51 protein-coding genes and 2 pseudogenes (1 of these 53 running past the window's edge) are annotated in these 57,671 nt (G+C 42.6%); 33 read left to right on the top strand and 20 right to left on the bottom strand.

Annotated elements, in window-relative coordinates; translation table 11 throughout:
* From sigC to RH949_RS19585, 5 genes are all read right to left on the bottom strand, one after another.
* Positions 1 to 126, bottom strand: partial view of an RNA polymerase sigma factor SigC gene (gene sigC / locus RH949_RS19605; RefSeq protein ID WP_446355479.1) — the 5' portion only. 1,125 nt of this gene lie to the left of the window's left edge; the window shows 126 of its 1,251 coding nt (coding positions 1-126); the start codon lies at positions 124 to 126; its stop codon lies off the left edge, out of view.
* A 1,020-nt stretch (positions 127 to 1,146) separates the two neighbouring features.
* Positions 1,147 to 2,124: an NAD-dependent epimerase/dehydratase family protein gene (locus tag RH949_RS19600; RefSeq protein ID WP_446355477.1), complete on the bottom strand. Its 978-nt coding sequence runs from the start codon at positions 2,122 to 2,124 to the stop codon at positions 1,147 to 1,149.
* 336 nt (positions 2,125 to 2,460) lie between these two features.
* Positions 2,461 to 3,522, bottom strand: coding sequence for a uroporphyrinogen decarboxylase (gene hemE, locus RH949_RS19595; protein WP_006105115.1), 1,062 nt, complete (start codon positions 3,520 to 3,522; stop codon positions 2,461 to 2,463).
* Between the two features lie 65 nt (positions 3,523 to 3,587).
* A complete protein-coding gene (locus RH949_RS19590) occupies positions 3,588 to 4,634 on the bottom strand; it encodes a S66 peptidase family protein (protein WP_446355474.1) in 1,047 nt (348 codons plus the stop codon).
* 71 nt (positions 4,635 to 4,705) lie between these two features.
* Positions 4,706 to 5,176, bottom strand: a complete 471-nt coding sequence (locus RH949_RS19585; RefSeq protein WP_446355472.1) for a tetratricopeptide repeat protein — start codon at positions 5,174 to 5,176, stop codon at positions 4,706 to 4,708.
* A gap of 324 nt (positions 5,177 to 5,500) precedes the next feature.
* Between RH949_RS19585 and RH949_RS19580 the strand changes: the two genes are divergently transcribed.
* The gene (locus RH949_RS19580) at positions 5,501 to 6,487 is read left to right on the top strand and encodes a hypothetical protein (protein ID WP_006105037.1); all 987 of its coding nucleotides are present in this window, start codon (positions 5,501 to 5,503) and stop codon (positions 6,485 to 6,487) included.
* 289 nt (positions 6,488 to 6,776) lie between these two features.
* Here the strand turns inward: RH949_RS19580 and RH949_RS19575 are convergent, their stop codons facing one another.
* Both RH949_RS19575 and RH949_RS19570 read right to left on the bottom strand, forming a co-directional pair.
* Complete coding sequence (locus tag RH949_RS19575; RefSeq protein WP_446355470.1) at positions 6,777 to 7,976, bottom strand: homocysteine biosynthesis protein; 1,200 nt, start codon at positions 7,974 to 7,976, stop codon at positions 6,777 to 6,779.
* 54 nt (positions 7,977 to 8,030) lie between these two features.
* Positions 8,031 to 9,173, bottom strand: a complete 1,143-nt coding sequence (locus RH949_RS19570) for an AI-2E family transporter (RefSeq protein ID WP_044210413.1) — start codon at positions 9,171 to 9,173, stop codon at positions 8,031 to 8,033.
* 364 nt (positions 9,174 to 9,537) lie between these two features.
* On the opposite strand from RH949_RS19570, the gene RH949_RS19565 reads away from it, so the two are divergent.
* From RH949_RS19565 to RH949_RS19545, 5 genes are all read left to right on the top strand, one after another.
* Complete coding sequence (locus RH949_RS19565) at positions 9,538 to 9,873, top strand: hypothetical protein (protein WP_044210415.1); 336 nt, start codon at positions 9,538 to 9,540, stop codon at positions 9,871 to 9,873.
* Positions 9,874 to 10,124: 251 nt separating this feature from the next.
* Positions 10,125 to 11,654, top strand: a complete 1,530-nt coding sequence (psbB, locus tag RH949_RS19560) for a photosystem II chlorophyll-binding protein CP47 (RefSeq protein ID WP_446355467.1) — start codon at positions 10,125 to 10,127, stop codon at positions 11,652 to 11,654.
* A gap of 148 nt (positions 11,655 to 11,802) precedes the next feature.
* Positions 11,803 to 11,898 (top strand): photosystem II reaction center protein T, encoded by a 96-nt coding sequence (locus RH949_RS19555; RefSeq protein WP_063712032.1) that lies wholly within the window; start codon positions 11,803 to 11,805, stop codon positions 11,896 to 11,898.
* Positions 11,899 to 12,110: 212 nt separating this feature from the next.
* The gene (gene nrdR, locus RH949_RS19550; RefSeq protein WP_446355465.1) at positions 12,111 to 12,683 is read left to right on the top strand and encodes a transcriptional regulator NrdR; all 573 of its coding nucleotides are present in this window, start codon (positions 12,111 to 12,113) and stop codon (positions 12,681 to 12,683) included.
* Positions 12,684 to 12,945: 262 nt separating this feature from the next.
* Entirely contained in the window at positions 12,946 to 13,917 is a 972-nt protein-coding gene (locus tag RH949_RS19545; protein WP_006104517.1) for a 30S ribosomal protein S1, read from the top strand.
* Positions 13,918 to 14,009: 92 nt separating this feature from the next.
* On the opposite strand, the gene RH949_RS19540 is transcribed toward RH949_RS19545, so the two are convergent.
* The 12 genes from RH949_RS19540 to RH949_RS19485 form a co-directional block, all read right to left on the bottom strand.
* Positions 14,010 to 15,158 carry a glycosyltransferase family 4 protein gene (locus tag RH949_RS19540; RefSeq protein WP_446355463.1) on the bottom strand — a complete coding sequence of 383 codons (1,149 nt, stop codon included), beginning with the start codon at positions 15,156 to 15,158 and terminating at the stop codon, positions 14,010 to 14,012.
* Positions 15,159 to 15,184: 26 nt separating this feature from the next.
* Positions 15,185 to 16,336: a glycosyltransferase family 4 protein gene (locus tag RH949_RS19535; RefSeq protein WP_446355461.1), complete on the bottom strand. Its 1,152-nt coding sequence runs from the start codon at positions 16,334 to 16,336 to the stop codon at positions 15,185 to 15,187.
* A gap of 30 nt (positions 16,337 to 16,366) precedes the next feature.
* Positions 16,367 to 18,058 (bottom strand): hypothetical protein, encoded by a 1,692-nt coding sequence (locus RH949_RS19530; protein ID WP_446355459.1) that lies wholly within the window; start codon positions 18,056 to 18,058, stop codon positions 16,367 to 16,369.
* Between the two features lie 56 nt (positions 18,059 to 18,114).
* Positions 18,115 to 20,196 carry a hypothetical protein gene (locus RH949_RS19525; RefSeq protein ID WP_446355457.1) on the bottom strand — a complete coding sequence of 694 codons (2,082 nt, stop codon included), beginning with the start codon at positions 20,194 to 20,196 and terminating at the stop codon, positions 18,115 to 18,117.
* Between the two features lie 58 nt (positions 20,197 to 20,254).
* Positions 20,255 to 21,589 carry a hypothetical protein gene (locus tag RH949_RS19520; protein ID WP_446355455.1) on the bottom strand — a complete coding sequence of 445 codons (1,335 nt, stop codon included), beginning with the start codon at positions 21,587 to 21,589 and terminating at the stop codon, positions 20,255 to 20,257.
* A gap of 9 nt (positions 21,590 to 21,598) precedes the next feature.
* The gene (locus tag RH949_RS19515; RefSeq protein WP_446355453.1) at positions 21,599 to 22,291 is read right to left on the bottom strand and encodes a glycosyltransferase family 2 protein; all 693 of its coding nucleotides are present in this window, start codon (positions 22,289 to 22,291) and stop codon (positions 21,599 to 21,601) included.
* 143 nt (positions 22,292 to 22,434) lie between these two features.
* Positions 22,435 to 24,765: a glycosyltransferase family 4 protein gene (locus tag RH949_RS19510; RefSeq protein WP_446355451.1), complete on the bottom strand. Its 2,331-nt coding sequence runs from the start codon at positions 24,763 to 24,765 to the stop codon at positions 22,435 to 22,437.
* Positions 24,762 to 25,967 (bottom strand): class I SAM-dependent methyltransferase, encoded by a 1,206-nt coding sequence (locus RH949_RS19505; protein ID WP_446355449.1) that lies wholly within the window; start codon positions 25,965 to 25,967, stop codon positions 24,762 to 24,764. Before RH949_RS19505 ends, RH949_RS19510 begins: the two co-directional genes overlap by 4 nt.
* Before the next feature lie 288 nt (positions 25,968 to 26,255).
* Positions 26,256 to 27,551, bottom strand: a complete 1,296-nt coding sequence (locus RH949_RS19500; RefSeq protein WP_446355447.1) for an ABC transporter ATP-binding protein — start codon at positions 27,549 to 27,551, stop codon at positions 26,256 to 26,258.
* A gap of 512 nt (positions 27,552 to 28,063) precedes the next feature.
* Positions 28,064 to 30,049: an O-antigen ligase family protein gene (locus RH949_RS19495; protein ID WP_446355445.1), complete on the bottom strand. Its 1,986-nt coding sequence runs from the start codon at positions 30,047 to 30,049 to the stop codon at positions 28,064 to 28,066.
* Between the two features lie 26 nt (positions 30,050 to 30,075).
* Positions 30,076 to 32,118, bottom strand: coding sequence for a polysaccharide biosynthesis protein (locus RH949_RS19490; protein WP_446355443.1), 2,043 nt, complete (start codon positions 32,116 to 32,118; stop codon positions 30,076 to 30,078).
* A gap of 39 nt (positions 32,119 to 32,157) precedes the next feature.
* Positions 32,158 to 33,012, bottom strand: coding sequence for a hypothetical protein (locus RH949_RS19485; protein ID WP_446355441.1), 855 nt, complete (start codon positions 33,010 to 33,012; stop codon positions 32,158 to 32,160).
* 248 nt (positions 33,013 to 33,260) lie between these two features.
* Here RH949_RS19485 and RH949_RS19480 point away from each other — a divergent pair, with 248 nt between their 5' ends.
* The 10 genes and pseudogenes from RH949_RS19480 (at position 33,261) to RH949_RS19435 (ending at position 39,226) form a co-directional block, all read left to right on the top strand.
* Entirely contained in the window at positions 33,261 to 33,761 is a 501-nt protein-coding gene (locus RH949_RS19480) for a DUF29 domain-containing protein (RefSeq protein WP_232231792.1), read from the top strand.
* Between the two features lie 73 nt (positions 33,762 to 33,834).
* A pseudogene (locus RH949_RS19475) lies at positions 33,835 to 34,002 on the top strand (Uma2 family endonuclease); the annotation flags it as partial.
* Between the two features lie 75 nt (positions 34,003 to 34,077).
* On the top strand, positions 34,078 to 34,215 hold the full coding sequence (locus RH949_RS19470; RefSeq protein WP_006104504.1) for a hypothetical protein: 138 nt from the start codon (positions 34,078 to 34,080) through the stop codon (positions 34,213 to 34,215).
* Between the two features lie 153 nt (positions 34,216 to 34,368).
* Positions 34,369 to 35,160: a DUF4058 family protein gene (locus tag RH949_RS19465; protein ID WP_446355439.1), complete on the top strand. Its 792-nt coding sequence runs from the start codon at positions 34,369 to 34,371 to the stop codon at positions 35,158 to 35,160.
* 380 nt (positions 35,161 to 35,540) lie between these two features.
* Entirely contained in the window at positions 35,541 to 35,984 is a 444-nt protein-coding gene (locus tag RH949_RS19460; RefSeq protein WP_446355437.1) for a DUF29 domain-containing protein, read from the top strand.
* 101 nt (positions 35,985 to 36,085) lie between these two features.
* Positions 36,086 to 36,361, top strand: coding sequence for a UPF0175 family protein (locus tag RH949_RS19455; RefSeq protein ID WP_446355435.1), 276 nt, complete (start codon positions 36,086 to 36,088; stop codon positions 36,359 to 36,361).
* Between the two features lie 2 nt (positions 36,362 to 36,363).
* Positions 36,364 to 36,858, top strand: a complete 495-nt coding sequence (locus RH949_RS19450; protein ID WP_446355433.1) for a DUF3368 domain-containing protein — start codon at positions 36,364 to 36,366, stop codon at positions 36,856 to 36,858.
* 48 nt (positions 36,859 to 36,906) lie between these two features.
* The gene (locus tag RH949_RS19445) at positions 36,907 to 37,599 is read left to right on the top strand and encodes a Uma2 family endonuclease (protein ID WP_446355626.1); all 693 of its coding nucleotides are present in this window, start codon (positions 36,907 to 36,909) and stop codon (positions 37,597 to 37,599) included.
* An 8-nt stretch (positions 37,600 to 37,607) separates the two neighbouring features.
* Positions 37,608 to 38,048 carry a DUF29 family protein gene (locus tag RH949_RS19440; RefSeq protein WP_446355431.1) on the top strand — a complete coding sequence of 147 codons (441 nt, stop codon included), beginning with the start codon at positions 37,608 to 37,610 and terminating at the stop codon, positions 38,046 to 38,048.
* A 905-nt stretch (positions 38,049 to 38,953) separates the two neighbouring features.
* Complete coding sequence (locus RH949_RS19435; RefSeq protein WP_446355429.1) at positions 38,954 to 39,226, top strand: UPF0175 family protein; 273 nt, start codon at positions 38,954 to 38,956, stop codon at positions 39,224 to 39,226.
* Positions 39,227 to 39,867: 641 nt separating this feature from the next.
* Here RH949_RS19435 and RH949_RS19430 read toward each other — a convergent pair.
* On the bottom strand, positions 39,868 to 40,068 hold the full coding sequence (locus RH949_RS19430) for a hypothetical protein (protein ID WP_446355427.1): 201 nt from the start codon (positions 40,066 to 40,068) through the stop codon (positions 39,868 to 39,870).
* Between RH949_RS19430 and pseB the strand changes: the two genes are divergently transcribed.
* The 17 genes and pseudogenes from pseB to RH949_RS19345 all read left to right on the top strand — a co-directional run.
* Positions 40,060 to 41,049: a UDP-N-acetylglucosamine 4,6-dehydratase (inverting) gene (gene pseB / locus RH949_RS19425; protein WP_446355425.1), complete on the top strand. Its 990-nt coding sequence runs from the start codon at positions 40,060 to 40,062 to the stop codon at positions 41,047 to 41,049. The two genes, RH949_RS19430 and pseB, sit on opposite strands and share 9 nt — an antisense overlap.
* Positions 41,046 to 42,218: a UDP-4-amino-4,6-dideoxy-N-acetyl-beta-L-altrosamine transaminase gene (pseC, locus tag RH949_RS19420; RefSeq protein ID WP_446355624.1), complete on the top strand. Its 1,173-nt coding sequence runs from the start codon at positions 41,046 to 41,048 to the stop codon at positions 42,216 to 42,218. The genes pseB and pseC overlap by 4 nt, the downstream gene beginning before the upstream one ends.
* The gene (locus RH949_RS19415) at positions 42,215 to 42,952 is read left to right on the top strand and encodes a cytidylyltransferase domain-containing protein (RefSeq protein WP_446355423.1); all 738 of its coding nucleotides are present in this window, start codon (positions 42,215 to 42,217) and stop codon (positions 42,950 to 42,952) included. The genes pseC and RH949_RS19415 overlap by 4 nt, the downstream gene beginning before the upstream one ends.
* 3 nt (positions 42,953 to 42,955) lie before the next feature.
* Complete coding sequence (locus RH949_RS19410; RefSeq protein ID WP_446355421.1) at positions 42,956 to 43,618, top strand: pseudaminic acid biosynthesis-associated methylase; 663 nt, start codon at positions 42,956 to 42,958, stop codon at positions 43,616 to 43,618.
* Positions 43,615 to 45,108 (top strand): UDP-2,4-diacetamido-2,4,6-trideoxy-beta-L-altropyranose hydrolase, encoded by a 1,494-nt coding sequence (gene pseG / locus RH949_RS19405; protein WP_446355419.1) that lies wholly within the window; start codon positions 43,615 to 43,617, stop codon positions 45,106 to 45,108. Before RH949_RS19410 ends, pseG begins: the two co-directional genes overlap by 4 nt.
* A 94-nt stretch (positions 45,109 to 45,202) precedes the next feature.
* Positions 45,203 to 46,252 carry a pseudaminic acid synthase gene (pseI, locus tag RH949_RS19400; RefSeq protein ID WP_446355417.1) on the top strand — a complete coding sequence of 350 codons (1,050 nt, stop codon included), beginning with the start codon at positions 45,203 to 45,205 and terminating at the stop codon, positions 46,250 to 46,252.
* A 74-nt stretch (positions 46,253 to 46,326) separates the two neighbouring features.
* Entirely contained in the window at positions 46,327 to 47,556 is a 1,230-nt protein-coding gene (locus RH949_RS19395) for a hypothetical protein (protein ID WP_446355415.1), read from the top strand.
* Positions 47,553 to 48,986 (top strand): DUF354 domain-containing protein, encoded by a 1,434-nt coding sequence (locus tag RH949_RS19390; protein WP_446355413.1) that lies wholly within the window; start codon positions 47,553 to 47,555, stop codon positions 48,984 to 48,986. The genes RH949_RS19395 and RH949_RS19390 overlap by 4 nt, the downstream gene beginning before the upstream one ends.
* A gap of 98 nt (positions 48,987 to 49,084) precedes the next feature.
* A complete protein-coding gene (locus RH949_RS19385; protein WP_446355411.1) occupies positions 49,085 to 50,356 on the top strand; it encodes an O-antigen ligase family protein in 1,272 nt (423 codons plus the stop codon).
* A gap of 134 nt (positions 50,357 to 50,490) precedes the next feature.
* Complete coding sequence (locus tag RH949_RS19380) at positions 50,491 to 51,573, top strand: glycosyltransferase family 4 protein (protein ID WP_446355409.1); 1,083 nt, start codon at positions 50,491 to 50,493, stop codon at positions 51,571 to 51,573.
* Between the two features lie 38 nt (positions 51,574 to 51,611).
* Entirely contained in the window at positions 51,612 to 51,842 is a 231-nt protein-coding gene (locus RH949_RS19375) for a hypothetical protein (protein WP_446355407.1), read from the top strand.
* Positions 51,843 to 51,852: 10 nt separating this feature from the next.
* Positions 51,853 to 53,802 carry an asparagine synthase (glutamine-hydrolyzing) gene (gene asnB, locus RH949_RS19370; RefSeq protein WP_446355405.1) on the top strand — a complete coding sequence of 650 codons (1,950 nt, stop codon included), beginning with the start codon at positions 51,853 to 51,855 and terminating at the stop codon, positions 53,800 to 53,802.
* The gene (locus RH949_RS19365) at positions 53,796 to 54,530 is read left to right on the top strand and encodes an FkbM family methyltransferase (RefSeq protein WP_446355403.1); all 735 of its coding nucleotides are present in this window, start codon (positions 53,796 to 53,798) and stop codon (positions 54,528 to 54,530) included. Before asnB ends, RH949_RS19365 begins: the two co-directional genes overlap by 7 nt.
* 53 nt (positions 54,531 to 54,583) lie before the next feature.
* Positions 54,584 to 55,375 (top strand): class I SAM-dependent methyltransferase, encoded by a 792-nt coding sequence (locus RH949_RS19360; RefSeq protein WP_446355401.1) that lies wholly within the window; start codon positions 54,584 to 54,586, stop codon positions 55,373 to 55,375.
* Positions 55,376 to 55,468: 93 nt separating this feature from the next.
* The gene (locus tag RH949_RS19355) at positions 55,469 to 56,581 is read left to right on the top strand and encodes a glycosyltransferase family 4 protein (protein WP_446355399.1); all 1,113 of its coding nucleotides are present in this window, start codon (positions 55,469 to 55,471) and stop codon (positions 56,579 to 56,581) included.
* Positions 56,574 to 57,473: an NAD-dependent epimerase/dehydratase family protein gene (locus tag RH949_RS19350; protein ID WP_446355397.1), complete on the top strand. Its 900-nt coding sequence runs from the start codon at positions 56,574 to 56,576 to the stop codon at positions 57,471 to 57,473. Before RH949_RS19355 ends, RH949_RS19350 begins: the two co-directional genes overlap by 8 nt.
* A gap of 36 nt (positions 57,474 to 57,509) precedes the next feature.
* Positions 57,510 to 57,671 (top strand): annotated as a pseudogene (locus tag RH949_RS19345) (MraY family glycosyltransferase); the annotation flags it as partial.

Below are 57,671 nucleotides of genomic sequence, written 5' to 3'. Positions count from 1 at the left end.
TTCTATATCTGGATCAACGAATTCATCCACAGAATTGTCTATATCGCCGTGGTTATCCTGCAAATCCAAGCTGTAGGTAGGTTGGTCGTGGTCGAATTCAGTGTCGGCAAAAGGAGTGGCTGGCATAGTGATCTCTTAGATTACGACCGATAACGACACTTGAGCGAAGTGTGTCATCACTTAATTACTAGAATTCCCACCCTTGATGACCGGATAACAGCGTTTTCCGTTTTTCTCACCGCGAAGGGTTACCTGTTTTCCAGGAAACCCTTACTGAGATTTACTGCTAACGCATCGCCCCAGTTTCCGTTTTTACAGAATTCTCCGCATTTTGGGCTTAAAATCTGTCTCAGGTTAGATGACTGGGCTTCTCCTCTAGCAGATAGTATACGCGATACCCTCTTGGGGAATGAGTGACCTTTGTCAAAGGCTGTATTAATCTACATCACCCATGGGACGGATTCCTGAAAGATTATTGAGATTTGTTTAGGAAACCGTTTGTTGACCGGGGTATCGCCTGCGAAACCTGAATGGAAAGCAGGGGTTCATACTGCTAATTCCATCTCTTTACTATTCCATTGTATAGAACAATGAATAGGTAGTAGGTAACAATTTACATTTACATTTTGAAGTCGGGTGTTGGGTGTTGGGTGTGGGGAGAAACCAAAGTCCTTGAAGTTCCCTCCCCTTGGCAAGGGGAGGGTTAGGGAGGGGTTAGATCAAGGTATCGCTTTTTTTGGGCTTAAGGTCAGTGCAGGGCGCACGTTGGTAAAGGGCGCACGTCAGTCATTGGTGTCAACTTAAGGCGAAAAGCACGACTGGCAAGCATTTCACCCTCATCCCCTAACCCCTTCTCCCATCAAGGGAGAAGGGGAACCATCACATAAAGACGCTTCCAAAGTATAGCGCTTCGCACTGGTCTAGTTACACTTTGTTTGCACGAACATCCCATCTGGACTCAGCTTCAGAGAAGGGAGTTGTAAATACACCAGCGCGACCTGCTATAACTCTGGAATACCGCTTGCTTCTTGCTCCCCTCTCCCCTGGTGGGAGAGGGGCTGGGGGAGAGGGGGTTGTGGCTTAAATTGATACAGATACATGTCAGTGCAGGGCGCACGTTGGTAAAGGGCGCACGTCGGTGCGCCCCTACGGAAGACCACTGATTTTCAACACGTCACTCAGAGTGGGACAGTACGTGGGTAAACCGAATGTATCGGGATTCACTGGGTTTTGATAACTAAAATGGCGATAATTGAGGCAAAATCGATCCCACGCCGCCATCTGAATCCGAAATAAGATAATTAATAGATTCGCTAGTCCAATCGATAAGGGGACGCGAACATAAATTTTTTTACCTAAATACGTACAGACTTCCTCTACCGCCTGGTTAACAGTGAGGCGCGGATTTCCTAAGACTAAACGATTGGTCGATAATACTTCACCCGTTTTAGTGGTCAATTCCTGACTTGGAGGATGATCAACCAGATATAGCACTACCTGGGCGATATCCTGGGCGTGCATAAAGTGGAAACTCCCATCGGCTTTGAACCAACGAATTAAGTCCATCCATTTGACTACATCCTTAATCCCTGATGAAATATGGGAGTAAGGTTTACGCTCATCTCCCCCCAATACCAACGTGGGAAACACTGTAGTAATTTTAGGCGCGATCGCGAGTTTTGAGAGTTGCTGTAAACAGTCGTATTTAGAACGGATATAATCGGTTCCCAGTTGACCGGCTTGCTTGAGTAACTGGTTTTGTTGATTGAGAATGCTAGCGGTGGAAAAGTAAATCACCTGTTCACAACGTTGAGTGTCCAGCAAATCCAGCAATCGCAGGGTTTTGACCACATTAATATCAAAAACTTCCTGGACTCCCCCCCAAGCTGTTGCTGCCAAAATTGCTACATCTACCGTTTTGAGCAAATCACCAAATTGATCAATCTGCCGTAAATCAGCTTGACAAATCGTAATCCCCGGACGAGCATGATAGTCAAATCCTAATTTATCGGGATTTCTGACCAATAAATACAACTCGTGATCTGTTTGTTGAATTAACGTTTCGGCGACATACTGACCGATGCAACCACTAGCACCAGTCATAAAGATTCGCTTGGGAACCATTTGATTTTAGATTTTTTGATAATCTGATCCTAACTCAACCGATATGACATTATGTAAATATTAGGCTTGTAGTAGGGACATTGGTCCCTAGATTCCGTTGAGTCACATCTGGGTGATGGACGAAACGACAATAGTGAAATCCTACCTCTACCTTTGGAAAGGGCGGGTTTTGAATAAACGTTATCATCAATAGTGACACGAAAACCCATAAACCCGCCCCTACAGACGCGCAATGTCCGACAGACGTAGGGGTTCTCGCCTTCGTGTCCAGATGTATAGGTTTTCTGTCAACATACCAGCACTAAGGCTTTACCCAATCCCCTGTTACCCAATCTCTTACGCATGAACAGTGAGCAATTGATCAACCTGTTTGGCTGTTTCAAAGAAGAACCTGACATTATCTTCTGGGGTTCCTGGTAAGACACCATGACCCAAATTAAAGATATGACCTCGGTTCCCCGCTTTACGAATCGTATCCAAAATGCGATCGCGGATAAAATCCTGTGACCCAAATAACACCCCTGGGTCCATGTTCCCCTGAACGTTCATTTTATAGCCTAACCGCTGTCGCGCTTCTGCCATATCCACCGTCCAGTCTACGCTGATAATATCTACGCCAGATTTACCCATGCGCTCTAAGATCCCTGCACTCCCACTGATATACAAAATCAGAGGCGTATCAGGATGGGTGGCTTTTACTTGCTCAACCACGCGCTGCTGATAGGGTAAGGCAAAGGTATCGTAGTCTTGAGGACTCAGTTGACCCGCCCAGGAATCGAACAATTGCACGACTTGGGCACCATTATCAATTTGATAGCGTACATAAACCGCGATCGCATCCGCTATTTTCCCCAGAAACTCGTGCAGCATGGCAGGTTGGGAAAATGCCATTCCTTTAATAATCGAGTAATTCTTGGAACTTTTCCCCTCAATCGCATAAGCGGCTAATGTCCAAGGCGCACCGACAAAGCCTAAGACAGCGGCTTCGTTCCCAACTTCCTGGCGCAGCGCTTGTAATATCTCCCCGACAAATGTTAATTTTTCTAACTCTAAGGGATGAAGCCCGTCAATTTGTGCTTGAGAGCGAATCGGCGGATCTATAATCGGACCTTTGCTTTCCACAATATCAAAGGGAATACCGACTCCGGGTAGAGGCGTGAGGATATCAGAAAATAGAATCACCCCATCTGGACGAAAAGCCTTCCAGGGTTGGAGAGAAATTTCAATAGCAATTTCGGGAATTTCGGAGCGTTCCCGGAAACTGGGATACTTATCGCGTAAATCCCGATAGGCTTTCATATATCGACCCGCCTGTCGCATCATCCACACAGGCGGACGTTCTAATTTTTCACCACGAGCGGCTCGTAATAAATAAGGAACCTGGGTTAACCCAGCCATACTAGACCTACCCTATACAAAGTTTTCAGCGCTCTGTTAGCTTACCATTGCGGGCTGACAATTATTTATGAAGTTTTCCAACATAAGGTTCCCTGATCCCCATCCAGTTCAACCCAGCGTCCCACAGGCAAAGCCGCGTTGACCCCATCGTGACCAAAGGGCAACTCGGAGACAATCGGGATATCAAGATCGGTTAAGCGATCGCGTAACACCTCTTCAACCGTCCAACTTGGCACATTCTGGGGAGGATGGCAGCGGCTAAACCGTCCCAAGGCAATACCTTTAACCTTTTGTAACATGCCACTCATCCGCCACTGGGTCAACAGGCGGTCAATTCGATAAGGCGCTTCTGTCACATCCTCTAACGCTAGAATTGCCCCATCTAGCGGGGGTAGAATCGGCGTACCCAGTAAATGAGTTGCCACAGTCAGATTCCCTGGCAAAAGCCACCCCCGAACCTTACCCCCGCCCCAACCCTTCCCGGTTAAAGGTGACAGAGGGCGTCCTTCTACACAGTCAAATAAGCGATTCAGCGACCATTCCGGTTCACTAGCTAATGTGGTTAAGACTGGAGCATGAACACTGCCAATGCCCACTCCAGCTAGACTCCACAGCAGACAGGTAATATCGGAAAACCCAATCAGCCATTTGGGACTATGGGATTTTGCCTCAAGACTTCTTTGATCAATTTGATTGACCTGTGTACCGCTGCGCCCCTGTTCCCCAAGCAGGGCGGGTTTAGTCAAGTTATCGGTTTCTGGTGTAGCGTTATCGGTCAAACCCGCCCCTACAACCTGGGGCGATATTACTGGGGAAGTCCACGTCCAGTTTTCCAGAAGACGGGCGCTACCATAGCCACCTCGAATACAAAGAATTCCCCGACAGTCTGGGTCATACCAAGCGGCGGCTAACTGCTGACGTCGTTGGTTATCTGTACCAGCAAGGTAGCCATCCCTAGCATCCCAATTGGTTGGTAATTCAACCCGATAGCCTCGGCGACGCCAAATTTCCACTCCCTGATAGAAGGCGTCAACCTCTCGTAACGCCCCACTCGGAGCAATCACCCGGAGTAAATTACCTGGTTGTAAAGGACTAAGTTGATTGATGTTCACCAAATTTACCTCACCTCACTGTAGAGACGTAGCATGCTATGTCTCTACATATCCCCATCTGCTAATACCCCCTAACTCAACCGCGCCGTGCATTCCAGAATAAACTTTTGATTAATTAAAGAATAGGGTTGAATCTCCAACGCCCTGCGAAAGGCTGTAATTGCCGCTTGATAATCTCCTAACGCCATATAACACAATCCCAAACCATGCAGCGCCCCAAAATGAATGGGATTAAGCCGGATAACCTGCTGACAATCGTCCCTTGACTTTTGATACTGTTTAAGTAGGTAGTAAAGAACGGCTCGTCGATTCCAAGCTTCGGCAAAATCAGGTTGCTCTCTAATAATCTGGGTCAGCAGAGCTTCAGCTTGGGCTGTTTCCCCACGTTCTAATAACATCTGTGTCCGCCCTAGCCGTTCCATGCCGGAGATGCCCTTTTGATAGAACCAGATACGCCAGAGTTCTTCTGTTGCCTGCTTGCGGACGTTTTCATCAGGGTTTTTTAGGTTCTCCAGTAAGGAATTGATGGATGATTCACTCATCTCTTGTCCTCTTAACTATTGTGTAACGGATTACTCAGATTTATCGCCACTCCCCTATTTTCCCGCCAAAATTTGAATAGAGTGCAGATTGCTGCGAGTAAAGATTCCATAAACTTTGCGGATGTACCAGTCTTATGACTGCATTTTGTAAAATGGGCAGACTGATACTGAGTTTCCTTACGTTGTTAATTTTCGGTGGAAACATAGCTAGGAGAGTCATTCCAGCTATTGCACCACTCCAGTAAGGATGTTGAACAAACTAAAATTCAAGCAGTCAGTCCAAATCTCCCACAAGGGAATGTGTCTCCGCCGCTAGGAGGTTATATGAGTCCTTCTGTGAATCGGTCTACCGACTCACCCCAGTCTTCTGGTGAAAATCTACCAGAAGCATCCAGTGTGCAACCGCCACACTCAGCCCCACCCAATGGCAATTCTGAAAACGTGACTAACTCATCTACTACAACGGATTCAACCGGAACAATGCCATCAGATGTCCAACGACAAAAACCCATTCCTCCGCCCAGTGAACCCATGCAGTACCGAGCAATCGGGCTGATTCGGGGAAAATATATGCCCTCTCAAGAGCAATTGACAAGGGGTACTCTACTGGCAGATGACGGTACCTTAATTGATGCCGTCTTACTGGGTCGGGTCATGAGTTTGGTGAAAAACCATCTCGATTTAGCTCTATCCCATCTTTGGGTCGTTTATCCTCGCACGAGACAACAAGACGGAAATTTGCACGTCCAAATTGTCGGTGTTTGGGAACCGGAAACACTCAATCAAGATCAAACGACGGCTTCAGAATCAACCGACTCGCCACCGGAAGAGTCAACCCCTGAGGCACAAACGTCTCCAGATCATCCTCAACCTGAACCAACTGAGCAATTACCAGAAGGTTACTTTTCAATTCGGGGTCAAGTCATTTACCAGTCGCGGGAGAATGAAGACGTTATTGTCAAAATCAAGCAGTCTCCCCGCAGAGAATCAGAGAAAACCAAATTTTTCAAGCTTCAGCTCAAGGGATTGCTGGGGGAAAAGGTGATTAATCACTTTTGGGATTTGCACGTCAAACTGCATACCAATACCCTGATGATTGAGGAAGGCAATGATATTGGTATTGTTCATGCACCCAAAAGGCGATCAAATAAGTTTCGTCCACGCAAAGGGTCAAGACCTAAAAAGAGTTTTCCCCGTCGTGGTTCGGGCGAAGATAGTTCGACAACAGGAAAAAGAACCTCACCCAAGCGTTCAGAACCCTTATCCAAACCAGTTCAACGTAAGGACAAGCCAGGTACAGATAATTCCTAAGAGGGATTCCTGATTAGGACGTGAGCCAGATTATGCCGCCCATCCTGCGCTTCACCGATGAGGTAGAAGTAGTAGTTAGGGGCGGCTATGAGGAAATTAACAATAAAGTGTTAATATAACAAAGGACAAATGACAGATGACAGATGACTGCTAATCCCACGACCTAAAGTTGTGGGATTAGTTTACAAAATAGCGAAGGTGAAAGCCCTCGTGATTTATCCGAGGGACGAAGCGCTCTCCGAAGTCTGAGGGCTCGCCGAACGTCCGAAGTCCGAGATCCGGGGGAGCGTCAATCTATACTCAGTTGAGAACCCCAGCGGTCTTGAGGCAGAAAGGAACGATCCATGGGAATGGATGCTACGGGTTCGGTAAGCGTAAACTCGCCCCTTTCAATCCATTGCTTTAATTCCAAAGCAACTTGCCGTGACCGAAATACACTTGCTAAAGGTGCTGTCCGCACAGAGTTGCCGTCAATAGTAATGCGCCCCTGCTTCAACTGGGCATAGCTGACTAATCCGAAGGTGGGGCGAACGCGACGGGGAATCGAGAAATCAACCACTGGGGCGACAATATCCTGATCCGATACAGCACAATGCTGAACCACCTCTTCACTCAAGACAGGTAAGGGTACACCAACGCCCAACATCAGAGACGGACCATAATTTTTAAAGTAGCAACCCCGTACCCACTTGGGATTCATCTGCTTGGCATCTCCAATTAACGCCAATGTAGCGGCTGGACCAATGGGGGTATGATTGGGAAGACGTTTCTGGAGGGGAAAATGTTGAGTTCCTTCCCAAGCGATGTACCCAATACCCCCACCCAAGAAAATTTGCGTACCAATCCCAATCAGCTTGAGTTCGGGATCGTTAAGTAGCGGGGAAATTGCTCCCGGATTGGAGTAGACTGCATTGCCTAATCTGGGCTGGAGCGGACCCAGATAAGTGTACAAGAGGCGATCGCCCCCATTGACGCCGACGATAAAATTTTGATAGAGATTGCGCGGATTGTAGAGATAGAACTGGTTAATCGTTTCGCGAGTAATCGTCGTATCACAAGAGGCTCTAGGATAACAGTCAGTCATCTGTCCAATCGCCCGCAATTGCACGGGTTTACCGGCAATCAAGTCTTCAATGACATGAGAACCACCCCGTTCTCTAGATTCCTCGATCTCTGGCAGGTCTCCCATATCGGTAGAGTCCACAACTTGAGTCGCGCCTAAATACAAATCCACCGCACCAAAGCCAGCATAAGCAGGTACACCATCTAACCAGCATTTACGAATCTTAATCGGGGGGTCTGTGTGACCTAAATTAATAATCGCGCCCGATGACTCCATTGGCTCAAATGTACCTGTGGTAATCACATCGACATTCTTAGCCGCCTGGGTGACACCGATATCGGCGACTCGCGCTTTTAATTCCTCGACCGTCCAGACGACTGCACGACGATGGTGAATTTTATCATTGATTTCAGCTAGGGTTCGCACGATAAAAAGTTGTTATTCGTCATTGGTCATGGTTCATTGTTGATTGTTCATGGTTCATTGGTAATCCTCTTCCCCAGCTTCCCCAGCTTCCCCAGCTCCCTCATCCCTTACCATATCAGCAGTGGGAGAAACAGCAAACGTTGTTGCCACAGGTTGAGCATCCTTGTGACTCGGATGACGCCATTCGTCAAGAATATCGTGGACGAGAACCTCCTTGAGCCAAACCTGAGCCACTACTGTTAGGGGAAGGGCTAATAATAATCCTATAAATCCAAAGAAGGTGACGAAAAATAACTGGGCGAGCAATGTTATAGCGGGTAGCAGGGATACCTGTTGCGCCATGACTAACGGTGTGAGTAAATTACTTTCAACCTGCTGAATCACAATATATAGAATCAATACAGCAATGGCTTTCCAGGGCGAATCTAGCAGCGCGATCGCAATAGGTGGGATCACACTCACGACGGGTCCAAGATTAGGAATAAATGTTAAAATCCCTGCCAACGTAGCTTGTGCCAGTGCTAGGGGAATTCCCAACAACAGTAAGCCGAAAAAACTTAACAACGAAATGACTGCCATATTAAATAGAATACCCGCCAGCCATCCCCGTAACGATTCATTACACCGCTGCAAAATTTCATCAACTCGACGCCGATAGAATGACGGAAAAAGGCGAATAAAGCTTTTTCGGTAAGGGTGAGGATCGGCAAGGAGCATCAGTGTTAATACCAGAACAAGCAAACTATTCAGGAGGACACCCAAAGCATTATTGAAAAACGTGAATCCGCCCCCTAATACCCGATTAATCAAGGGAGGAAGCTGTTGTAGTAATTGGTTAATATCTGGGATATACTGATCAAGTAATCCCGATGAAATATCTGCTTCTAAAGCTTCTATCCACTCGCTTAATTGTTCTATACCCTGAGGAACCAACTCACTCAGTTGTAAAAATTGTTCGGCAAAAGGAGGGACAATTAGGAAGTAAAATCCGACCAAAATGCACAGGAGGAGAAAAAGCGAAAGCAGAACCGCAAAAAAACGCTGCATTCCAGATCGCTGGAATCGTTCTACCAGAATATTTAAGGCATTAGATATCACAATTGCGGCAAATATAAGCATGATAATCTGCCTAATTTGCCACAAAACAAATAGTGAAATGATAAAAACCAGTATGCCAATCCATTTACCCAGACTCATTGCCCAACCTCCAAGCTATTCTGATTTAATCATGCTTGAAAATGGGAAAGCTAAGTATCTGGACACAAATTTTAAATTTTGTTACCTGAGTTAAGAATTGTAAAATTTTACGAGTCTCTTGTTCCTGTTCCCCGTCCCCTTGTCCTCACGCTTAACTTCAATTGTGTCCGACTTCCTATTGGCTATTAATTTGGTCAAACCCGCCCTTATCTCCCCCATCTGTGCCTATCTCCCCCATTTTCCCTGATCGAACTAATCTGCCTGATCTGGCCCATCTCTCTTATCATCAATACAGACTGAAACAAAAAAACAACTTTTGCCATGATGCACTAGAACACAAATTCTATAGTGTAATGTAATACAAATGTCTGTAAAGTACTTTTTTCTATCCGATGGCTGGACTGTGGGACGAGTTTGGGAGTTTGGAGGACTTTGGAATGTCAATGCTTGGCGACGGGAACCCGAAATCATCCGCCTCAACCTTTGCATCTTGGAACAGGGGGAAAAGTTATGGCTATATCGGGTTGAGGATGCGGTATTGATGGTAGAAGTTAAACCGACACCGGATGCTTCACCCCAATCCGCCAAAACTATTGGTCAAGTTGTCCTCAAACGCTTGATGAGTGCAGAACAAGTGGTTGAGCGATTGACCACAGCGCCGAGTGTTTTGAATCTCTCCTCAGAAACTAGCGATGGGTGATCAGCGATTGGGTAGAGACGTAGCATGCTACGTCTCTACGTTGGGTCAAAACGTCCCCTGTGCTTGCAATCGTTTCTAACAAAAGTTACACTTCTTTAAAGTCAAGACTAACCCGCCTAGCTGTTTGAAACATGAAGGATAACCGGAAAAGGTCATCAGTTCACGCTTTTAGGCGGGTAAGATCAATTTCTAACATCTTTAGCAAAAGAAGCGTCAAAGTAGAAACTCTATCTCTAGGAGGAGCGTAGTCGATGGGACTACCGTGGTATCGAGTACATACAGTCGTCCTGAATGATCCAGGGCGTCTGATTGCTGTGCATTTGATGCACACTGCCCTTGTGGCAGGCTGGGCTGGTTCGATGGCTTTATACGAACTAGCCACATTTGATCCGAGTGATCCAGTCCTCAACCCCATGTGGCGTCAAGGAATGTTCGTGATGCCGTTCATGGCGCGTTTAGGGGTCACTGAATCCTGGCGGGGTTGGAGTATTAGTGGCGAAACAGCGACAGATGTCGGCTTTTGGTCATTTGAAGGCGTCGCCGCTGCTCACATTGTTCTGGCAGGTCTGTTGTTCTTAGCCGCCTGCTGGCACTGGGTTTACTGGGACTTAGAACTGTTTAGAGATCCTCGCACGGGTGAACCGGCGCTGGATTTGCCAAAAATGTTTGGCATTCACCTGTTCTTGTCTGGTCTTCTCTGCTTTGGCTTTGGGGCGTTTCACCAGACTGGACTGTTTGGTCCGGGAATGTGGGTATCTGATCCCTATGGTCTAACGGGTAGCGTTCAACCTGTAGCCCCAGCCTGGGGACCAGAAGGATTTAACCCCTTTAACCCAGGCGGTATCGTGGCTCATCATATCGCTGCGGGGATTGTCGGAATTATTGCTGGGTTATTTCACTTGACGGTTCGACCCCCAGAGCGACTGTTTAAAGCGTTGCGGATGGGGAATATCGAAACCGTTCTCTCTAGCAGTATTGCCGCTGTATTCTTTGCGGCGTTCGTGGTGGCGGGTACGATGTGGTATGGTTCTGCGGCTACGCCGATTGAACTGTTTGGTCCAACCCGGTATCAATGGGATCAAGGCTATTTCCATGAAGAAATTGATCGCCGTGTGGAAATGGCGATGGCAGACGGAGCCAGCCCCTCAGAGGCGTGGAATCAGATTCCGGAGAAGCTGGCGTTCTACGACTATATTGGCAACTCTCCGGCTAAGGGCGGTTTGTTCCGCACTGGTCCGATGGACAAGGGTGATGGTATTGCCGAAGCTTGGTTAGGTCATCCGGTATTTACTGATGGCGAAGGTCGGGAATTGACGGTGCGCCGTATGCCGAACTTCTTTGAAACCTTCCCGGTTGTCTTAACCGATGCCAATGGTGTGGTGCGGGCGGATATCCCCTTCCGACGGGCTGAATCGAAATATAGCTTTGAGCAAACTGGTGTTACCGCGACATTCTACGGCGGTCTTTTGGATGGTCAAACCATTGAAGATCCCGCTACTGTTAAGCAGTATGCCCGTAAAGCTCAACTGGGTGAACCGTTTGAATTTGATCGGGAAACCTTAAACTCCGACGGGGTATTCCGTACCAGTCCACGGGGTTGGTTTACATTCGGTCATGCCGTATTTGCGCTGTTGTTCTTCTTTGGTCATATCTGGCATGGTTCCCGGACTCTGTTTCGAGATGTATTTGCTGGGGTTGATCCTGACCTAGACGAACAAGTCGAATTCGGTCTGTTCCAGAAAGTGGGTGATAAGACCACTCGGAAAAAAGAAGCGGTCTAAATATTGCAGTAGAGACGTGCCATGGCGCGTCTCTACCCTAATCATGGAGGGCAAGAGAAAAATTAATTTTTCTTTTGCCTGTTTCGCTATTGTGGTTGACTGAGCAAGGTAAACTGGTAGTACAGCAGATAATTGGGTAAGTTGTGACATGGAAAGCCTCATTTATATCTTTGTTTTGATTGGCGCTCTAGGCGTTCTGTTTTTTGCGATCGCGTTCCGGGAACCACCTCGGATTGAAAAGTAGATCCCTGTGGCGCTGTCTTCTCTCCTGGAGAGCGCCATCGTCTCCCTGATGATTATGATTGATCGTGAATTTGATCAGCTCTCTAGGATACCCTGAGCCTACAGGAGTCTATCTGATTACTTTTGCCGACAGGGATTCGAGCAGGAGAACATTAGATAGACTCGTATCGGCTCAATTTTCTGTATTTAACCAGTCGGAAAAGACTTGCTATTATGCGATGCCCCTATTGTCAGCACACCGACAGCCGCGTTTTGGAGTCCCGTTCAACAGAAGCAGGACAAAGTGTTCGGCGTCGTCGGGAGTGTTTGCTTTGTAAACATCGCTTCACGACTTATGAGCGGATTGAATTTGTGCCGATTACTATCCTGAAGCGGGATGGTAAGCGAGAATCCTTCGACCGTTCTAAGTTATTACGGGGAATGGTACGGGCTTGTGAGAAAACAGGAGTTTCCCAACGACGCCTAGAAGCGATAGTCGATGAAATTGAAGCTGAAGTTCAGCAGCACTATGGGCGGGAGGTTACCAGTGATGAAGTCGGTGAGCTAGTCCTACGCTACCTGCAACATGAGAGTGAAGTGGCGTATGTCCGCTTTGCTTCAGTTTATCGGAAGTTTCAGGGCATTCGCGATTTTATCGAAACCTTAGAGCATCTCAGAAATAATACTGAACTCGATAATCCAGAGATATCCCCGATACCACCAGCTATCCCCAACGAGTCGGATGATTCGGAGACATCAGCCTCCCTGGTTATTCCCGCGTCAGAGGAGCAACAGGTTTTACGGTAAGAGGCGCTGAACCCTGATTACACAGCAGTTTTATCATTTCACGCTCCAGTCTATCTGATTTGATAAAGTTTTGTTTACTTCTCGATCTCAACAGGGCAATCCAGATTGAGTTATAATTACCTGTCTGGACTTTATTAAATCTTTTAAAATAAGGTTAGGTTGAGACAAAGCAATGTAGGTGTAGGTGGCACAATACCGACGTGCGAGTACATCGACAGGAGGCATAGTCATTACGGAGATTAAACAAGGAAACACAACGCGCATGCTCAGTCAGAACACAAATACAATAGATATTGGCTTCACTCACGACGATTTTGCCGCCCTCCTGGACAAATATGATTATCACTTTAGCCCGGGTGATATTGTCGCAGGTACAGTATTCAGTCTGGAGCCAAGAGGCGCTCTGATTGACATTGGTGCTAAAACCGCCGCTTATATTCCCATACAGGAGATGTCAATTAATCGGGTTGACGCTCCCGAAGAAGTATTGCAGTCAAATGAAACGCGAGAATTTTTCATTTTGACTGACGAGAATGAAGATGGACAGCTTACCCTTTCCATTCGCCGTATTGAGTATATGCGGGCTTGGGAGCGGGTGCGCCAGCTTCAAACTGAAGACGCAACCGTTCGTTCTTTGGTTTTTGCCACAAACCGAGGTGGGGCGCTGGTTCGCATTGAAGGGCTACGGGGCTTTATTCCCGGTTCCCACATTAGCACTCGCAAACCGAAAGAAGATTTAGTCGGCGAAGAATTGCCATTGAAATTCTTAGAGGTAGACGAAGACCGAAACCGCCTGGTTCTCTCTCACCGTCGCGCTTTGGTTGAGCGCAAGATGAACCGCTTAGAAGTGGGTGAAGTGGTCGTTGGTTCGGTACGGGGTATTAAGCCTTACGGTGCGTTCATTGATATTGGTGGTGTGAGCGGATTGCTACACATTTCAGAAATTTCTCATGATCATATTGACACGCCTCATAGTGTGTTTAATGTCAATGATGAATTGAAAGTGATGATCATTGACTTGGATGCCGAACGCGGTCGGATTTCGCTGTCAACGAAGCAGTTGGAACCTGAACCGGGAGATATGATCAACAATCGGGATCAAGTCTACGATAAGGCAGAAGAAATGGCTCAGAAGTATCGGGAGAAGATGCTGGCACAACAGGAAGGCGTTAATCCTGAATCTCAAGAAGAGGCGATTGAAGAAGAAGAGTTTGTGTCAGCGACGGAAGAGTAATTCCGGTGTCAGGACAGGTTTATACATCCAATAATTTTTTGGGCAAAAATTTTTTGGGTTTGAACAGAGGGTAAATCCCTCTTTTTTTTTAATTAAAGATAGTTTTGTAGAACTTCAACCGTTTTCTGTCCAGTTTTTGCCCACCTGAATTGACGGGCACGTTGAAGTCCGAGGGTGCTAAGGCGCGATCGCAATTGGCTGTCGGTGGCGATAGTGTGCATCGCGGCGGCGAGTTCTGAGGTGTTGTAAGGGTTCACTAGGATAGCTGCATCACCAGCGACTTCTGGGAGGGCGGAGAGGTTGGAGGTGATTACCGGAGTCCCACACGCCATGGCTTCCAGAACCGGGAGTCCAAAGCCTTCCCAGAGACTGGGGAAAATAAGTGCGATCGCGTTATTTAGAAGTATGGGTAGTTGGTTGTAGGGAACATAGTCGAGGAATTTGACTTGATGGCTTAAACCCAGTTGTTGGGCTTGGGATTGAAGTTTAGGGGTGTATCGTTTGTCACTTGACCCAGCAAGCCACAGTTCATAGTCGCTGCAGTTGGGAAGTGTGGCAAAGGCGTTGATCAGTCGGTGCAGGTTTTTATAGGGGTCATGGCGTCCGATGTAGAGGAAGTAGGGATTATGAGTCGCTTCATTGGGATTTTTGGGAAACGCAGAGGGGCGCAGAGGGTAGCGCAGAGGGGCGCAGAGGGGGCGAAAGTGGTTGGTGTCGTAAGCGAGGGGAATGGGTGTGATTTTGGTAGCGGGGATGGGGTAAAAGTCGGTAATGTCTCTGGCGGTGGCGGTGGAGTTACAGAGGATATGTTGGGCTTGGGTGAGAATTTGGGGGATGTAGTAACGGAAGTAGGGGGTGAGGGGGGAGTTAGCTTTGGGAAAGCGGAGTGGGATCAGATCATGAACCATTACGACATAGCGGCAATTGCTAGAAAGAGGCGCTTCGGGGATGGGAGAAAAGAGGAGAGAGGCGTTTAAGGTGTGGTAGAGGCGGGGAAGTTGAAATTGAGTCCATAACAGGCGACGGAAGTGACCCTTTGTTCCTTGGGCTGGGCTGAGATTGGCGGGAACAGGGTAGCTGTGAAAGTCAGAGGCTAGGGGGAAGTGGTTTGACGCGACGGGTGAAATGAGGAGGGTGGGAGTCAGGGGTTTTAAGTAGGGGAATAGGTTGGCTGCATAGGTGGCGATACCAGTGGGTTGGGAAAATAGAATGGAGAGGTTGATTAGTAGGGGGGAAGACAAGGTTAAAGAGTTGATTGAAGATTTGATTAACTGAGTAGAGATTTATAGGCGTTTAGGGTTTCCTGCGCCGTTCTTTCCCAAGAGAATAGTTTAGCTCTTGCTTTACCCTTTTGAATTAAGTCTTGGCGGATTTGAGCGTCACTGATGATTTTTAAGATAGCCTCAGCTAACTGTATGGGGTCGTTGGGGTCAATGAGAAGGGCTGCATCTCCAGCGACTTCCGGGAGAGAGGAGGTATTGGAGGTAACCACAGGGGCGCCTAGGGTCATGGCTTCCAGAACCGGAAGACCAAATCCTTCGTAGTGGGAGGGATAGACAAAAACATCAGCTTTAGAGTAGAAAAGGGCGACAAGTTCATCCGAGAGGTAGTCAAGATGATGGATATGGTGATTCCAGGGAGAGTTTTCAATGGCGGCAAATATAGGTTTGTGATGCCAGCCTTTTTGACCGATGAGAATTAGATGATGCTCGATTTTATATTTTTGTTTAAGATGGTTAAAAGCAGAAATTAAAGTAGTAATATTTTTTCGGGGTTCGATGGTGCTGACAAAGAGGATATAGGGGTGGGAGAAGTTGTAGTTGATAGATGTATAAGATGGAATGGATAGGCGATTAGAATGATAACGACTGGCTAAGGGGGTAACATAAATACGCTCAATATCTATATCTAGGTATTCAATGATATCCTTTTTAGAATTTTCTGAAATGGTCAAAACTAAGTCTGTCCACTGGAGACATTGTTTTATGCGCTTTAAGTAGGTTTTTACCGTTGAATCGGTGTAATTAGGGTATTTGATAAAAGTGAGGTCATAAATAGTTATCACTTTCAAGCTATTCTGATAGGGATACACATTGTAGTTAGTGCCATGAATAATAGTGGGCAACGGTAAGCAAGAGTCTAAGTAAAGAGAAAAGAACTCGGTAAAATTCTCTAAGAGAAAGTTGGTGATTCGCACAGGTAAAGGTAGGAGATAGCGGTTGGGATAAGGATTGAGAGATTCCGGAAACTCTAAATTTTGGCGCAGCCAGTCTTTTAAGCGAGGTTGATAAGTTACTCCTAGTTGAAAGTCTTGGTGGACTTGCAGTTTATATAGGTAGTGAATTAGGTTGGCTACATAAAAACTAACCCCACTTGGTTTTGGAGATAAGGGGGTAGCATCAATGAAAACTTTTAGCATTGGTAATTTAACTCAATTTTTGTGCATACATTACAATACATTCCGTAAGTCTATCAAATACTCCTTTCCAATTTCAAACTCTAATATTGTAGAGCTTTTAATGCTTCTAAAATAGTTCAATATAGCTCGGCGTTGCTCATCAGGAGTTTCTTCATGAATAGCAATCAAATCAATATTATATTTCTGCAACCAAGCAACCGCAGCATCATCAGGTAGCTTATTTAAAATTTTCATGTCTTCCATAAATCGGTGAGGTACTTCGCCGCTAAAACCATTCACAATTTTTGCCCAATGAAGAGTTGAATCTACCATGTATTTTGCTTCATCTACAGGGTATTCTTGTAAAAAATAGAAAATAGGATAATGTAGTAGCCTCACTTCAGATGCCTTCTCGCCTAGATGAGTGGCTATGAATTGGTCAATGACACTTGGGTGATACTGATTATTAGAGTTAAAAGGAAGTTTATAGGGAAAAACTTCAACGATAAAAATAATTGATAAAGATATTCCAACTATACCTTTCATGACTGGTGTTCGACAGTGCTTCAATAAAACCTTTAAGCCCAATCCTGATAGGATAAGCACTCCTAGATAAATCATTAACGAAAATCGCTGTGTTGCTCTTATAGCACTCAAGAAGGGCAAAATTTTGGCGATATAAAATAAAGGCAGAGGTGTATTGAACTTATGGGAATAGAATCCGCTAGAAAATATTAAACCACTTAAAATGAGAGATATACCTAAAATAAGTATTCGTATATTAGAGTTGTTTTTTAAGGTGTTTAAAACAAAAACACAGCTTAACAACAAAGGTATAAAACCTATAAACAAAGTATTTTCATCCCAAATCCAATAAGGATTGTTTGGGATGAATTGTCCTAAATAGGTTGCTTTAGGAGGCGTTATATAATCAAGTATTGAAACATTATCCCCTGAGGAAAGTGTATTGATAATGCGCTCATTTAGAGATGAACTACTTGCAGTTTTTAGATAGGGTATAGCAAATATAAATAAAACTATTCCGCAAGTTAATACACTAAATATACTGTATTTTAAATTCTCAAATTTTAAGAAATTTTGATGTATCATACAAAGAAAAATTAAAATCACAATAAAAATCGTTATAATTGCTAAATACCAGCTAACAAGAGATTGCATTATAAAGAAAAACAATAATAATATTGTATTATTTTTAGTTGGTTTTTTAAGAAAACTAATTAAAAATAATGTGATGAATGGAATCCACTGAAATGATAAAATATTCAAGTGTCCAATGTGATGAATACGGAAAAACATGAAGCCCCAAAAAACCCCCCCCAAAAAACCTGCCGTGATTGAATTTGTCAAGTATTTAATTAGAAAAAATCCACCAATACAAGAAAAAATATAAGACAAAAAAATAGTTAAATTATAGCCAAACCATGGAGATCCAGAAATCCCTCTAAAGAGGACATTTACAACTGCTAGTGAAAACAGATGTTCTGAAAGTGCAATACTATTAGAATTAGGAAAAAATGCATTACCATTAAAGATATTGACAGGATTTGTTACAAGAGAATGAGAAACCCATTGTAAAGCCCAAGCATTTAAAGCTGGATCCCCCTTTGTCATTGCATGCCCTGATAGATCTTGCCACGAAAAGAATCTGGAGCAAAAAACAACCGACAAAACAGAAAATGCTATAAAAATTAAAATGTAAATAAGCAGTAATTTTAGTTTCATTTTTTTGAATAAACCATTTCAACTTAACTTCACTTAAATTATTTTACTGACCTTAGTTATGTTTCTGGAGAAACAACATCCATGTAAATTACTGGATAACTGGCGTTTTTATCATTAAACCATGCTACATTCTCTTTGACCATCGTTAGAATAAGTTGGTATTTTCCAGGAGTTGGAGGTGTACGGATAATTGCATTTACGGCAAAGGACTCTTTGGGTGAAACATCCCATGGTAAACTGGTGCGTTCGCCATCTCCATCAAACTCAACTAACTTGCCATTGGCATCTATCCAACGATAAGAAAAATTAGTTGAATTCTCACCTTCTTGAACCCATAGAAAATTACTTTTGTTTTCCACTAAAGCTACTACCTGCATCGATGAGTTTGTGTAAACAGGATTTTGGGTAATATCCAGAACAGTTATAATCTGAGAATATATTGGTTGTAGTGGTAACTGAAGTGTAGCCGAGGTGAATTTTTTTGAAAAGCTGGTAGTTTCTTGTATGGCATAGTTAGAAATCAGAATATCAGCTTTTTTACCTGAAGTAGAAGAGATCATACAAAATCTTCCTTCAATATTTTTACCCGCTATATCAAGCCAATGTAAAATCATTGCTGTATCCATCGGTTCCGTCGTAGTTCCATAGTTCGGTGGCTCATTACCCGAGTAGCCATTAACGACTGGTACATTGGCTTCAATGCCAGCCCACATTGCAGTTAGCTGGTCTACCCAAAAAGGTCTTGCAGGATTCAACGATACATAAGCAACATCGCAGTTATTCTGCATTAAGTCACGAAGTTCTGCAACTTCTTGTATCAAGGGGGCTTTTTCATAGTTAGGTGGGTTTAAAACAATTTGCTCTGACACGCTGAGAAGGCAAACCACACTTACTATTAGCCAACGCCAATATTTATTATTTACTAAAACCTTTAAAATAGAATCCAAATTTAAGCAAACTGCAATTAGTAAATAAAAATAAGCAATAGTCCATATTCTACTCACGGCTCTAATAACAGAAGCCCCGGGTACAACTTCATAAATAATTCGCCATATAGTTAATCCAAAAGGTAACCGTAATGATAAGCAGAATATTATAATAAAAGTAATTAAACAAATTTTAATCATTCGATAGTTCTGAAAACTCAATATAGACTTTAACCGAAGGATTGTATATAAAGATAGCCCAGTCAAACCAAGTAATGTAAATCCTGCAAATAAATAATGTTCATTTTGCATAGGTAAATCACGGGAAACCCAACCGAGTAAAGATGACCAAAGACTACCGGGTTGAACTGAAAACCAGGAGGAAATTCGTGGAATCATTGGGTCTACATCTGAATAGGATCTTCCTCCTAACACTGACTTGGCTTTTAAATAAGGACTCAAAGTAAAAACTGTCAATAATAACCAGCCTAAAGCAATGCCAATAATTTTTTTATAATTATTTTTCCAAAATATTATCAATAGATCTCTATTTTGTGAGTTTATTTTATACGCTGTACCCCAAAATATAGGTAAGCTAAATATCAAAAACCAGCCCAAGTAAATTCCTGATAATATTTGTAAATAAGTGAGTAATAGTATCAAACAAAGTCGTTTGATGGTTGGCTTTTCCATAAACTTTAATGAGGTTAGGAAAACCAAAGGTGTAAAAAACTGGGGAAGTAACTGCTGATGCCCAATCTTTGCAATTCGAGGCATACTGAAGGCAAATAGGAAAGCACCTAAAGCACTGAGTCCATGACCTACCTTGAGTTTTTGCATCAGGAACGCAAAACTAACAAAATTAGCAATACAGACGGCAATCATCCATAACTGAAATGCCAGATCTGATGAACAAAATGTTCTAAATAACCAATATATGGGGGCTGAACCAAAAAGGTTATCGGAAAAAGCTAATACTTCTTTGTACGGAAAAAAAAATGCGGGTGACCATACATCACCAATATAGTCACTGTTGACCAGAAGTTGAAAAGAATGCTCTAAGAAATAATTATTAAGTCTTGTGTCTCCAGGGTCAGCTTGCATTAATGAAAAACCACTGATAAGCATCGGATGGAATGCGATAAAAACTCCTATACCGCATAAAAAAATGTGTGCAAACAATGATTGTATTTTAAAGTATTTATTGTCCATAAATAATGTTGTTTTCTATACTTACTTGCTAGTTTACTCTATGTAATTTACTCAAAATCTAAAATTTCCAATCTTTGAATTTGAGATATTCTCTTTGATTATGTTTTAATGTAAAAATAATTTGATTAATAATTAATTTCAGAATTGGGAAACCTAAGTAGATGAATACGGCTATCCCATAAACTACTATTTTAATATGTCTCGCTTCTAGGTTTACAGGCTCTACAAAGGGTCGTAGTAGCGCACTAAATTCTGGCACGTACCAGCATAGAAACTCTAGTTGATAGTTATTTTCAAAGCATATACCCATATTTGCTTCACCAAAAACTGCACCACTCACACCTACCCAAATTGACCAAATAAGAACTATCAAGGTCAGCAGATTAGATAAGGTATGCTTGCTCTTATAGTGTAAGCACAAGGCAACAGAAAAAGATGCTGGGATTGAAGCGAACAGAAAAAATCTAGGTCCCCAAAATACTCCTCCATACCATGCCCACCAACGTGCATATACAACTACTAATCCCGCTAAAAAATATAACCATAACCTGTAACTTTTGTAGACTGATGGATGAATTATTGAGTTATAGGGTTTGACAGAAAGAAAGAGACCAGGGGCATAGAAAAAAACACCTTTACCAAATGAAAATAAAATCGAAATTAAACCGAATAAAAAAGGATAACTAAAACCCGGTTTACCTGAATAAGGTAGAACAGTTTTATAACCATGCTCTCCTTCATATCCACTCACTAAAGGATTACCTCGACGAATCCAGGATTCCAAAATGATAATAAAAATAGTTAAAGCTAAATAGAGACAATATCTCAAACGTTTGTTAGTCCATATACGTTCTAGCACTACTAAGGTAAAACCCATTATGGTAGCTGGAGTATTTACTATTCCCAATATTAAGAACATCCACATCCAAATTGTTTGAATAAGTGTCACGCCTAAGATACCAACAAAAACAAATATTGTCGTAAATACTTCCCCATAGTAATGCCTTAAATGATGAGGAAACATAGACCCGATGATCAGCAGTAAAACAAATTTAATTAAAATGCCTCTATCTAAAAAATTTGATAGAATTTTATAAGAAAAAATTAGTCCGATTATAAAGATAAAGTAGTTGTACCTGGCACACCAAAAAATTGGAGATTTATAGAAAAAACCAATCCAGTAAAAGGGGATAGAAAAAATAGAGCTGACGAGAGAATATTTTGTTGGTGAAATTTGGTTCTGCTCTACCAATTCTGAAATAGCAGAGAACCTTACAGCTCCGTCACCCACAATTTCAAAATTGAGAGAAGATGCAAGAACAATTAAACCAAGTCCTATTAAAATAAGTCCTAAGTTTTTTTCATTTAGATTAGATCTGAAAAAGTTAATCATAATCAAAAATTATCTCACCAATAGGTTATATTTTATGATGCAATAAACAGCCCATATCCCATCTTTCCATCCTATTTTTTTACCTTCTTTATATGTGCGACCATAATAAGATATGCCAACTTCGTAAATCCGGTATCCCATTTTAGCCACTTTAGCTGTTATTTCGGGTTCAAATCCAAACCTATGTTCTTGTATTTTGATTGATTGAATAACTTCGCGACGAAATACTTTATAGCAACTTTCCATATCGGTTAAATTAATATTAGTCAACATATTAGACAAGCTGGTTAGCAATCCATTACCTACCCTATGCCAGTAGTAAACAACTCTATGAGGACCGCAACCTTGAAAACGAGAACCATAAACAACATCTGCTTTTCCTTTAAGAATCGGCTCTATCAGGATGGGATATTCTTGAGGATCGTATTCTAAATCGGCATCTTGAACAATGATCATGTCTCCCCTTGCAGCAGCAAACCCAGTTCGCAGTGCAGCACCTTTTCCCATATTTTTTTTATGATAGAGGATTTGATCAACCTCAGATTCCATTTGGGAGCGAAGAAGTTCTCTGGTTCCATCTGTTGAATAATCATCAACTATAACAATCTCACAATCCTTAACGGGGGAGTTTTTCACGGCTTTTACTACTTGACTAATTGTCCCAATTTCGTTAAAACAAGGTATTATAACAGATAACTTCATTTTCCTTTTTCTCTGAAACTCTCTTAAATATTTTCATTTATTGCTGATGGCAAAAAACTATTATTAACTAATGGCATGGCAATATTTTTAATCCCTATCAGTAGACACCAAGATTTTGTTTATGCCTATCAAGACAATCATAGTTATGAGTTATTGCCATATTCCAACTTTAGAATTAAATTATCCAGTTTTTGCTGTACTACCTCCTGTGTAAAATTTTCTCGCCTCCGGTGCTGTGCAGCAACTACCTTGGCTCGTAGTTCTTCATCCTTCACCAACAACTTTGCCAAAGCAGCTACTTTCACCAATTCGTTTTTATGAGTAAACATTAGCCCTGCCTCACCTAATGTCTCCGGGATAGCGCTGCTCTTATAAGCCAACACAGGAACATCAAACCACATTGCTTCAACTAAAGGAACGCCAAATCCTTCATGTTCGCTCATCGACCAAAATAGATGAGAAGTCCGGTAAAAAGCTAATAGTTGGGTCTCATCTACTTTGCCTGGAATTAGAGTATACTTATCGAGGGAAAACTTGTCAATAGTATTAAGAATGCGGCGGTAGTAGGGTTCATTGGGAGCATACTCTCCTACTAAAATCAATCGCCCTTCTCGATCCATTGTCAGGTAATGAGCAAAGGCTTCCAACAGATCTTCGTGGCGCTTGTTTGGCACGATTCGACCGACAAATAGCAAATTAGTCTTACCATCTTGTAACTGGCTCATCAATGCAGCATCTGCGGACATATCCCATTGGCTGGGATCTATAGCAATTGGTAGCACTCCTGGACTTTTAAACCCAGATGCTGCCAGTTCGTCAGCATTGTAAGCTGATACTCCCAGTGACATGGGAAAATCCTGGGCAAGTTGTTTTAAATCCTTCCTACCCTTTTCCAACAGATTAGCCACCTCCAGTCGATAGGGTCGAAAGAATTCAGCAGGTGTAATGTTGTGATAAATCATGCATTTAGTACCTGGGTGGGCAATCGCATAATCTGTAACTTCACAGCCAATTGAATGGTGGTAGATCAAGCCAGCTTGAGAACTAATGTTTTGAGGAAATTTTTTCGCTTCATGAGCCATTTTCCGATCTAAATGTTTGACTATAATATCTGACTTATATCCACAACGGCGCAAGTAATTTCTGATCACCAAAACTTGATTAGAGATAGCATCCCCATAGGAAAAACCAGGTAGGAGCTGGTGAATTTCCTGTAGTTTCTGACGTCTGGGTTGAGCTGGAACAGCTACGGTTCCTTGAGTACATTCCAACACCGCTTCATACCGTTCCATTACTTTATGCCATACCGCATTTTCTTTGGCATAGGCTTGACCATTTTCACCATACTTTGCCAGTTGTTCCTCTGCCATCTGGTCAAGCTTAACCATCAAGTCTACCCATTCCCTCTGTGACCCAGCCAGCCAACCCCCTTGGGCGCATTCTACAGTGACTTTGGTTGCTAGACAATCTCGATGAGCAGCAACAGGTTTCCCGTAGAACCAAGCTTCCATGATAACGCGGGAATAGCTTTCATTGAGGCTAGGTTGTAACAGAGCGGTACAGTGAGTCAATAAAGCTTTCTTGTCTCTCTCGTCAACTAACCCTAAATCAACTAAACCTGGAACAGAGTTGTTAAAAGACTTACTTCCCGGACCAGCTAGAACTAACCTGAGGCTAGACTCTCCATAGTTCTGCTTAAACTTAGCATAAGCTTTTATTAATAAATCTAGATTTTTGGTTAAATCGCGGCGACCTAAATAAAGGACAAAACGGTCTTTCTTTTCTAAAATTTTTTCTAGCTTATCTATTTGTTCAGTGGGGGATTTATCAATCTCTACTCCCTCTCCCACCACAGTGATTTTAGGAATAATTCCAGGACCATACAAATGTATGGCTAGCTGAGCTTCGCCTTCACTATTCAACAACAATCCCTTTGCCGAATGAAAAAGATTAGCTACTTGAGGCAAGTAAGCATAGACTTCATTGTGCAAGCAGGGTTGTAAAAATGCTTTCTTGGACACTAAAGGCAATCCATTTAAAATAATACCATAAAGATAAGGGATAAACAAAAATGATTGATAGAAATTCTGATGTTTTTTAATATAATTGAGTAAAGCAGTTGAATTTATATTTTCCGAACAAAATATAGCAGCTTCCTCTGGTGTGACGGGATTGACTCCAGGTTTTAACGCTGAAGAGGGCAAGTTAAGCATCCGATGGTTTACTCGATTAAAGGTTTCATGATCAGCACGATCCACGCGAAAGCGGCGAATCTTTATACTGTGTTCTTGAGTAACTCCAGCTTGGAGATGGTTGACTGCCCAATTATCCATAAATGAGCGGCAACAGGTTGTTAATACTTCGATTTTGTGACCTCTACAGGCAAGGCGTGTCGCCGCCTGCCATGTCTGTTGCTCAGCTCCTCCTTTCAAATCTTTACCAAACCAAGGAATTACAATTGCCAACGGTTTCATCGCTTATATCCAATAACAGCATAATCTCGGGAACCATAGAACCAGTTACGAAGAATCTGCCATTCCGGTTCTTCTTTAGAATCAAAAGGGCTTGTTTCCACAGGGTTTAAATAGAGTAATTGAACACGGTAAAATCCTTGATATTCCAAAATAAATCGTAGAGTTTCTGGAAAAATTGGAGAACGATGAGTTGGATCACTGTAAAAGTCACAACTCCCCACTATAAAATTCTGAGGATTGGGAGTCTCAAAAATAGCCAACCCCCCTGGCTTCAAAACTCTAATAACTTCAGTTAGTAGCTCTATTAACTTTGGAAAAGTGAGATGTTCAACAATGTGAAACCCTGTCACTGCTCCTAAGCTAGAATCGGGTAGGGTTCGCAAATGAGAGAGAGCATCAGACTCAATTACCTCAAGCTTCCTTGCCTGACATTCTTCTACCATCATGCGATTGATGTCTAATCCTTTTGCTAAATAGTTGGATTCACGCAGCAATTCCAGCCATTCACCCCGTCCACATCCCACATCTAGAATTGGTGAGGTATCTGACTGACCAACTTTTGCCTCCTTAATTATGGGCAAATAGAATTTTAACCGATTGAGAATATCTTCGCGACTGCCACGAAATCGGTCTTCAAAAGCTACATAAAACTTATCTGACAAGTGCTGGTATTCCTTTTCCCAGTTGGAAAACTGCTCTTGACTCAATAGTTCGGGCTGATGTTGACACGCCTTTTCTAAGAAAAGGCTAATGAGCCGCTTTTGTTGTGCTAAATCATAGTTAATCTGACTCTGTTGTCTGATGTATCGCTCATTCATAGCCGTGATTTGTGACTGAAGAGCATCCCTCAACTGTTGATTGAGAACCAGAGACTCTCTGAGAGCTTGGATTAAGGCAAAATTAACAGCTCGTTGTTCTTTAAATATAAAGGTATACAATTTCAGGACAAGTTTCTGCAACCGTCTACTGATATTGAAAGGAAAACGATTCAACCTATCTGGCAATTCTGTGCGAATTTGAGACTTAAATTCAGCACTAGCTATCAAAGCTTCTATTTGGCTAATTGTTCTATCAATGATTGGACTTATAGCAGGAACTTGAAAACTGTCCTCAACAGGTCGCTCCTGAGTTCTAGCTACCTCTACCTTAATCTTTTCTATTAATTCATCAACGTTAATTTCCGGATTATTTGACTCAATCATACTATCAGACTAAGACTGTTAGATTATGCAAAATTATAAGTTTTTTTTATCACCACTAACCCAAAAAAAATAGTTAATTTTTTGTTGGGTGATATGAGGTATTCTGATCGTACCATATTATCCATGATTTTACTCCCGTCGCTACTATAGCAATCCTAAATAGGATGCCACAAGTTAACGGCTTTAAACTCAGGTATAGCAAGGGTTTCAGTTTTGAAAATTGCCACAACCTAAATAGGATTGCTATATTCAAATCATTGTCGCCTCAATACGGTAAACAGTAATTACTCAAAGAAGTTGATAGGCAACTTCGGTATTTTTTACACGAATATTGGCATTAAGATCTACTAATCCTTCACATTGATTGTCGTTCATGACTTCAAATACAACTAAATCATTGATCCAGTCATAACTCAAACCCTCTTCTGAATGTATGCCGACTGTTACCGTATAAATTCCTTTATTTAAATGGCATGGAATCTGGAAAGTTACACTCATTTTTTGTCCTAGTTCTAGGTTAGGCAATTTACAGTTCATTAAATTTGTGTTAGTTCCATACATGACCAATCCCATTAAGTTTCTAATAGAAATCCCTATGACTAGATCTGAATTCTTGGCATTACATACCAAAGAAACGACAATCTTGAAAATCGAACCCGTTACTATTTTCGTTATCTCTCGTTCATGTAAATCACAAATTTTTACATTATCAATAGCGACAAGTTGGTTGCCATGCCTATATAAATCTGTGTTGTGATAGTTTTGCGTAAAGTTATTAAATGCAACCATCGACTTGTTTTTATCCAACCTATCCCTTGCCAAAGTTATATTTTTTTCATCGTGTTTATTGGCTGAACTTAATAGGGCGATATAGGAGTCGATGACTATTTTAGGACTGCCAACTTCTATGATTGAACCCTGATTGATTAAGGCGGCTCTATGGCAAAGCATTTTAACACTAGCGGAATCATGAGAGACAAACAATATTGTCACTCCTTGCTCTTTAAGCTGGCGTATTCGCTTCATACAACGAGCTTGAAATCTTGTGTCTCCCACAGCCAAGGCTTCATCTACAATTAAAATTTTCGGCTCTAAATTCGCCACAACCGCGAATGCTAAACGCACTACCATGCCGCTCGAGTATGTTTTAACGGGTTGGTCAAGAAAGTCACCAATGTCCGCAAAAGCCGCAATGCGATCAAACTTCGCTTCTATCTCTTCCCGACTTAACCCCAGAATTTGACCATTAAAAAAGACATTTTGTCGTCCGGTAAATTCTGGGTTGAACCCACTACCGAGTTCCAGCAAGGCGGAAACTCGACCATTAACCCACACCTCACCTGTCGTTGGTGTCAACGTTCCGGCGATAATCTGCAACAGGGTACTTTTCCCTGAACCATTTTGCCCCACAATGCCCAGAGTCTCCCCTTGGGCGACTTCCAGATTAATATCGCGCAATGCCCAAAACTCTTGGGCGCGGCTCTTTCCTGGCAGTACTATTTCTTTGAGTCTATCTAGGGGACGGTTATAGCGCTTATAGCACTTGGAGACATTTGTCAATGAAATCGCTATCTCACTCATCACACCAGTACGGTTTTAGTAACCTCTAGAGGACATCAGCTCACGCTAATCGCGTCGCTGTTCAATTCACACACCACATTAAAACAGTATCAAATAAACTCGCCTAGCGCACCTGGCAATGCCTTGGGAGCATGTCAGGGATAGCACAAAACGTTCTTTTCTTGTAGGTTGGGTAGAGTGTAAGCGTTACCCCACAGGTAACCCGTGCGAAGTTAGGTTACTCAAAAAGAAGGTGAAAGTCTACATGCCTCAACCCAACCGACAAAGATGACATGCTCCTTGAGTCTTGCCAGTACTGACCGCTTCTTACCCTGTACAGTTCCAATATCTTTAGGACTTACGCACAGACCCAGCTTAGGGGAGGTCAGTTGTTGGGTATAGTGGGTATAGTTTGTACTTATTTTACTGAGCATAAATCAGAGCGAATAAGAGTATGTTTTGGTTAAAATGTAGCAATTTTTTTCTAAATCAATTGCATTTTTGAAAGAAGCCTGAGTGAGTTACCTGCCTGGAAGTTATCTGCTATCCTGAAAAACCTTATTTAACTGAATACCCAAAGGTCTTTTATCTAAACTAACTCCCAAATTAATCGGAGTAAAGCACCTTGATGTTTTAATTTGTATTGAGATGTTAGAGCCTGTTTTTAATTGAGAGATATCCAAAGTTTCCTGATACTCACCTGGAGAATTAATCAAGCGTTGGTAGTAAGCAATCGTTTGTCCTTGTTGTTCTAAGTTGAAGTCAAGGGTCAAAGGACGCCTTTGAGCATCGGCATGATGGACAATGTAATTGAGCTTGAGATAATTTTCAGTGACTGTATAGGTTTCTTTAAACAGACCGCTAGTCTGGCGATCGCTATATTCAGCAGGTTTGTAACAGAAAAACTCTGATTGGAACGGAAGTTTACCATAGCTAGTTTTTACTTCATAAATCGCTCCGACGACTAGGGCTGTTGTCATGGCTATCAGAACATAACGCCAAGCTTTAGGCAATGGTATAAGCCGGATCGTCGGGGAAATGGATTTTTCGCGTTGTTCATCTACATTGGATGCTCCTAGCAAGATAAACAGTAAGAAAAGCAGGTTGGGGATCAACAGGGAATGACCATAGAGATTTCCCGAAAATAGTCCCACTATCAGGACAGTGATAATTTCCGTGGATCGATTTCTTAGGTACAGACCTTGGTAAAGAAATAAATAACAAAAAACAACTAACCCAACCAGACCTGTTTCCACGAGAATTTGCAGAAAATAGTTATGAGCATTTTCTCCATTATATGTGGCAAAGAAATCAGACTGGCTAAACTCAGCAATTGAACTTTGGCGATAGAAAATGCCCTTACCTAAACCCAGAATGGGATAGTGGCTATACATTAATAGATTGGAACGAAATATTTCAGGGCGCTGACTTAGGGCAGTGTTGAAGTCTTCAAATGACTGAGATTGTAACACTGAATAAAGTCGGCTAAATAAGCCTCTGTTATCCCAATTAACACTTAAATAAGCTGTCCCTAAAACTAGAATCAACCCCAATAAAACTGTTGTTGCCTTACCTCGGTTTGTAGTCCGGAAAACAAAAAATAAATAACTAATAACGACAATACCTAACATGACGATCGCAAAGCGAGAAGCACTAACAACGACTCCAGCAACCGCCAGGAATGAAAAAGCCCCGGCTATCCATTTAATCAGGACATTAGTGCTGCTTAAATAATAGAGTCCCCCCATAACAGCGGCTAAAGCATATCCTCCATAAGCGTGAATATCGGGGAGGAAGCTGTTGACACCCAGCGCGACACCGTCTCTGTTGTAGCCAAGTCCCGTTAACTTTGACCACAGCGCATAACCTAAAATGATAGTTGTCGCTATAGCCAGAGGTATTAAGAGGCTTTGTTTTAACTGTGACGGAGTGCGGATTAGGTTGAGTAACCTGATGCTGAGTGTAATCGCAGCCGTAAAAATAACCAGATCTCTGAGCGGAAAATAGTCATCATGAAAGCTGAGGTAGCGGATATTAGCGAGATTGTAAAAAAATCCTTTAAGCGAATAAGGAGATACAGACTGGTAAAGATTGCGAGATATAGCGATCGCGACGGTTATAATGATAACAAGGTGAAAAGCAATTAGCAGGGATTCAAGTATCCTAGCTTGATCCCAGTCTGTATTTCGATCAAGTTTTAATCGCTTGGTAAAAACATATATAATAAATAGCCCGAATAAAACCCCAATTACACAATCTAGGCTCAAAATATCTGCCATGGGAATGGCGATATTAAATAGGGCTTGAGTTTGAGGAAAAACACCAGCTGTGAAGGGAAGTAAAAATACTAAAATACCGATACCATAGAGAGGATGAACCACCGTTGATATCAATATTCCTAGAAATAGGACAACATTAACCCAAGGCAAGGCGTTATAAGCGTTGAAAAAAGCTTGAATAATGAAGCAAGTAATCAGAAAAATCGTCGAAGCGAAAAAGTGAAAATTTATTACCTTAGTCATCAGCGAATATACATTGAACTTAAGTATTATCTGTTGCCGATTTCTTGTTCCATTGCTGACTGTTTACAGACAGGGTAATCTTCCAGAACAGTAATACAATGCTGAGCGGTTTTCCAGAGACAGTCAGGAGGCAAGCTAGCCGTAGTCGCGTCTAAGAGAGTCGCGATCGCCTTTTGCTGGGATAAGGGTGCTGGCGGTTGACTGGAAACTGCTAAAATTTTGGGGTGAGCGGTGGGTATGACTTGTTCTGTAGCACAGACTAACGATTCATGCAATTTCTCACCGGGACGCAATCCGGTAATTTTAATTGGGATATCCCGTTCTGGCATGAAACCCGCTAACTGGATCATTTGTTGTGCCAAGTCTAAAATTTTCACAGGTTGACCCATATCTAAAATTAAGGTTTGACCGGATTGTCCCACAGCAAGGCTCTGAATCACAAGCTGAGATGCTTCGGGAGTGGTCATGAAATAACGGGTCATATTGGGATCAGTGACGGTGACAGGACCACCTCTGGCAATTTGTGCCTGGAAAATTGGGATCACACTACCACGACTTCCTAAAACGTTGCCAAAGCGCACCACGAGAAAGCGGGTTTGGTTTTTGGCGGCGCACGCTTTAACCAAGAGTTCAGCTAAACGCTTGCTTAAGCCCATAAAGTTACAGGGATCAACGGCTTTGTCGGTAGAAATGAGGACAAAGGTATCTACACCCTGTTGTTCCGCCAGTTGTGCCAGATGAGCCGACGCCAAAGCATTGTTTTCTAGGGCTTCAGTGGGGTTATGCTGCATTAAGGGGACATGTTTATGAGCCGCTGCATGGAAGACAATTTCCGGTTGCCAGGTTTGGAAGATGGTCTGGATACGACGCTGATGGCGGATATCGGCAATAATTGGTGTCGCCTTCAGGTTGGGGAAGTCGCGGCGTAGTTCTTGTTCAATATTGAAAATACTATTTTCCCCGCGTCCCAGTAATAGGAGGTGTTGGGGTTCCAGACGGGCAAGCTGGCGACAGATTTCTGAGCCAATCGTACCGCCTGCACCCGTAACCAAAACCGTGCGCTGATAGACTTGCGATCGCGCGGAGGGAAATTGCTGATTAAATTCATCGGCAAAGTCCAGTTTAATCTCCGGACGTCCCAGGATATCCTGGATTTGGATGGGTCTAGCTTGGGGAGTCAGGGAGCGATCGCACAACAGTTCGGCTTGTCCCGGTAACACTTTCAGCTTCAGGGCGCTACCTTGGGCAAGTTCCACCAATTTGCGGATTTGGGACGCCTTAGCCGAGGGCATAGAAATTATCACTTCATCGGCGTTGAGGCGTTTGGCAATGGGTACAAGTTGGGATGTCATACCGAGAACGGGTATACCTTCCACTTTACGTCCTATCTTCGTGGGATCATCATCCAGAAAGCCGAGAATTTCCAGATTAAGCTGGCGATTTTGGTTGACTTCCTGGGCAATTTGTGATCCTGCCCGCCCCGCACCGACTAATAGTACCCGCTGGGGATCTTTGGGTGAAGCCGTGCGATCGCGTGGATGGTAACGGACAAACCGACGACGGGCGTAGCGCAGGGCGATCATCCCCATTACACAAAAACTCCAATCAATCACAGCCACACCCAAGGGAATTCCCGAAAAGGAGGTAAAACGGGGAATCAGTAAGCGAGTGATGACTAGAATTAGTAACGAATAGAGGGTGATGGACTGGCAAAGGGTGGTGGCATCTTTAAGTCCAAACAGACGCCAGACTTGCCTGTACAGACCAAACGTGGCGTGAAACAGCAGACGCCCTGGAATCGCCAAGAGGGGAAGCATCCAAGCCATGGTTTGGTGAGAAGCGGGAATATGACCATCAAAGCGGAACCAAAAAGCAAGGCTAAAAGCTGACCAAGCTACAAATCCATCGAGTCCGAGTTGTCCCAATCGATATGCGGAAGGAAAGAGCCTTTTTTGGGGCATGAACGGCACCTCTAAGGCGATACTGGCTGCAACAAGGTATGATACATTGGCTTTAACGTCCTGGCTAGGATCACTTTTGTTCCCCACAGATAAGCCTATCAGTTGCACAAAAGGTTCGTAGTGGGAACTTTAGTTCCCTAAGCGTAGCTACTTTTTCTGGGATAACTCATCCTTGAGGCGTCTGGCTTGATCGCGGATAATCGCAGCCAGGATGGCAACCATGAAACTAGCGATCGCAGCCAGTACGGCGATTTGTACTAGGGAGCGTGTTGGTTCAACTTTGGATTCGCTTAAGAGTTGGATCGAAATAACTTGAGCTGTAAACTCTGCTAGATTCTCTTGGGCAGGTTCGAGATACTGTTTGTCAAATTCTAGGCTAGCAATGCGAGCCACAACTTCTGCCCGTTGTGTCTCTAGCGCCTCCAGCCTGAGAGTCGTTCTAATCCGTTCGGGATCAATACCATTGGAGTCACGAACTTGAGCAATTTGTTGTTCGAGCTGTTCGAGAACTTGTTGCTGTTTGGTGATTTCCAGCTCGGTGCTGAAGAGACTATTGGCGATCGCTTTACCTAATGTATCTTGAAACTCCTGCTGGAGCAGGGTAGAGACTTGAGAACCCGCTTCAGCCAAGAAACCCGTATCGGGCGATCGCATGGTGATGTCGATCTGCTGGGTTTCGGTGTTATAAGTGGGCTTGACATCAGTTTCATCAATTTTGTCGTAATAATTCTCTAACAGTTTCACCGTTTTGTTACTGGCTTGCTGGATATCAACACCAGGAATACCTGCTACGGAAATGGGAACCGGGGTGACTGACAGGGTGAGCTGTTTCTGGTATTGTTTGGGCATCAGCAGGGAGAGCGCGATCGCGACGGCTGAGAGTCCCAGTGTTCCCCATGCCATAAACGTCCAGTTGCGGCGGAAAAATTGAATAATATCCAGTAAGGAAATTTCATCTTCATCCTCAATCGTTCTCAGTTCTGTATTTTGCGTCAATTCCATAGTCCTCCTACACCGAGCGAGCATGATTACCATTAGCATACAGCGTCGAGCTGTAGCGTCATGAGAGTGAATTCAATAGCTGATATCAATCAACTTTTCTAGACTGGCAAGGGAAAATCAGCAACCCTGGTGTCATTGTTGATCGGGTAGGGATATGGGTTCTACTGGTGTGATCCAGCTAAAATGGTGGTGTCAACTTAAGGTGAAACCCCTTCTCCCCCAGCCCCTCTCCCACCAGGGGAGAGGGGATGAGTTTTCTTAACTACTGTGATAATAGGGAGGATAAAATGGCAGGAGAAGCCCTTTATGAACGGGATTTTTATAGTTGGGCATTCAATCAAGCGAATTTACTCCGTCAGGGTAGGTTTGAGCAGTTGGATTTGGGTCATCTGGTTGAGGAGTTAGAAGACTTGGGGAATCGTCACTACGATCAACTAGAATCTCGATTGATTCAGTTGATCGCTCACTTGTTGAAGTGGCAAGTTCAATATTGGAAACAAACGAACAGTTGGCGAGCGACGATTCGGGTGCAAAGAACGGCGATTGCCAAGCTGCTACGGCGTAATCCAGGGTTGAAATCCCGCTTAGATGAAGCGATGGAGGAAAGTTGGCTTGAAGCCAGGGATTTGGCGATCGCGGAAACGGATTTACCCGATGAACAGTTTCCTGACGTTTGTCCGTTTTCCTTCGAGCAGGTGATGTGCGAAGACTTTTGGCCGAATTCTCAGATGGAGATAGAAGGTTCATGAACCTAGCCCTACTTCGTGAAAAGGATTGGTTGGTGACCAAGAAACCCTAAAGGTGACGCTTACTGGAGGAATCATGAATTCGGCTAGTCTTGACCAACAATTGATTCCGGCTTTAGAGAATGGCGATCGCTTGAGTCGTGCTGAATTTGAGCGACGCTATAATCTGATGCCTGATCTGAAAAAAGCGGAATTAATCGAAGGAGTCGTTTACGTGCCATCGCCTCTACGCTACATGTCTCACTGGGCGGCTTGGCGCGATTTTTCAGCCGCCTAACCTCCCCCGGACGCGATCGCACTAGACAAAAAAGGAAAAGGTATGCCTTTAAAGGAAGCATCTCTCGAAGTCGCTGAAGGACTTTATGCTCCAGAAACCTTAGGGAACATGATTGACCGCAGCAGGATTATTGATAGCGCCATGACCCTCATTTTACCTAACTCAGGTACATCAAATTAGGTTGTATGCCCAAATCAAGCGTGACCTGTAGTGGACTGACACAGCTAAAATTGTGGAATAGATTTGACGGTTAAATTGGGCGCACGCCGTGCGCCCCTACAATTCTAATTCACCATTTTAAGTGTGCCACGCCACTACGTTGAGGTAATTCAGATGCCTTCTCCCTTTCCGGGTATGGACCCTTATTTAGAACATTCCGAATTATGGGCGGAGGTTCATAGTCGGTTAATCGTGAACCTAGCCGATTTTTTGGGTCCGCAACTGCGCCCTAAATACCGAGTCGCTGTCGAAAAACGAACCTACACTGATCTGTCAGACGCCGCGTTAGTCGGGCTTCCCGATGTGGCTGTTGTGTCTAGACGTTCAACCCCAAATCAGAATTCATCAACAACTTCATCAACGGCGATCGTATTAACTCAAAATGAACCTGTAACGGTTAGAATACCGATGCCGGAAGAAGTCAGGGAGAGTTATTTAGAAATTCGAGAAATTGGAACGGGGGCGGTGGTGACAGCTATAGAAATCCTGTCCCCGAACAATAAGCGTGCGGGTGTGGGACGTCAAGCTTATTCTCGCAAGCGCCTGGAGGTTTTAGGCAGTTTTACTCATTTAGTCGAAATTGATTTGCTTAGGGGGGGAAAGCCGATGCTGATTTTGGGAGAAAGACCGCCTGGTGATTATAATATCTTAATCAGTCGTAGCGACAAACGACCTCTAGCTCAGTTGTATAGGTTTGGGGTTCGTGAGAAAATTCCAGTTTTTCCACTACCTTTAACGTCAAACGATGTGGAACCCATTGTGGATTTACAGGAGTTATTCACCCAAGTCTATGACAGAGCCAGCTTTGACTTAGCCGTGGATTATGGGAGTGAACCTGTACCCCCTCTCAAGGCGGATGACGCCGCTTGGGCAGCTACCCTGTTGCAAGAGAGGGGATGGCGATAATTGTCAACAAGAGTGTAAGCTGTCACGTATTTAAATTGGGAATGGGTAGCGAGCAAGATTGGGTAGCGAGCAAGATGCTCGCACTACAAGGCTGAGAGCCATTATTCTATCTATATCATGGGAAAATGTACCGTCCTATAGACCCCAATCAACCGTGACCCGTAGGGTGGGTTAGGCGGTATTAAATTTAGCAAATGAACCGTTCAATAATAAATCCGCCGTCACCCACCAAATTATCATTGATTCCAGAGGGAAATCAAATACCCAGCCGGATTTATACCAGCTAAAATAGTATTTTATACAGCCTGATCGATAATTTGAATTGTGCCGATTAGACGACGGCTAGAAAATAGATTTATATTGATTGGAGCATGAGAACGATGAATCTAGAGGCTGAATACGATCTGGACTTCTATGCTTGGATTCGTAAAAATGTAAAATTACTGCGGCGAGGCTGTTTGTCCGAAATTGATGTGGAGCATATTGCTGAAGAGTTAGAAAGTATGGGCAAGTGTGACCTCCGTCAACTTCGCAGCCGCTTACAGGTTTTAGTCATGCACCTGCTCAAGTGGCAATATCAACCCGACAAACAAAGCAAAACTTGGCTAGTGACGATTGATCATCAGCGTGATGAAATTGAAACCCTATTGCTAGATAGTCCTAGTTTAAGAAGCGAGTTGGAGCAGGGATTGGCAAGGGTGTATCCGAAAGCTGTGCGAGATGCCTGTAGAGAAACGGGTCTTCCTGAGACGACATTTCCCTTATCCTGTCCTTTTGAGATAGAAGAGATTTTGGCTCAAGAGTTTCTGCCGGATTGTCGTTAGTTTTCGTAAATACTGTGATAATGGGGAGGAGAAATAGGAGTCGCCCGCTGATTGTGGAAATCCAAATAGATAGTCGAGGAAAGAGGGGAACGAACACGAAAATGGAAGAGCTAAAAATCAAATACCCAGCCGGATTTGAAAATGCTGTGCAAATGACTAAGGATGAGATGGAGCAGCATATCCGTTTAATGGCTGCCCTGAAAATGTTTGAACTGGGAAAGGTTTCGGCGGGAAAAGCGGCTGAGTTAGCGGGAATGTCAAGACTCGATTTTTTTGAGACTTGCAGCCGATATCGAGTCAGTGTTTTTAATTATCCACCAGAAGAGCTTGAATTAGAACTGGAACAGGATTTAGAACGGCTTAGGAACGCCAGCTAACTATGAAACTTGTTGTCAATACAGGTCCGATTATTGCCTTAGCCAAAATTGGAAAATTGGTTTTACTCAAAGATCTGGCTCCAGAAGTATTTATTCCCCCTACCGTTTACCGAGAATTATTGGCGAAATTTGGAGCCGAATCGGAGCAGATTGAGCAAGCTCTTACTGATTTTATTCGGGTAACAGAGGTAAGGGAGATTGACCGAGCTGTCGAAATAGCCATTGCTGGTTTGGATGAAGGGGAGAAACTAGCGATCGCTCTGGCGGCAACCTTTACAGAAGACATTGTGTTAGTGTTAGATGATCGTGCGGGCAGACGGGTAGCACAACAACTGGGTTTGACCACGACAGGATCGATAGGAGTTTTACTACGCCTGAAAGAAAAAGGAGCAATTGAGAACGTGGGAGTGCTTTTGACAGATATGAGAGAGCGGGGATATTGGCTTTCGGATCAAGTCATAGAAGTGGCTAAACGACTGGCTGGAGAAGAGGATTGATTGGTGCGACCAAGATATCCTGAAGGTGTGACGCTTACGGGAGGGAAAATGAATCCGGCTAGTCTTGACCAACAATTAATTCCTACTTTAGAGAATGGCGATCGCTTGAGTCGTGCTGAGTTTGAGCGGCGCTATAATCTGATGAGTGATCTTAAAAAAGCGGAGTTAATTGAAGGAGTCGTTTACGTGCCATCACCTCTACGCTACAACCGACATGGCAAACCCCATGGCAAAATTATTACTTGGCTGGAAGTTTATGCGGCGGCTACACCAGGGGTTGAGGTAGCTGATAATGCGACGGTACGCCTGGATTTAGATAATGAACCGCAGCCGGATGCGTTGCTGCGGCTAGATGAAGAGAGTGGGAGGCGATCGCGAATTAGTGAGGATGATTATGTTGAAGGAGCGCCAGAGCTAATTGTTGAAATTGCCGCCAGTAGTGCGTCTTATGATCTCCATGATAAGTTACGGGCTTATCGGCGCAATGGGGTGCGAGAGTATTTAGTGTGGTTGGTGCAGGGTAGAGAGTTTCGCTGGTACATTTTGGAGCAGGGGGAGTATCGACAGCAGCAAGCGGATTCGTTGGGGATGTTGAGTAGTCCCTTTTTGCCAGGGTTACGGTTGGATGTGCAGGCACTTTTGCGGGGAGAGATGTCGCGAGTTCTAAGTATTAAATCGGACACCATCCTTTGCGTCCCTAAGGTTTCCAGGCGTAAGGTTAATCCATCAAATCTAGATTAGGCAAGCCAATGGAAGAACTACTAGAGTTGAAAGGTTTACTCCTCAAAGGTGATATTTCTGGGGCATTGGTCATTGTTGAAGAATTGGAGGAAATGAGCAGAGACGACAAAATCAATAATATTCGCAGCTACGCCAAAATTCTACTTCTCCATTTAATCAAACAACAAGCTGAAAACCGCACCACCCGCTCTTGGGATGTCTCTATTCGGAATTCAGCCCTAGAGATACAGAGCAAAAATAAACGACGCAAAGCAGGCGGTTATTATCTTAAACCGGAGGAATTGCGCCTCGCCCTAGAAGAAGCCTATGAACAAGCCCTCAATGGCGCATCTCTTGAAGTCGCTGAAGGACTTTATGCTCCAGAAACCTTAGGGAACATGATTGACCGCAACAGGATTATTGATAGCGCCATGACCCTCATTTTACCTAACTCAGGTACATCAAATTAGGTTGTATGCCCTACAGTTAATTTACCCTTGAAAATCTTAAACCCGACTTAGGCATTACAATTCAATAACGGCTTGAAGTTTTTGCAGCCGTGCCAGAATGGGTTGGGGCGTCAATTTTTAGGTAATTTTATAGAGTGGAAAAATGTGCCGTCCTATAAAACCAAATCAAGCATGACCCGTAGGATGGGTTAGGCGGTATTAAATTGAGGAAATAAACCGTTCAAGGATATATCCGCCGTAACCCACCAAGTTATCATTGATTCCAGATTAAAATCAAAGAACTAGCCGGATTTATTTGATTGGAGCCTCCCCCACGCGATCGCACATTTAAATTGGGATTGGGTAGCGAGCAAGATTGGGTAGCGAGCAAGATTGGGTAGCGAGCAAGATTGGGTAGCGAGCAAGATTGGGTAGCGAGCAAGATTGGGTAGCGAGCAAGATTGGGTAGCGAGCAAGATGCAAAGCCTGCGGCATGGCTTCGCTTAACGCACTACAAGAATGAGAGCCATTGTTCTATATCATGGAAAAATGTGCCGTCCTATAGACCCCGATCAACCGTGACCCGTAGGGTGGGTTAGGCGGCATTAAATTTAGGCAATGAACCGTTCAATAATAAATCCGCCGTAACCCACCAAGTTATCATTTTAATGGGGTCATGTCTGATCTTAAAAAAGCGGAATTTGGATATACAGGCACTGTTGCAGGGAGAGATGTCGCGAGTTCTGACTGTGCTACAGGAGAGATTGGGTTCTCCAGAGCATCAGGCATTTGTGGCACAATTGTCTAGAGCGTCAGCTGTTACAATCTGTGGCGATTAGGTGGAGAAACTGGTAGTGTAGATTTATGTTGCCACCGTCGATTAAAATTTGAGCGCAAATAATCAAGATTTAAACATGGACGAATTAATGGTTCGTTTAAATTTACCCCATGATTTACTTGGGGTACTTGATGTCTCGGAAACTGACTTAGAAAAGCGTATCCGAGAATTGATTGCCATTGATTTATTTCAAAAAGGGAGGATTTATTCAGGTAAAGGTGGAGAATTGTCAGGGGTCTCTAAATGGGATTTTATTCAGCTTTTGAGCCGATATAAGGTTCCTTATTTTAATCAAACTCCAGAGGATTTAGTGGCTGAGGTAAATCTCCTAGAAACCCTATTGAATACAACTGAACAATGATTGTGGTTTCTAATGCTAGTCCCCTAATCGCTTTAGCCCAAATTGGGCAATTGCAACTGTTGTGTTCTGTTTACAAAAAGATACATATTTCCCCAGACCCGTAGGGTGGGTTAGGCGGTATTAAATTGAGGAAATGAACCATTCAATAATAAATCCGCCGTAACCCACCAAGTTACCATTGATTCCGGGTTAACAAAAGATTCGGGTTCCTCAAGAAAATTAATGGATTTGCCCGTAGTATGGGCAAGGGGAAACGAACAAGGATGAAATTTGGTCAGATAGGAGTTTCCCCCGGACGCGATCGCACCCGTTAGGGATGAGCCAAAACACCTGGGGTCAGGTAGGGGCGACCCCCTTGCACTAATGAAAACTCCGTTCCCCTCAATTTGTCGGGTTGCCCGTTCCTCCCCTACTGGCTGGAGAAAAACTGGCGATCTCGTCCTATACTACTATTTGTACTAGGGAGCGGTTCTAATCCGTTGAGGATCGATGCTATTGGAGTGGCGAACTTGAGCAATTGGTTGGTCTAACTGTTGGAGAACCGGTTGCGGCTGGTTGATTTCCAGCTCGATGCGGAATAGACTATTCGCGATCGCGTGACCTAATGGGGCTGGAAACTGCTGCTGGAGCAGGTTAGAGACTTAGGAGGTGGCTTGAGCGATAAAACGGGTATCGGGCGATCGCACGGTGATGTCAATCTGCTGGGTTTGGGTGTTATAGTTGGATTTGACCTCAATCTCGTTGATTTTGTCGTAATGATTCTCCAACAGTTTTACCGTTTTGTGACTGGTCAGCAGTTTTGAGTTTAACTCTGGATTGAAATTGAAAAAGTAATGTTTCACAATAAGACAATTTTAATTACAGGTGGTACGGGTTCTTTTGGGAAAAAATGTGTTCAAAGTCTATTAGAAAGATTTAATCCCCAGAAAATTATTGTATATTCGCGAGATGAGTTAAAACAATATGAAATGGCGCAAGAATTTAACTCACCTGTAATGCGCTATTTTATCGGTGATGTACGCGATCGCGACCGTCTACACCTAGCGATGCGGGGTGTGGATTATGTAATTCATGCTGCTGCTCTCAAGCATATTCCTATCGCTGAGTTCAATCCGATGGAATGTATTAAGACTAACATTCACGGGGCGAATAATGTGATAGACGTTGCCTTAGAACAGGAAGTTGAGAAGGTGATTGCTTTATCAACGGACAAAGCCGTGAATCCGATTAATCTCTATGGGGCAACTAAGCTAGCAGCGGATAAGTTATTTGTCGCGGCTAATAACATTGTTGGTTCGCTGAGAACGCGATTTTCGGTAGTACGTTATGGCAATGTAGTGGGTTCGAGGGGTTCTGTTGTACCATTCTTCCAAAAACTGATTCAGGAAGGAGCAACGGAATTACCCATTACTGATCCCCGAATGACTCGTTTTTGGATTACACTTCAGCAAGGTGTGGATCTTGTTCTCAAAAGTTTTGAACGAATGCAAGGCGGAGAAATATTTGTCCCCAAGATTCCTTCGATGAAAATTACTGACTTGGCTGAAGCACTAGCACCCGGAATGCCGATGAAGATTATTGGGATTCGACCCGGGGAAAAACTACATGAAGTGATGTGTCCATCTGAAACGGCGTCCTTGACGTTGGAGTTTGCCGATCATTATGTCGTTATGCCTTCAACAGGATTTGTACAAGACTTTGATTTTACTTGTAACAGTTTGGGGGAAAAGGGATGGCTGGTTCCGGATGAGTTTGAGTATAGATCTGACACAAATACGGAATGGCTCACAACGAATCAGCTATTGGACATACTCAAACAATGAATCAGTGGATTCCTTACGGGCGACAGGATATCAATCAGTCGGATATTGATGCGGTTGTGGTAGTCTTGAAATCGGACTGGATCACTCAGGGTCCAGCAATAGAGCGGTTTGAGCAGGCTGTGGCTAACTACTGTGGCGCGAAATATGCTGTTGCTGTTTCCAGTGCTACAGCAGCCTTGCATATCGCTTGTTTAGCCGTGGGTTTGGGCAAAGGGGATAGTCTTTGGACTTCACCAAATACGTTTGTGGCATCTGCTAACTGTGGCTTGTACTGCGGCGCTGATGTTGATTTTGTGGATATTGACCCGCGCACTTATAACTTGAGTGTGGATGAATTAGAGGGTAAACTGGCTTGGGCAGATCAGCAGGGATGCCTACCAAAGGTGATAGTACCCGTTCATTTTGCCGGACAATCTTGTGAGATGGCGAGGATGGCTGAACTGTCACAGCGTTATGGGTTTAAAATTATCGAGGATGCAGCTCATGGAATCGGAGGACGTTATCAAGAACAACCCATTGGTTCGTGTCAGTTTTCGGATATGACAGTATTTAGCTTTCATCCAGTCAAGATTGTTACCACAGGTGAGGGCGGTATGATAATAACGAATCGAAAAGATTTGTATGAAAAGCTGATTCGACTGCGGACTCATGGTATTACCCGCAATTCTAACTTGATGAAAGGAGAGTCGCACGGTTCTTGGTATTATCAGCAGTTAGAATTAGGGTTTAACTATCGAATGACCGATATTCAAGCAGCACTGGGGGCGAGTCAGTTACAGCGGTTAGATGAGTTTGTCGAACGTCGTCGCTTTCTGGCTAATCGTTACAATCAGTTGCTTCAAGATTTGCCATTAATACTGCCATGGCAACATCCAGATACCGATTCAAGCTGGCATCTGTATGTGGTTCGGTTAAAGCTAGATAAAATCAGTAAAACTCACGGGCAGGTATTTGAGGAACTTCGTCAAGTAGGCATTGGTGTAAATCTACACTATATTCCAGTTCATACACATCCTTATTATCAGCAATTAGGCTTTGCCTGGGGGGATTTTCCGCAAGCGGAATGCTATTACCAGAAAGCAATTAGCTTGCCTCTTTATTATGGTTTAACGGTGGAAGAGCAAGACCGAGTCGTGACCAAACTGCAAGATATTTTGCGATTGCCATGAAAATAGTTGCCATTATTCAAGCGCGTATGGGTTCTACTCGCTTACCAGGAAAGGTGATGAAACTGCTATGTGGGAAGACGGTTTTGGCATACGTGATCCAGCGAGTTCAAGCTTGTCCCTTAGTCGATGAGGTGGTTGTGGCAACCACGACTTCCCCAGCCGACGATGTGATTGTTGCAGAAACGGAAAACTATGGGGCAAAGTGGTTTCGGGGCAGTGAAGAGGATGTATTAGAGCGCTACTATTTAGCTGCTAAGGAATATAACGCTGATGTAGTTGTGAGGGTTACTTCGGATTGTCCCCTCTTTGACTCAGGGGTGCTGACACAAATGTTGGATTATTTCAAATTTGAATCTGCTCAGGGGCTGACTATAGACTATCTGAGTAATACCTTAAATCGAAGCTACCCCCGTGGTTTAGATGCTGAGGTTTTTACGTTTGCAGCCTTAGAGCGGGCTTTTCAGGAAGCTCATCTCGCCTACGAACGTGAACATGTCACACCTTACATCCACGAACATCCTGAATTATTTGCTTTACATAATCAAACAGCCGATGAAGATTTATCAGCCTACCGCTGGACGTTAGATACTCAAGAGGATTGGCAGCTAATTGAAGAAATATACACTTGTTTGTACGGAGAAGGTGATATTTTTACGACCGATACTGTGCTGGAATTGCTAGATGAGAGACCTGAATTGCTCAAAATAAATGCCCATGTCAAACAGAAAAAATAGCCAATGAAGAATAACAAAAATAAAACAAGAATAAGTATTGAAGGCTTTCAGACTGAACAGGAAAAATTCTGGGCGGGAAAATTTGGTGATGAATACATCACCAGAAATCAAGAAAAAACTTATTTAGCCAACAATATAGTTTTATTAGGAAAAATAATTGCTCGTACCAATAGAGTTGACTCAGTTATTGAGTTTGGCGCAAACATAGGTATTAATTTGTTGGCGATTAAACAGCTAATTCCTGAAGTAGAACTATCAGCGATAGAAATCAATGAAAAAGCCATCGATGAACTTAATAAACTTGAACAAATCAAGGTTTATCATCAATCAGCTTTAGAATTTATACCAGATTATAGACGGGATTTTGTTTTAAGTAAGGGATTTTTGATTCATGTTAATCCAGACAAATTGTCTAAAGCCTATGATTTGCTTTACAAAACTAGCTGTCGCTATATCTGCCTAGCTGAATATTACAGTCCAACTCCTGTAGAAGTAAACTATCGTGGTTATCAAGACAAATTGTTTAAGCGTGATTTTGCTGGCGAGATGCTGGAGCGTTTTAATAATTTACAACTTGTAGATTACGGATTCATCTATCATCGCGATAATCAATTTCCCCAGGATGATATAAATTGGTTTTTACTAGAGAAGACTGATCGTACATGAATTTGCTAGTTCGGGTAGACGCTTCGATTAAGATAGGCACGGGTCATCTGATGCGTTGCATGGCTCTAGCTCAAGCTTGGCAGAATATTGGTGGGCGAGCTATTTTCGCGATCGCTACTCAAGCCACGCCAATTGAGGATCGGTTGGTGTCGGAGGGGATGAATGTTGTCCACCTGTCAGTTGAGCCAGGAAGTGCTGAAGATGCTATAAAAACAGCGAATCTAGCACGGCAATTGGGAGCAACCTGGGTTGTGGTAGATGGCTATCACTTCGGTGCTGAGTACCAGCGAATAATCAAAAACTGCGGATTACGCCTACTGTTTATTGACGATTACGGACATGCACAGCTCTATTGGGCTGATCTTGTCTTGAATCAGAATATCTACGCCCATGAAGGTTTGTACCCGAACCGAGCGCCTGATACTCAGTTATTGTTAGGTACGCGCTATGCCCTTTTACGAGGGGAGTTTTGCCAGTGGCAAGAATGGACGCGAAAAATTTTGCCAGTGGCTCGGAAAGTTCTGGTAACATTAGGCGGTAGTGACCCTGACAATGTTACTCTCAAAGTGATTCAGGGATTACAGCGAGTGGACGTGCCAGACCTAGAAGCAGTTGTGGTGGTGGGAGGGAGTAATCCTCACTACGAGAAGTTGCAAGCGGCTGTGGATGCGTCACCGTTTCCTATATCCTTAGAGAGGAACGTAACAAATATGCCTGAGTTGATTGCTTGGGCTGATGTAGCCATTAGCGCAGGCGGCTCTACGACCTGGGAACTGGCTTTTATGGGTTTGCCTAGCCTAGTTCTAGTTCTAGCCGATAACCAACGAGCGATCGCTGAAAAATTGGGTGATATGGGAGTAGCTGTCAATTTAGGATGGCATGAGTATGTTTCTGTGGCTGAAATAGCCCAGGCGATGAAGCAATTATTAGTTTCATCTGGAATTCGAGCAGAAATGGCTAGACATGGACGGGAATTAATAGATGGTGAAGGAACTGCGAGAGTATTGATGCATTTGCAAGACCAACCCCTGCGATTAAGACCAATACGCCAAGAGGATTGTAAATTGCTGTGGGAGTGGGCAAACGATCCAGAAGTAAGATCTGCTTCGTTTTCCTCAGATCCCATACCTTGGGAACAACATCTACAATGGTTTGCGAATAAGCTCCATGACTCGAACTGTTATATTTTTATTGTTTTCGATTACGAAGACAGAGCAATAGGGCAAGTACGTTTCGAGAGGCGGAATGGAAATGAGGCAGAGATTAGTATTAGTCTAGATAAAGAGAAACGTGGATCAGGCTATGGTAGCCGTATCATAGATATAGCAGTTAAGGAGCTTTTTCGCCATACATCAATACCATCGGTATATGCCTTGATTAAGCCCAACAATGAAACTTCAATCAAAGCCTTTGAAAAAGCACGTTTTAACAAGCTTGGCAATAAAACTGCAATGGGTAATCTAGCTCTATATTATGTTAAATTTAAATAAAAAAATAAAATTAACAAATGCTTTTTAGTTTAGTATTATAAGCTAGGTCAATGTCACACTTGATAATGAGTATCATTGAATTATCTGAGAAAGAATGCAGGAACTCAATATATTTGATAGAAAGATAAGCATTGATCATCCTCCTTTTGTGATTGCTGAAATGTCCAGCAATCACAATCACTCTTTAGATCGCTCTCTAGAAATTGTTGAAGCAGCAGCCAAGGCTGGAGTGCATGCTCTCAAACTCCAGACCTACACGGCTGATACAATGACCTTGGACATCAATGAGGGCGAGTTTTATATTGATGATCCTAACAGTCTATGGCACGGTAACTCTCTCTATCAGCTATACCAGCAGGCTTACACTCCTTGGGCATGGCACAAACCGATTTTTGACTGTTGTCGGGAACTAGGAATCATTGGCTTGAGTACTCCCTTTGATGCTACAGCCGTCGATTTCCTCGAATCCCTAGACGTACCTTGTTATAAGATAGCCTCCTTTGAAAATACGGATCTACCCCTGATTCGGAAGGTTGCCAGTACGGGCAAGCCTATGATAATTTCTACTGGCATGGCAACGATAGCAGAGTTAGATGAGACAGTCCGGACAGCAAGGGAGGCTGGGTGTAAAAACTTAGTGCTGCTAAAATGCACTAGCACCTATCCAGCCACGCCAGAGGATACAAATTTGCTGACAATTCCCCATTTGCGGGAACTGTTTTGTGTACAAGTGGGTTTATCTGACCACACCATGGGAATTGGTGTCGCCGTTGCGAGCGTTGCTTTGGGTGCTACAGTGATTGAAAAGCATTTTACCCTCAGTCGAGCTGATGGAGGTGTAGATTCAGCGTTTTCAATGGAACCGGAAGAAATGCAGCAACTCGTGATAGAGTCTGAAAGAGCTTGGCAATCACTAGGGAGGATACAGTATGGTTCGACAGTAGCTGAAAAGGAGTCATTGAAATTTAGGCGATCGCTCTATATATCCCAAGATATGAAAATCGGAGATGTGTTTACTCCAAATAACCTTAGAATAGTACGTCCTGGTTTTGGTTTGGCTCCTAAGTACTACACTGAAATTTTAGGTAAGGCGATCCAGCGTAACGTGAAAAAAGGAACCCCAGTGAGTTGGGAGTTATTTTAAAGTAATAGGAAAAATTCACGATAAATGTTCCGCTAAAATAACAATTGTGCTTAACTTATAGTGGAAAAAAGTTAATGTTTAAATCTGCTTTGTCAAGTAGTGCAATTCGGGGATTGACGCTACTTAGTAAGTTTATACTAATATTATATTTAGCTCGATCATTTACAACTTATGAACTTGGTTTATATGGTTTAACAACAGCTACAATTGGATTTTTTTTATACTTGGTTGGTATAGATTTTTATAGTTTCAACACTCGCGAAATTTTAGCTCATAACCCAAGCGATTGGACTGTATTAATTCGAGATCAATTTGTTTTTCACACCATCGCCTATTTTTTAGTTTCTCCCCTAGTTATTTCTGTTTTCTTGTTAGGGTTTTTACCTTGGCAATACTTTTTCTGGTTTTATTTATTACTAATATTAGAACACCTTTGTCAGGAAAGCCATCGAATTTTGGTAGTTCTATCAAAACCTTTAGTTGCCGTGGTTGCTCATTTTTTTAGGGGTGGCTTATGGACTTATATATTTATTCTGCTCATAACTAATATTCCAGCTCAAGGAAACTTGAGAACTTTATTTTTTCTCTGGTCACTTGGTAATATAACCAGCCTAATTTTTACTCTTTATCATTGGCAAAGCCTGAATTGGACAAAAGCTTTCAAAACTCCAATTGACTGGATCTGGATCAAAACAGGAATAAGGGTTTCTCTACCTCTACTAGTAGGAACTCTTGCTCTCCGAGGAATTATGACGATTGACCGCTACGCATTACAACATTACTGGGGAGAAGAATATGTAGGAATATATACTTTCTACGCCAGCATAGCTTTCGTTTTGCAAATTTTCATAGACACTGGCATAACAATGATATTATATCCTAAAGTTGTAGCTGCCTACCAGCAAAAACGTTGGCAAGACTATAAACAACTAAAGAAAAAGTTTACGAAAGCAGTATTAGGAGCTAGTTTACTCTTATCTCTTAGTGCAGCTTTGCTGATTTATCCAGTCATCAGTTTAACCCAAAAAGCAGTCTATGCCACTTATTTACCTGTTTATTGGATCTTGCTTTTATCTGTTATGGTAACAGTCCTAACGGGAATTCCGCACTACTCATTGTACGCAAGGAGACTTGATTGGGCAATTATTTCAAGCAATTTGACAGGTTTAGTGGTATCATTATTAGCAAACATAATTCTAGTTCCCAAATTTGGTCAGATAGGTGCTGCGGGTGCTACTCTGCTCGCAATGCTTACCATCGGTAACATAAAGCTATTAGCAGATTATAAAACAAGAATTATATGAAAATCGTCTTTATTGCCAACTCATTTAAGACCGTATTTTTTCATGCTCTAGTTCAGGGTTTGGAAAAAAATGGACATCAAGTTTACTGGATTACACCTAGTAAACGATGGGGAAACTGGTTGATTGCACAGGGAACAGAATCAGAGAAAATTCTCGACATCACAGTACATGGAGAGGAGTGGACTAAAGGTCAACCTTTAAATAAAGAAAATGTACAGGCATTGGCACAGTTGGAACAATGTAGTGGACTCCTTACTCATAATATTGTTTTAATGGATCGCTTATTATCCAAAAAGCCCCCTGAATATAGTCTTAAATATTTAGCGGTTATTCACAACCCGATTGAAATTTTTTTGATTTCTCATCAAATTGATATCATTTTCTCAGAACGTTCATTAGCGATAGAATTATTGACTTATCAGATTTCGCAAAAACTAAAATTACTCAATTTTTCGATCGATCCAGTAAGAATTCCCAATGGACGCTTTGCTTTTTTCCCCAGCTTTGTCCAATCGAAAATCGCTAGAGTAAGAAATGCCAATAGTGAAGACTACCAAGAAGCTAGATCATTTTATGCCCGTTACATTAATGAGAAGCCTAAACCCAGCTATTATAGACTGTTAAAAAAAAGCTTAAATCCGCTGAAAATTGACTTGGAGAGGACAAAAAAGCGGCTCAGATATGTAGGGGATCGAGTACAATTTAACCATCAATATGTTTTTGATGAGAGTAGACCATCTTTACCGGAGTTAATTAGGTTTGGTTTGCGTAGAGTGATGAACTCTCAAGTAATCAAAGTCACTCGTCCTTTTGTCAAACCCCAAAACATAGCCAGTAAACGTCCGTTTATTTTATATCCACTCCATCTACAGCCTGAAGCATCAATTGATGTTTTCGGCAGTTACTTTTCTAATCAAATTGAGCTTATTAAAACTTTAGCGAGAGGACTACCTGTTACTCACCGTTTATATGTAAAGGAACATGCGGTTGCCATTGGCGCTCGGTCTCTAGCTGATTATAATAAGATAAAGTCTATTCCAGGAGTTGACTTGATTGAACCAAGTGCTGATACTTTTCAATTGATTTCTGACGCTGACCTAGTAATTTCAGTGTCAGGTACAGCCTTATACGAAGCTGCTTTACTCGGTAGACCAGCAATATCCATAGTTCCTATGTTCTTTGGTTCCTTACTAACTGTCAATGGCATGAACCCTTATGAAACACCTTTAGCTAAAGTACTGAGTAATATTACCAACATCCCTGAAGAGTCTAATGGAGAACAACAAATAGAATTCCTAGCCCAAATAATAGCGCAGTCATTTCCAGGTGAAATAGGTGATTCTATCACAAATCCTGATTGTCTCTTAGAGGAGAACATCAAGAATGTTACAGAAGGTATTTCAAAATTTCTAGAAACTTATTGTGACTAGATAGGATACAAAATTTATAGGCGAAATTCTCACATCTATATTGGTATGGAGCAAGATGGATTTAAATCCAAAGTAAAAGTGCTGTAGGGAGTTTTAAAATGCGAGAAAAAATTCTTTGGCAAAGATTAATTCAGATTTATATCATTTTAATTCCTTTTTTGAGTGCCTTTGCCGTCAGTCCTTTGCTTCCCCTGCCCTTATTATTTATTTCATCAATATTTTTAATTTTATTTGGGAAATTTATAGACAGTAAGATATTTTGGCTTAGGGATGACATCGATATTTTCGTTATAATTGCATTAGGTGTAGGTACTATGATTTTTTCCTGGCAGTATCTTGGGCAAAAAAACATCAATCACTTAGCAGCAATTTCTGTGTCTATTTTCTTCTTTTATTTTGTAGTGAGAGTGTTACTTCAGTGTCTGGATTCTTTTCAAGGCTTGAGTCGTGCATTTGTTTTTTCCCTATTCATAGTATCAGGGTTTGTGATTTTTGAGTTTATAGCTTCTAACTATTTCAATATCCATGTTCCTTCGATTATACCCTACTCCTTTCCCCCAGATGCACCAGATGCACTAATTTTTGGAACGTTTATCAGACCTCGCGGTTTAGCTGAAGAGGCTGGCTTTATGTCTATGTTCTACGAATTAGCTCTACCGATGTCGTTTATCTATTTAAAAAATTTACCCTTTTTAGCGATAGCATACTACGCTATGGTAGCTCTCCCTTCATTTCTCCTTTTAGGTAGTGGAGCAGGAGTCGCGTCTTTCCTCATGGCTATAATTATAGTCTGTTTAATTAATATTAAGCAAAAGTGGTTTCTATATATCTTATTATTCCTATGTTTGGCTATTATGGTTGTTCTAAGCTTTGAAGCAGGACGTTTGTATTTCCATCAGGTGGTGGGGAGAAGATTAGAATTTTTTCTTTTTGACCCAATGCAACAAACAGCTAGTACCGCTCGAATAAGAACTGAAGTTTATTTCAAAATGTTTAACTTATTCCTAGCGGCTCCTTGGGGCATTGGCTGGGGAACAGCTTCCCAAATTTATTCAGAAGGATGGGAGTATTCTGGAATTGTTTTGGATAAACCAAGCTTTATCTCATTTTATAGCGAAATATTAATTGCATCAGGTTTTTTGGGTTTACTATTCTTTATGAAATTTATTTATAAAAAAATAGTTAAACTGATTTATATTAAAACTATAGAAGCCCAGTTAGTTTTGATATCTCTTATTTCTATCTGTCTTCACTATTTATTTATTTCTAACTATTGGATGCCTATGTTATGGTTTTCGCTAGCTATGACTGATGTTTTGATTAGACGTCGAAAAAAAGAGAATAAATTAAAATGCAAACCAATAATATAGTTAACAATAGGGAGCATCCCAATTTGGCAAGTTGGCTCTTTGAATGGGGCTGAAACCCTTGCAATTGCGTTACTTGAGGTAATGCTTTGTCCAAAACGGGATGCTCCCTAACAATAAAGGTTTAGGTGGAAAAAATGGAAAATAAAATTGTAATTTTATCTATGTATTACAGGAACAATTCAATCACAGCTACAAAAAAAATATTTGATGAAGTATGGTCAAGAGTATATAATAAAAATCTTGCTAAACTATTGTTAATAGTCCCTAAAGGGAACCGTCCTGATTGGATCGCAAAAGATTCATGTATTGAGGTTAGCTACAACAATAATTCTGGATTTTTGGGTAGATTAAATGTTAGTAAAAAACTAAACCATATCCTTTGGAATTTACCTCGTTCAATTGTGATCAATGATTTTTTTCCAGTCCCTTTTACTGGATTATCTAAGCATATTCATGTACAGTTTGTGCCACATATTTATACTTCTCGAGAATCATGGCTGCGTCATATAGGATTTATCCAGCAAATATCTAAAATGAGAAATTCTGGTTATGTATTAACAATAAGTGAAACATCAAAAAAAGAAATTGTTGATTTTTGCAACCTTAATTCTAAAAACATTATTGTGAGCTACTGTGGGATTTCCAACGTTATTTTGCAATCTAAAGTGATCGATAAATCATCTTACATAAAAAACTATGACGTGCTTTATGTTGCTACATTTATTAGAAGGAAAAATCACATGAATTTAATTAAAGCTTTACCTATGATTGGTACTCCTATAAAACTTGCTTTACTTGGGAAAGACTTAGGATATCGAACTAAAGTAGAAAGCTTGATCGGAAAACTCGAACTCCAAGATCGTGTGGATTTTCTTGAACCAGTATCAGAAAGTGAACTAGCAAACCTATATTCTTGTAGCCGTATTTTTGTTAGTCCTTCCCTCAGAGAAGGATTTGGTATGCCTGTGGTAGAAGCTTTAGCTACAGGCACTCCAGTAGTATGTTCCAATCTACCTGTTTTTAGGGAAATTGCGGGTTCTTGGGCAAGCTATTTCGATCCGGAAAATCCAGTAAGTATTGCTAGGGTACTAAAATCTAGTTTAGAGAGTTCTGACTTGTCCGTCAATCAGGCACTAGCAGCTAGAGAGTATGTGAAACAAAAATTTTCTTGGGATACTATTGTAGGAAAGTTACTCGCTCAATTGAATGAATTATAAATATTTAGTAAATCAAGCAAACTGATGAGGAGGTTATTATGAAGCCAAGTAATATCGACACTGAAGTTGTTGAGGTATTCGGCAAGGAGTGGCCGAACTTCAATCAATCTGAACTATCTGAAAAAGAACAGCTAGAAATTTTCAATTTATACTTTGATAGTTTCCCCTGGTATAAACTGTCACAATCATCTGTTGGTATGGAAAACGCCGGATTGGAAAACATTACATTTAGCAACCATTCTCCTTGCTGGTGTGCAACTAGGATATAAAAAATAGCAGATGTGTGGTATTACAGGTTTTTGGAATCAGTCCAAGCAATTGGTGACAGATGACCTAGAGCGACTCGTCAGGCACATGTCAAACACCCTGTTGCATCGCGGTCCAAATGATAGTGGTACATGGATAAATTCAGAAGCAGGAATTGCTCTGGGACATCGGCGACTGGCTATATTAGATCTTTCCCCCGATGGTCATCAGCCCATGATATCTGCCGATGGCCGTTACGTAATCATATTTAATGGCGAAATTTACAATTTTCTCGAATTACGCCGACAGTTAGAGCAACTGGGATACAAGTTTCGCGGTCATTCCGATACAGAAGTGATGCTTGCCGCTTTCAGCGAGTGGCAAGTAATTAAAGCCGTTCAAAGCTTTAATGGAATGTTTGCTTTTGCCCTTTGGGATCGGCAAGAGCAGAAGTTACATTTAGGACGCGATCGCTTGGGAGAAAAACCGCTCTACTACACATGGGTGGGAAAAACCTTCCTATTTGCCTCAGAATTAAAGGCACTCAGAAGTTATCCAGATTTCACCCCAGAAATCAACCGCGATGCCCTTGCCCTTTATCTGCGACATAACTATATCCCAGCCCCTTACTCGATTTACAAAGGTGTCTACAAACTCCCACCAGCATCGTTACTGACAGTTCAAAATGCTGCATCTATGGCTGAACCCCTATCTTACTGGTCGGTTAAGTCAGTGGCAGAAGCTGGCATTACTGACCCCTTCACAGGTTCAGAAACAGACGCGATCGCCAAACTGGATGCTCTACTACAGAATGCCATCAGCTTACGTATGGTTGCCGATGTACCACTTGGAGCATTCCTCTCTGGTGGTGTTGATTCTTCGACCGTTGTAGCACTTATGCAAGCTCAAAGTAGCCAACCTATCAAAACATTTTCCATTGGTTTCATAGAAGACAGCTACAACGAAGCACAAGACGCCAAAGCCGTTGCCCAGCATTTGGGAACTGACCATACTGAACTCTATGTCACTTCTAAAGAAGCGATTACTGTCATTCCTAAACTGCCCACACTCTACGACGAACCCTTTGCTGATTCTTCTCAGATTCCCACCTTCTTGGTTGCTCAACTAGCCAAACAGCACGTTACCGTCAGCCTTTCCGGAGACGGCGGCGACGAACTTTTCGGTGGTTATAATCGTTACTTTTGGGGGCATAAGATTTGGCAGCAGTTTGGCTGGATGCCTTACAGTCTGAAAAAAGCAGCAGCTCAAACATTGATAGCGCGATCGCCTGAAGCCTGGAACAAAAGTTTTACTAACCTTGCTCGTTTCCTACCCACCTCCCTCCAGCAAAAGAACCCTGGAGATAAACTGCACAAGTTAGCAGAGGTTTTAGCTGTGGAAAATCCGGAAGCGATGTATACCAATTTAGTGTCTCACTGGAAAGAGCCAACCGCCTTAGTGCTTGGGGCATCAGAACCGACGACAACTCTAACTAATCGCCAAAACTGGGCAAACTTGCCAGATTTTACCCAGCAGATGATGTACCTTGACACGATGACCTATTTACCCGACGATATCTTAGTCAAAGTAGACAGAGCTAGTATGGGGGTCAGCTTAGAAGCTCGTGTTCCGTTTTTAGATCATCGTGTTGTTGAATTGGCTTGGCAAATCCCTCTAGAAATGAAACTTCGTGATCGCCAAAGCAAGTGGCTGCTTCGCCAAGTCTTGCATCAGTATGTGCCACCGAGCCTCATTGATCGACCCAAGATGGGCTTTGCTGTCCCAATCGATACTTGGTTGCGATGTCAACTACGAGATTGGGCAGAATCTTTGCTCGACGAACACCGACTGCGGCAAGAAGGTTTTTTCAACCCCCAGCCAATTCGCCAGAAGTGGGCAGAACATTTATCCGGGAGTCGCAACTGGCAGTCTTATTTGTGGGATGTTTTGATGTTTCAAGCTTGGTTAGAAAAAATATGTTGATTCATTTATGTCCAAAAGCGTTACTTCCTCCCGTCAAGTACTATTACTACAAGATGAAAGGAGTACTTGAAGACGAGATTTTACATCTACCTGAACTCGTAAAAAACGGTGGTCGTGCCATTGATATCGGTGCGAATGATGGAATTTATAGTTACGCTCTTGCCAAAATATGTGATGTAGTAGAAGCTTTTGAACCCCAACCTTGGTGTTCTGAAAGAATCGCCGCTTATAGTAAAGCTTTTGCCCCTAATATCAACATTCACACAGTTGCTTTATCTAATTACAATCGTTCGACAATACTGCATATTCCACTCATACGTGGCAGACTTATAACTTCTGTTGCCAGTTTTAAAAAATCAGAATATTTTGATGGTAACCAGGATATTGAAGTGCTAGTTCATCGCCTAGATGATTATCAATTTAAGAATGTTTCCTTGATTAAGATTGATGTCGAAGGTCATGAAAGTGAAGTGTTAGAAGGTGCAAGAGAAACAATCCTTCGAGACAAGCCTGTTCTTATTGTTGAAATCGAACAGCGACACTTAGATAATAAACCGATAAATCAGGTATTTTCAAACATTCTTGAATTCGGCTATGAAGGTAGCTTTATCTATAAAAAGCAATTTATTCCTCTATCTAAATTTATCTATGAAAAATATCAAGAGCCATTTCTAGATAATGTACTTAGCCGAGATTATATTCATAATTTTATCTTCAAACCCCTATAGCTACTCAAATATCGCATCTAGCTTCTCAATTACATTTCATTGGATTTGGCAGTATGAGTCTGAAAAAATTTATGCCTTGGTGGAGCAAAATTGCCGCTAAAGTGGTGCTGTCTCAGTTGCCAGTTGATTACAAAGTCTGGAAAAAACTGTCTCTCATTCAACTTGGATCAATGGAGCAGCCTACCTACGCCTACGAAGTTTTTAAACGGCATCTTGAGCGGGTCAGACTTAAACCAGGGTTTATTAGCTTGGAACTCGGACCAGGAGATTCTCTCTTCTCAGCTCTACTCAGCCAAGCTTTTGGGGGTTCGGTATCTTATCTAGTTGACAATGGAGATTATGCGATTAGAGATATCCAATTTTATAAAACGATGGCAACCTTTCTCTCCAAAAAGGGATTGCGAGTTCCAACACTATCAAATGTGCAATCCGTAGAAGAGATTCTTGCTCACTGTAATGCTCATTACTTAACTACAGGTTTGTCGTCCTTGCAAACTCTCCCTGAGGGATCTGTCGATTTTATCTGGTCGAATGCTGTACTTGAACATGTGAGACGTGCAGAATTTCTCGATCTTCTAAAAGAGTTGCGTCGAGTGATTCGTAAGGATGGTGTATGCTCTCACGAAATAGATTTAAGAGATCATCTTGGGGGAGCATTAAACAATCTTAGGTTTTCTGAATCTATTTGGGAATCAAACTTTATGGCTAAGTCTGGTTTTTATACCAATCGAATCCAGTTTTTTCAAATGTTAGAGCTATTCCGGCAGGCAAGATTTGAGGTTGAAGTTGTAGAAGTGAATCGCTGGAGCAAGTTACCCACACTAAGGACAAACTTAGCTAAATAATTTCGTCATAAAAGTGAGGAAGAACTTTGTGTATCGGGTTTTTCTGTTATTTTAAAACCAACCTAAATATTAATTGATTTGCCGTAAAAAATAATGAAAATACTATTCTTTATAACTAGAGCTGATACTATTGGCGGCGCTCAAATTCATGTCAGAGATCTATCCAAATCATTAATCAAGAAAGGACACGAAGTTGTAGTCGCCACCGGAGCAAGTGGTTCCTACACAATGGAACTAGAACGTAAGGGAATTAAGTCAGTAGCTGTTCAAGTTCTGCAACAAAAAATTAATCTTATAGAAGATGGAAAAACTGTCTTTTATTTGAAGCAGATTATTCATGAATTTCAGCCCGATATCATTAGCACCCATTCTAGCAAAGCCGGATTCCTGGGTCGATTAGTGAGTAAGCTGACAAATAAACCTTGTATTTTTACAGTCCACGGATGGGCATTTACAGAAGGAGTACCAGAACCAAGTCGTACTGTTTATCAATGGCTAGAACGACAAGTTGAGACTTGGGCAGACAAAATTATTTGCGTATCCGAATATGACAGGCAAATTGGAATTAAAGTAGGAATGAATACCCACCGACTCTTGACCATTCACAATGGAATGCCTGATATTTCAGCTAAGTTAAGAGCAAGTCTTTCTATGTCTGAGTCCGTAAAAATTGTGATGGTTGCTCGATTCGATAGGCAAAAAGATCATTTGACTTTGATTAAAGCACTTCCTAGCTTGTCAGGAGTGCAGTTACTCCTGGTAGGAGATGGACCCAAGTTACAGGATGTTAAAAAAAATGTTGAGCAGATGAAAATTGCTGATCGCGTTAAATTTTTAGGATACTGTGACAATGTTGCAGGAATTCTAGCTCAAGCCCAAATTTTTACCCTCATATCCAATTGGGAAGGTTTCCCACGCTCCATAGTTGAGGCAATGCGAGCAGGATTACCAGTAATTGCTTCTAACGTTGGTGGTGTCAATGAAGCTGTGGTAGATGGCGTGACAGGGTATTGTGTGCCACGGGGAGATATTGACATTCTGAGAGAGCGACTCTCCAAGCTTATAAAAGAACCTAGACTACGCCAAGTAATGGGTGAGAGGGGACGCCAACGATATGAGTCAGAGTTTACATTTCAACATATGTATGAGAAAACCTTTGAGGTATATGAAAAGATTTTGACTGAGAGGAAAAAAATTAGTGAATAACATACCATTACTACTGACAGGGGTAACAGGTTTGACTGGTAGTTTATTACTCCATAAATTAGTAAAAGCTGATTTTCATAGCCAAATTTTGTGTTTAGTTCGACCGACTAGTAATCGCGACTCTATAGAAGCGCTAGATTTAAACCTAAATTTTTTTATCGGTGATAGTGCTGCTACTAAAACCTGGGAACAGTTACTGGAAAAATATTCTCCGGCGACGATTATTCATATTGCCTCAATCCGACATATTCCGATTATTCTCAATAGCTTCCAAGGAGTTGGACAGCACCCTCGTTTGATTATCATTGGCACCACTGGGATTTATTCAAAATACAACCAATATTCCAAGGATTATAAAGCTATAGAAGAGCAGTTAACTCAGTATCCCGGTCAGTACTGTCTCCTGCGTCCGACCATGATTTACGGTTCTCACCGTGACAAGAACCTGCATAAGCTGATTAAATTTTGCGATCGCTATGGCTTCTTTCCCGTGTTTGGTTCAGGTCAATGCCTTCTTCAACCGATTCATGCTGATGACCTAGCCAAGGCTATCCTTCATGTCCTACAACGCCCAACTATCCAGGGAACTTACGACCTTTCCGGTGGTAGTATCGTCACATTTCGCGAACTTCTAGCCATAGTTGAAAAACAGCTTGGCAAACCTGTGCGTCCAATCTACATCCCTCTACGTGTTGGAGTTTGGTCAGCAACAATCGCCGAGAAAGTTCTTGGCACTAAATCACCAGTGCGACGGGAACAAATTCTGCGCTTGCAAGAAGACAAAGCCTATTCCCACAATGCGGCTCAACGTGACCTCGACTTTTTTCCGCGATCGCTTGAGGTTGGCTTACAGCAAGAAGTGGAACTCATGCACAGCAAAGGAGTTCTATAGTAAAAGATGTGTGTGTGAGAAGTGTAATAGACAAGCATGTTAACTGTTCTTGCGGCCGCCAGTGTACTGGCGAGTATCCTCCTGACCAATATCATTAAACGACGCTTCAGCAACCACTTACTAGACATCCCCAACGATCGCAGTTCCCATACCCAACCGACTCCCCGTGGCGGTGGCTTGGGTTTCATCCTGGCGTTT

It is taken from the genome of Coleofasciculus sp. A1-SPW-01 (genome assembly GCF_040217205.1).
GTDB lineage: Bacteria > Cyanobacteriota > Cyanobacteriia > Cyanobacteriales > Coleofasciculaceae > Coleofasciculus > Coleofasciculus chthonoplastes_A.
Note: the sequence above shows the minus strand (reverse complement) of the source record. Positions and strands in the feature narration are given on the sequence as shown.

Bases quoted from the DNA above. Each gene is read 5' to 3' on its own strand.
- RH949_RS19600 (WP_446355477.1), bottom strand. From the start codon at position 2,124: ATGGTTCCCAAGCGAATCTTTATGACTGGTGCTAGTGGTTGCATCGGT.
- RH949_RS19390 (WP_446355413.1), top strand. From the start codon at position 47,553: ATGAAAATCGTCTTTATTGCCAACTCATTTAAGACCGTATTTTTTCAT.
- RH949_RS19485 (WP_446355441.1), bottom strand. From the start codon at position 33,012: ATGGAATTGACGCAAAATACAGAACTGAGAACGATTGAGGATGAAGAT.
- RH949_RS19380 (WP_446355409.1), top strand. From the start codon at position 50,491: ATGGAAAATAAAATTGTAATTTTATCTATGTATTACAGGAACAATTCA.
- RH949_RS19365 (WP_446355403.1), top strand. From the start codon at position 53,796: ATGTTGATTCATTTATGTCCAAAAGCGTTACTTCCTCCCGTCAAGTAC.
- RH949_RS19570 (WP_044210413.1), bottom strand. From the start codon at position 9,173: ATGAGTCTGGGTAAATGGATTGGCATACTGGTTTTTATCATTTCACTA.
- RH949_RS19385 (WP_446355411.1), top strand. From the start codon at position 49,085: ATGCGAGAAAAAATTCTTTGGCAAAGATTAATTCAGATTTATATCATT.
- RH949_RS19465 (WP_446355439.1), top strand. From the start codon at position 34,369: ATGCCTTCTCCCTTTCCGGGTATGGACCCTTATTTAGAACATTCCGAA.
- RH949_RS19530 (WP_446355459.1), bottom strand. From the start codon at position 18,058: ATGAAACTAAAATTACTGCTTATTTACATTTTAATTTTTATAGCATTT.
- RH949_RS19445 (WP_446355626.1), top strand. From the start codon at position 36,907: ATGAATCCGGCTAGTCTTGACCAACAATTAATTCCTACTTTAGAGAAT.
- RH949_RS19545 (WP_006104517.1), top strand. From the start codon at position 12,946: ATGCTCAGTCAGAACACAAATACAATAGATATTGGCTTCACTCACGAC.
- RH949_RS19580 (WP_006105037.1), top strand. From the start codon at position 5,501: ATGAGTCCTTCTGTGAATCGGTCTACCGACTCACCCCAGTCTTCTGGT.
- RH949_RS19440 (WP_446355431.1), top strand. From the start codon at position 37,608: ATGGAAGAACTACTAGAGTTGAAAGGTTTACTCCTCAAAGGTGATATT.
- RH949_RS19525 (WP_446355457.1), bottom strand. From the start codon at position 20,196: ATGGACAATAAATACTTTAAAATACAATCATTGTTTGCACACATTTTT.
- RH949_RS19415 (WP_446355423.1), top strand. From the start codon at position 42,215: ATGAAAATAGTTGCCATTATTCAAGCGCGTATGGGTTCTACTCGCTTA.
- RH949_RS19520 (WP_446355455.1), bottom strand. From the start codon at position 21,589: ATGATTAACTTTTTCAGATCTAATCTAAATGAAAAAAACTTAGGACTT.
- RH949_RS19355 (WP_446355399.1), top strand. From the start codon at position 55,469: ATGAAAATACTATTCTTTATAACTAGAGCTGATACTATTGGCGGCGCT.
- RH949_RS19480 (WP_232231792.1), top strand. From the start codon at position 33,261: ATGAGTTTTCTTAACTACTGTGATAATAGGGAGGATAAAATGGCAGGA.
- RH949_RS19470 (WP_006104504.1), top strand. From the start codon at position 34,078: ATGCCTTTAAAGGAAGCATCTCTCGAAGTCGCTGAAGGACTTTATGCT.
- RH949_RS19395 (WP_446355415.1), top strand. From the start codon at position 46,327: ATGTTTAAATCTGCTTTGTCAAGTAGTGCAATTCGGGGATTGACGCTA.
- hemE (WP_006105115.1), bottom strand. From the start codon at position 3,522: ATGGCTGGGTTAACCCAGGTTCCTTATTTATTACGAGCCGCTCGTGGT.
- pseB (WP_446355425.1), top strand. From the start codon at position 40,060: ATGTTTCACAATAAGACAATTTTAATTACAGGTGGTACGGGTTCTTTT.
- RH949_RS19450 (WP_446355433.1), top strand. From the start codon at position 36,364: ATGAAACTTGTTGTCAATACAGGTCCGATTATTGCCTTAGCCAAAATT.
- pseG (WP_446355419.1), top strand. From the start codon at position 43,615: ATGAATTTGCTAGTTCGGGTAGACGCTTCGATTAAGATAGGCACGGGT.
- pseC (WP_446355624.1), top strand. From the start codon at position 41,046: ATGAATCAGTGGATTCCTTACGGGCGACAGGATATCAATCAGTCGGAT.
- RH949_RS19535 (WP_446355461.1), bottom strand. From the start codon at position 16,336: ATGCTAAAAGTTTTCATTGATGCTACCCCCTTATCTCCAAAACCAAGT.
- psbB (WP_446355467.1), top strand. From the start codon at position 10,125: ATGGGACTACCGTGGTATCGAGTACATACAGTCGTCCTGAATGATCCA.
- RH949_RS19410 (WP_446355421.1), top strand. From the start codon at position 42,956: ATGAAGAATAACAAAAATAAAACAAGAATAAGTATTGAAGGCTTTCAG.
- pseI (WP_446355417.1), top strand. From the start codon at position 45,203: ATGCAGGAACTCAATATATTTGATAGAAAGATAAGCATTGATCATCCT.
- RH949_RS19375 (WP_446355407.1), top strand. From the start codon at position 51,612: ATGAAGCCAAGTAATATCGACACTGAAGTTGTTGAGGTATTCGGCAAG.
- RH949_RS19460 (WP_446355437.1), top strand. From the start codon at position 35,541: ATGAATCTAGAGGCTGAATACGATCTGGACTTCTATGCTTGGATTCGT.
- RH949_RS19435 (WP_446355429.1), top strand. From the start codon at position 38,954: ATGGTTCGTTTAAATTTACCCCATGATTTACTTGGGGTACTTGATGTC.
- RH949_RS19510 (WP_446355451.1), bottom strand. From the start codon at position 24,765: ATGAAACCGTTGGCAATTGTAATTCCTTGGTTTGGTAAAGATTTGAAA.
- RH949_RS19585 (WP_446355472.1), bottom strand. From the start codon at position 5,176: ATGAGTGAATCATCCATCAATTCCTTACTGGAGAACCTAAAAAACCCT.
- RH949_RS19495 (WP_446355445.1), bottom strand. From the start codon at position 30,049: ATGACTAAGGTAATAAATTTTCACTTTTTCGCTTCGACGATTTTTCTG.
- RH949_RS19515 (WP_446355453.1), bottom strand. From the start codon at position 22,291: ATGAAGTTATCTGTTATAATACCTTGTTTTAACGAAATTGGGACAATT.
- RH949_RS19360 (WP_446355401.1), top strand. From the start codon at position 54,584: ATGAGTCTGAAAAAATTTATGCCTTGGTGGAGCAAAATTGCCGCTAAA.
- RH949_RS19455 (WP_446355435.1), top strand. From the start codon at position 36,086: ATGGAAGAGCTAAAAATCAAATACCCAGCCGGATTTGAAAATGCTGTG.
- RH949_RS19505 (WP_446355449.1), bottom strand. From the start codon at position 25,967: ATGATTGAGTCAAATAATCCGGAAATTAACGTTGATGAATTAATAGAA.
- RH949_RS19565 (WP_044210415.1), top strand. From the start codon at position 9,538: ATGTCTGTAAAGTACTTTTTTCTATCCGATGGCTGGACTGTGGGACGA.
- RH949_RS19555 (WP_063712032.1), top strand. From the start codon at position 11,803: ATGGAAAGCCTCATTTATATCTTTGTTTTGATTGGCGCTCTAGGCGTT.
- asnB (WP_446355405.1), top strand. From the start codon at position 51,853: ATGTGTGGTATTACAGGTTTTTGGAATCAGTCCAAGCAATTGGTGACA.
- nrdR (WP_446355465.1), top strand. From the start codon at position 12,111: ATGCGATGCCCCTATTGTCAGCACACCGACAGCCGCGTTTTGGAGTCC.